43 protein-coding genes, 1 tRNA gene and 1 pseudogene (1 of these 45 running past the window's edge) are annotated in these 43,510 nt (G+C 65.3%); 24 read left to right on the top strand and 21 right to left on the bottom strand.

The features are described from left to right. The 4 genes and pseudogenes from EN786_RS18265 to EN786_RS18250 form a co-directional block, all read left to right on the top strand. A pseudogene (locus tag EN786_RS18265) lies at positions 1–102 on the top strand (IS110 family transposase); the annotation flags it as partial. Positions 103–327: 225 nt separating this feature from the next. Continuing rightward, positions 328–412 (top strand) — tRNA-Leu (locus EN786_RS18260). A gap of 198 nt (positions 413–610) precedes the next feature. Beyond that, positions 611–2,299 carry a cyclic nucleotide-binding domain-containing thioredoxin-disulfide reductase gene (locus EN786_RS18255; RefSeq protein WP_127309270.1) on the top strand — a complete coding sequence of 563 codons (1,689 nt, stop codon included), beginning with the start codon at positions 611–613 and terminating at the stop codon, positions 2,297–2,299. Next, positions 2,299–2,604 (top strand): UBP-type zinc finger domain-containing protein, encoded by a 306-nt coding sequence (locus tag EN786_RS18250; RefSeq protein WP_127284864.1) that lies wholly within the window; start codon positions 2,299–2,301, stop codon positions 2,602–2,604. Before EN786_RS18255 ends, EN786_RS18250 begins: the two co-directional genes overlap by 1 nt. 34 nt (positions 2,605–2,638) lie before the next feature. Here EN786_RS18250 and EN786_RS18245 read toward each other — a convergent pair whose 3' ends face one another. The 6 genes from EN786_RS18245 to EN786_RS18220 all read right to left on the bottom strand — a co-directional run bounded on the left by EN786_RS18245 (position 2,639) and on the right by EN786_RS18220 (position 8,084). Further along, positions 2,639–2,818, bottom strand: coding sequence for a hypothetical protein (locus EN786_RS18245; protein WP_127284865.1), 180 nt, complete (start codon positions 2,816–2,818; stop codon positions 2,639–2,641). A gap of 144 nt (positions 2,819–2,962) precedes the next feature. Then, entirely contained in the window at positions 2,963–3,769 is an 807-nt protein-coding gene (locus EN786_RS18240; RefSeq protein WP_127284866.1) for an aspartate/glutamate racemase family protein, read from the bottom strand. 39 nt (positions 3,770–3,808) lie between these two features. After that, on the bottom strand, positions 3,809–5,050 hold the full coding sequence (locus tag EN786_RS18235) for a D-amino acid dehydrogenase (RefSeq protein ID WP_127284867.1): 1,242 nt from the start codon (positions 5,048–5,050) through the stop codon (positions 3,809–3,811). Between the two features lie 98 nt (positions 5,051–5,148). Continuing rightward, complete coding sequence (locus EN786_RS18230) at positions 5,149–6,324, bottom strand: cystathionine gamma-synthase (RefSeq protein ID WP_127309271.1); 1,176 nt, start codon at positions 6,322–6,324, stop codon at positions 5,149–5,151. Continuing rightward, on the bottom strand, positions 6,321–7,742 hold the full coding sequence (locus EN786_RS18225) for a pyridoxal-phosphate dependent enzyme (RefSeq protein WP_127309272.1): 1,422 nt from the start codon (positions 7,740–7,742) through the stop codon (positions 6,321–6,323). The genes EN786_RS18230 and EN786_RS18225 overlap by 4 nt, the downstream gene beginning before the upstream one ends. Positions 7,743–7,898: 156 nt before the next feature. Then, the gene (locus tag EN786_RS18220; protein WP_127284870.1) at positions 7,899–8,084 is read right to left on the bottom strand and encodes a hypothetical protein; all 186 of its coding nucleotides are present in this window, start codon (positions 8,082–8,084) and stop codon (positions 7,899–7,901) included. 306 nt (positions 8,085–8,390) lie between these two features. Here EN786_RS18220 and EN786_RS18215 point away from each other — a divergent pair, with 306 nt between their 5' ends. The 4 genes from EN786_RS18215 to EN786_RS18195 all read left to right on the top strand — a co-directional run bounded on the left by EN786_RS18215 (position 8,391) and on the right by EN786_RS18195 (position 11,646). Continuing rightward, complete coding sequence (locus EN786_RS18215; RefSeq protein WP_127284871.1) at positions 8,391–8,750, top strand: septal ring lytic transglycosylase RlpA family protein; 360 nt, start codon at positions 8,391–8,393, stop codon at positions 8,748–8,750. A gap of 235 nt (positions 8,751–8,985) precedes the next feature. Next, positions 8,986–10,263: a polyhydroxyalkanoate depolymerase gene (locus tag EN786_RS18210; RefSeq protein ID WP_127309283.1), complete on the top strand. Its 1,278-nt coding sequence runs from the start codon at positions 8,986–8,988 to the stop codon at positions 10,261–10,263. Between the two features lie 182 nt (positions 10,264–10,445). Further along, positions 10,446–11,063, top strand: coding sequence for a transglutaminase-like cysteine peptidase (locus EN786_RS18205; protein WP_127284872.1), 618 nt, complete (start codon positions 10,446–10,448; stop codon positions 11,061–11,063). 358 nt (positions 11,064–11,421) lie between these two features. Next, a complete protein-coding gene (locus EN786_RS18195) occupies positions 11,422–11,646 on the top strand; it encodes a hypothetical protein (protein WP_127284873.1) in 225 nt (74 codons plus the stop codon). Positions 11,647–11,732: 86 nt separating this feature from the next. Here the strand turns inward: EN786_RS18195 and EN786_RS18190 are convergent, their stop codons facing one another. Genes EN786_RS18190 through EN786_RS18175 form a run of 4 tightly spaced genes read right to left on the bottom strand, consistent with a single transcriptional unit; the run spans position 11,733 to position 14,479 of the window. After that, positions 11,733–12,101: a helix-turn-helix transcriptional regulator gene (locus EN786_RS18190; RefSeq protein ID WP_126057313.1), complete on the bottom strand. Its 369-nt coding sequence runs from the start codon at positions 12,099–12,101 to the stop codon at positions 11,733–11,735. A gap of 24 nt (positions 12,102–12,125) precedes the next feature. Beyond that, positions 12,126–12,653 (bottom strand): Smr/MutS family protein, encoded by a 528-nt coding sequence (locus tag EN786_RS18185; RefSeq protein WP_127309273.1) that lies wholly within the window; start codon positions 12,651–12,653, stop codon positions 12,126–12,128. Next, positions 12,650–13,756 (bottom strand): murein transglycosylase A, encoded by a 1,107-nt coding sequence (locus EN786_RS18180; RefSeq protein ID WP_127309274.1) that lies wholly within the window; start codon positions 13,754–13,756, stop codon positions 12,650–12,652. The genes EN786_RS18185 and EN786_RS18180 overlap by 4 nt, the downstream gene beginning before the upstream one ends. 15 nt (positions 13,757–13,771) lie before the next feature. Beyond that, the gene (locus EN786_RS18175) at positions 13,772–14,479 is read right to left on the bottom strand and encodes a Tim44/TimA family putative adaptor protein (RefSeq protein ID WP_127309275.1); all 708 of its coding nucleotides are present in this window, start codon (positions 14,477–14,479) and stop codon (positions 13,772–13,774) included. A gap of 199 nt (positions 14,480–14,678) precedes the next feature. Here EN786_RS18175 and EN786_RS18170 point away from each other — a divergent pair, with 199 nt between their 5' ends. Next, positions 14,679–15,176, top strand: a complete 498-nt coding sequence (locus EN786_RS18170; RefSeq protein WP_127309284.1) for an FxsA family protein — start codon at positions 14,679–14,681, stop codon at positions 15,174–15,176. Between the two features lie 174 nt (positions 15,177–15,350). After that, entirely contained in the window at positions 15,351–15,848 is a 498-nt protein-coding gene (gene secB / locus EN786_RS18165) for a protein-export chaperone SecB (RefSeq protein WP_126057318.1), read from the top strand. A 73-nt stretch (positions 15,849–15,921) separates the two neighbouring features. Here secB and dnaQ read toward each other — a convergent pair whose 3' ends face one another. The 5 genes from dnaQ to EN786_RS18135 all read right to left on the bottom strand — a co-directional run bounded on the left by dnaQ (position 15,922) and on the right by EN786_RS18135 (position 19,872). Next, positions 15,922–16,644, bottom strand: coding sequence for a DNA polymerase III subunit epsilon (dnaQ, locus tag EN786_RS18160; protein WP_127287128.1), 723 nt, complete (start codon positions 16,642–16,644; stop codon positions 15,922–15,924). 74 nt (positions 16,645–16,718) lie between these two features. After that, a complete protein-coding gene (gene coaE / locus EN786_RS18155; protein WP_127309276.1) occupies positions 16,719–17,324 on the bottom strand; it encodes a dephospho-CoA kinase in 606 nt (201 codons plus the stop codon). Between the two features lie 13 nt (positions 17,325–17,337). Continuing rightward, positions 17,338–18,171 (bottom strand): shikimate dehydrogenase, encoded by an 834-nt coding sequence (locus tag EN786_RS18150; protein ID WP_127309277.1) that lies wholly within the window; start codon positions 18,169–18,171, stop codon positions 17,338–17,340. Then, complete coding sequence (locus tag EN786_RS18145) at positions 18,164–18,763, bottom strand: Maf-like protein (protein ID WP_127309278.1); 600 nt, start codon at positions 18,761–18,763, stop codon at positions 18,164–18,166. The genes EN786_RS18150 and EN786_RS18145 overlap by 8 nt, the downstream gene beginning before the upstream one ends. A gap of 287 nt (positions 18,764–19,050) precedes the next feature. Next, positions 19,051–19,872, bottom strand: coding sequence for a pyruvate, water dikinase regulatory protein (locus EN786_RS18135; RefSeq protein WP_127309279.1), 822 nt, complete (start codon positions 19,870–19,872; stop codon positions 19,051–19,053). A gap of 402 nt (positions 19,873–20,274) precedes the next feature. On the opposite strand from EN786_RS18135, the gene hemE reads away from it, so the two are divergent. From hemE to rho, 3 genes are all read left to right on the top strand, one after another. Then, a complete protein-coding gene (gene hemE / locus EN786_RS18130) occupies positions 20,275–21,306 on the top strand; it encodes a uroporphyrinogen decarboxylase (protein WP_127309280.1) in 1,032 nt (343 codons plus the stop codon). Then, positions 21,306–21,836, top strand: coding sequence for a protoporphyrinogen oxidase HemJ (hemJ, locus tag EN786_RS18125; RefSeq protein WP_127309281.1), 531 nt, complete (start codon positions 21,306–21,308; stop codon positions 21,834–21,836). Before hemE ends, hemJ begins: the two co-directional genes overlap by 1 nt. Positions 21,837–22,004: 168 nt before the next feature. Continuing rightward, positions 22,005–23,270, top strand: a complete 1,266-nt coding sequence (gene rho / locus EN786_RS18120) for a transcription termination factor Rho (protein WP_127284079.1) — start codon at positions 22,005–22,007, stop codon at positions 23,268–23,270. A 329-nt stretch (positions 23,271–23,599) separates the two neighbouring features. On the opposite strand, the gene EN786_RS18115 is transcribed toward rho, so the two are convergent. Beyond that, entirely contained in the window at positions 23,600–25,618 is a 2,019-nt protein-coding gene (locus EN786_RS18115) for a thioredoxin domain-containing protein (RefSeq protein ID WP_127309282.1), read from the bottom strand. Positions 25,619–25,679: 61 nt separating this feature from the next. Here EN786_RS18115 and mnmE point away from each other — a divergent pair, with 61 nt between their 5' ends. From mnmE to EN786_RS18090, 5 genes are all read left to right on the top strand, one after another. Further along, positions 25,680–27,011, top strand: coding sequence for a tRNA uridine-5-carboxymethylaminomethyl(34) synthesis GTPase MnmE (gene mnmE, locus EN786_RS18110; RefSeq protein ID WP_135908704.1), 1,332 nt, complete (start codon positions 25,680–25,682; stop codon positions 27,009–27,011). 171 nt (positions 27,012–27,182) lie between these two features. Further along, the gene (gene mnmG / locus EN786_RS18105; protein WP_127284082.1) at positions 27,183–29,057 is read left to right on the top strand and encodes a tRNA uridine-5-carboxymethylaminomethyl(34) synthesis enzyme MnmG; all 1,875 of its coding nucleotides are present in this window, start codon (positions 27,183–27,185) and stop codon (positions 29,055–29,057) included. After that, the gene (rsmG, locus tag EN786_RS18100) at positions 29,054–29,695 is read left to right on the top strand and encodes a 16S rRNA (guanine(527)-N(7))-methyltransferase RsmG (protein ID WP_127310311.1); all 642 of its coding nucleotides are present in this window, start codon (positions 29,054–29,056) and stop codon (positions 29,693–29,695) included. Before mnmG ends, rsmG begins: the two co-directional genes overlap by 4 nt. A 17-nt stretch (positions 29,696–29,712) precedes the next feature. Next, entirely contained in the window at positions 29,713–30,510 is a 798-nt protein-coding gene (locus EN786_RS18095) for a ParA family protein (protein WP_127284084.1), read from the top strand. A 45-nt stretch (positions 30,511–30,555) separates the two neighbouring features. Continuing rightward, on the top strand, positions 30,556–31,440 hold the full coding sequence (locus EN786_RS18090; RefSeq protein WP_127284085.1) for a ParB/RepB/Spo0J family partition protein: 885 nt from the start codon (positions 30,556–30,558) through the stop codon (positions 31,438–31,440). A gap of 428 nt (positions 31,441–31,868) precedes the next feature. On the opposite strand, the gene EN786_RS18085 is transcribed toward EN786_RS18090, so the two are convergent. Next, the gene (locus EN786_RS18085) at positions 31,869–32,078 is read right to left on the bottom strand and encodes a hypothetical protein (RefSeq protein ID WP_127284086.1); all 210 of its coding nucleotides are present in this window, start codon (positions 32,076–32,078) and stop codon (positions 31,869–31,871) included. A gap of 208 nt (positions 32,079–32,286) precedes the next feature. Next, positions 32,287–33,330 (bottom strand): DNA polymerase III subunit delta, encoded by a 1,044-nt coding sequence (holA, locus tag EN786_RS18080; RefSeq protein ID WP_127310312.1) that lies wholly within the window; start codon positions 33,328–33,330, stop codon positions 32,287–32,289. A gap of 552 nt (positions 33,331–33,882) precedes the next feature. Here holA and EN786_RS18070 point away from each other — a divergent pair. The 4 genes from EN786_RS18070 to lpdA all read left to right on the top strand — a co-directional run bounded on the left by EN786_RS18070 (position 33,883) and on the right by lpdA (position 39,099). After that, entirely contained in the window at positions 33,883–35,115 is a 1,233-nt protein-coding gene (locus EN786_RS18070) for a 3-methyl-2-oxobutanoate dehydrogenase (2-methylpropanoyl-transferring) subunit alpha (RefSeq protein ID WP_127284088.1), read from the top strand. 2 nt (positions 35,116–35,117) lie between these two features. Further along, positions 35,118–36,131 (top strand): alpha-ketoacid dehydrogenase subunit beta, encoded by a 1,014-nt coding sequence (locus EN786_RS18065; protein WP_127284089.1) that lies wholly within the window; start codon positions 35,118–35,120, stop codon positions 36,129–36,131. A 17-nt stretch (positions 36,132–36,148) separates the two neighbouring features. Continuing rightward, complete coding sequence (locus EN786_RS18060) at positions 36,149–37,465, top strand: dihydrolipoamide acetyltransferase family protein (protein WP_127310313.1); 1,317 nt, start codon at positions 36,149–36,151, stop codon at positions 37,463–37,465. A gap of 236 nt (positions 37,466–37,701) precedes the next feature. Then, positions 37,702–39,099, top strand: coding sequence for a dihydrolipoyl dehydrogenase (gene lpdA / locus EN786_RS18050; RefSeq protein ID WP_127310314.1), 1,398 nt, complete (start codon positions 37,702–37,704; stop codon positions 39,097–39,099). A 165-nt stretch (positions 39,100–39,264) separates the two neighbouring features. Here lpdA and EN786_RS18045 read toward each other — a convergent pair whose 3' ends face one another. Next, positions 39,265–40,371: a saccharopine dehydrogenase family protein gene (locus EN786_RS18045; protein WP_135908702.1), complete on the bottom strand. Its 1,107-nt coding sequence runs from the start codon at positions 40,369–40,371 to the stop codon at positions 39,265–39,267. On the opposite strand from EN786_RS18045, the gene EN786_RS39295 reads away from it, so the two are divergent. Then, complete coding sequence (locus EN786_RS39295; protein WP_281405015.1) at positions 40,370–40,504, top strand: hypothetical protein; 135 nt, start codon at positions 40,370–40,372, stop codon at positions 40,502–40,504. The two genes, EN786_RS18045 and EN786_RS39295, sit on opposite strands and share 2 nt — an antisense overlap. Further along, positions 40,494–40,922 (top strand): Lrp/AsnC family transcriptional regulator, encoded by a 429-nt coding sequence (locus EN786_RS18040; RefSeq protein ID WP_127311735.1) that lies wholly within the window; start codon positions 40,494–40,496, stop codon positions 40,920–40,922. The genes EN786_RS39295 and EN786_RS18040 overlap by 11 nt, the downstream gene beginning before the upstream one ends. Positions 40,923–41,145: 223 nt before the next feature. Here the strand turns inward: EN786_RS18040 and EN786_RS18035 are convergent, their stop codons facing one another. Further along, the gene (locus EN786_RS18035) at positions 41,146–43,179 is read right to left on the bottom strand and encodes an aldo/keto reductase (protein WP_127311734.1); all 2,034 of its coding nucleotides are present in this window, start codon (positions 43,177–43,179) and stop codon (positions 41,146–41,148) included. A 212-nt stretch (positions 43,180–43,391) separates the two neighbouring features. Next, positions 43,392–43,510, bottom strand: the 3' end of a protein-coding gene (gene ugpC / locus EN786_RS18030) for a sn-glycerol-3-phosphate ABC transporter ATP-binding protein UgpC (RefSeq protein ID WP_127311733.1). It continues 967 nt past the right edge of the window; 119 of the gene's 1,086 nt are visible here — the last part of the coding sequence; its start codon lies off the right edge, out of view — the gene reads right to left on this strand; its stop codon occupies positions 43,392–43,394.

The raw sequence follows: 43,510 nt of genomic DNA, 5'->3' as shown, positions 1-43,510 counted from the left end.
GTCGGCAAGCCGAAGATCGTCGCCGTCGTGGCCGTCATGCGAAAGCTGCTGACCATTCTCAACGCCATCATCCGCGACCAAAAACCATGGCAAACAGCTTGACAGCCAAGACAGTCGCTCTCCCCGTATAGTGACGGGGAGAGGGGCGCTGTCGTCGCCGATTTCGCCAATCACCAGGTTGCAAACAAGGCGCCGACGATGCGGCCGCCCCTTCTCCCCGTCACTATACGGGGAGAAGTGCCCGGCAGGGCGATGAGGGGCAGTGCCGACATCGGCAAAAAAGCGCGTTGACACACACCGCTTGCCCGCTTACATGAGCCCGCACCAGCCCAGATGGCGGAATTGGTAGACGCGCACGGTTCAGGTCCGTGTTCCGCAAGGAGTGGAGGTTCGAGTCCTCTTCTGGGCACCATCTATCCCGACTGCCAACGGGATTAGCGCCTTCCGCAGTGTTGTCGTTTTTCGCCGGCTTTCGCATCGGATGCCACTTGAGCGCGAATTGCGACGTTCGAGATTAGCCGCTGGCCTCTGACCTTCGTGACGAAGAGGCGAGGGCAGTGTCCCAACAAACCGCTTCAAACTCATCGGCCCCGGCGCTACGGTCCGCCCCATGGCCCCCTCCGTCAGCCCGACCATCGCCGCCCGCCGTGACCAGATGTTTCCTGTCCTGGCGGAAGTGGACATCGAACGCATGCGCCGCTTCGGTACGGCGAGCTCCTACGCAGCGGGCGAATCTATCGTTGTAGCCGGCGAGGTGTCGCCCGGCCTGATCCTCATCCTGTCCGGCAAGGTCGAGATCACGCAGGCCGGCGGGCTCGGGCCGCGCGAGGCGATCATCTCCTACGGCGCCGGCAACTTCATCGGCGAGCTGGCGCAGCTCTCGAGCCGGCCGTCGCTGATCAATGCCGAGGCGAGCGAACCGGTCGAGGCCATCGTCATCCCCTCGCAGCGGCTGCGCGATCTGATGGTGCAGGAGGCGAACCTCGGCGAGCGGATCATGCGGGCGCTGATCCTGCGCCGCGTCGGGCTGCTGGAGAGCGGCATCAGCGGGCCGATCATCATCGGCCCTCCCGGCAATGGCGACGTGCTGAGGCTGCAGGGCTTTCTCACCCGCAGCGGCCTGCCGCACCGCGCGCTCGATTCCGAGACCGACCCCTGCGCCAGGACGCTGACCGAGCGTTTCCATGTCGATCCGCATCACCTGCCGATCGTGCTGTGTCCGAACGGCAAGCTGCTGCACAATCCGGGCGATCACGAACTCGCGCGCTGCGTCGGCCTGCTGCGGCCCGTCGATGCCAGCAAGGTCTACGACGTGGCGGTCGTCGGCGCCGGGCCGGCGGGACTGGCAGCCGCTGTCTATGCGGCCTCCGAAGGGCTGTCGACGATCGTGCTCGACTGCCGCGCCTTTGGCGGGCAGGCGGGGGCGTCGGCGCGCATCGAGAACTATCTCGGCTTCCCGACCGGCATCACCGGCATGGCGCTGATGGCGCGCGCCTACAACCAGGCGCAGAAGTTCGGCGTCGAAATGGTGATCCCCGACGAGGCGAAGCTGCTCAGCGGCGACAGCAACCTGTCCGGCTACGCGCTCGATGTCGGCTATGGCGAGACGGTGCACACGCGCACGGTGGTGATTGCCAGCGGCGCGCGCTACCGCCGCCTCGATGTCGCCAATCTGGCGCAGTTCGAGGGCACGTCGGTGCACTATTGGGCGTCGCCGATCGAGGCGCGGCTTTGCCGGAATCAGGAGGTGGCGCTGGTCGGCGCCGGCAATTCGGCCGGCCAGGCGGCGGTCTTCCTGGCCAGCCAGGTGGGCAAGGTGACGCTGCTGGCGCGCCGCGGCAGCCTCAACGAGACCATGTCGCGCTATCTGGTCGAGCGCATCGAGGCGCAGCCGAACATCGAGGTGCTGGCCGAGACCGAGATCGTTGCGCTGGACGGCCGCGAGAGCAACCTCGAGCGGGTGCGCTGGCGTAACCGCGCGACTGGCACCGAGACGACGCAAACCATCCGCCATCTCTTCCTGTTCATCGGCGCCGACCCAAACACGGACTGGCTGGCGAAATGCAACGTGGCGCTCGACGCCAAGGGTTTTGTCCGCACCGGACCAGAGGTGGCGCAGGGACATGGCCTGATGGAGACGAGCCGCAGCGGCGTGTTTGCCATCGGCGACGTTCGCTGCGGCTCGATCAAGCGCGTCGCCGCCGCCGTCGGCGAAGGCGCCCAGGTGGTGGCGGCGCTGCATGCCTATCTTGCTCAGAACGGCGGCGGCGCTCAATCCGAACAGGCGAGGAGATCGTAATGGACGAATGCCGGCACACGGGCGACATCAGGCAAGTCACGCCGAGCGCGCTCGGCTGCGAGGAATGCCTGAAGAGCGGATCATGGTGGGTGCATCTCAGGCTCTGCCGCACCTGTGGCCATGTCGGCTGCTGCGACGACTCGCCCAACCGCCACGCCACCAAGCATTTTCACGCGACCAGCCATCCGGTCATCGAGGGCTACGACCCGCCGGAAGGCTGGGCATGGTGCTATGTCGACGAAGTGTTCATCGACCTCGGCGACCGCACGACGCCGCAGAACGGGCCGATCCCGAAGTTTGTTTGAGGCGGCGCGAGGCCACGCATCTAGGACGGCTGCGCTATTTCACCGAGCTCGTGACGGTCCGGTCAATGGCGTCGGGAACGGATTTGCGTTCGTTGCCGGCAAGGGCCGCGATGATCAGCAGGCTGGCGACGACCGGAACGAACAGCAAGGCGACGCGCGCCTGCACGTAGAAAATAGCGCGCCATTCGCTGCGCTTTTCGGGGCTGTCGTTCATCGCGCTCACTCTGTCCTGCCTCCCGAGGCGGGAGATAGTAGCGAAGCGTTAAACAACCCCTTCCGAATCCGTTAACTCGCGAATTTCGAACGGTCTGCCGTGGCGCGAAAGTTCGTGTCGACAAGACCGCTGCACGCAACCGGATCAACCGATCGGCAAGGCAAACAGCCGGCCGCCGGCCGGCACGATGTCATCGATGCCGGCGAGCCGCAGGCAGTGCCAGGCCATGGCGTGGTTGGAGGAGGTGACGGGGATGCCGATGCGCTGTTCCAGCGCCGCCACCGCCTCGGCGACGCGCAGGCTGGTGCAGGAGATGAAGATGGCGTCGACGCCGGGCACGGCGGCCATGCGCCCGGCCGCCGCCTCGATCGAGGCCAGCGAGATGCGGGCGGCCTCGCGGTCGTCGCGCCGGTCGAAGGTGGCGACGGCCGCGATGTCCAGGCCGCGCCCGCTGAAATAGGCGACGAGGCCGCGGTTGATCTCGGGCGCGTAAGGCGTCAGCAGGCCGATGCCCTTGGCGCCGAGCGCCTTGAAGGCGGCGAGCGCGCCGGTGACCGGCGTGGTGCAGGCGACCCCCGGCCGCGCCTTGCGGATCTCGGCGAACACGGCTTCCTCGCCCAGCGTCATCGTCGCCGAGGTGCAGCCGAAGCCGACGACGTCGAGCGGGATGCTGGGCAGGATCAGGTCGACGGTCGGCGCGATGCGCGGGCCGATGGCGCGCAGCGTGTCCGGCGTGATGTCGTTGTCGTTGAACAGGCGCGCCTCGTAGAAGGCGACACCGGGAATGCGCACCAGCGCGCGGAACTCATGCTCCAGCGTCTGGTCGGTGGCGAGGATCGCCAGCCCGATCGCCGCGCGCGAGGCGAGGCCGCCGTCGATCTCCGAGGGCAGGACGCCGAGATCGACAGGTCCCGAAGCGGCGAGGGGCGCGGCGGCTGGGTTGGCGGACATGGCGTTCCCTTTCTTGTCAGAGCGGGATCGATCCTGCTCTCAGTTCAAAAGTCCATCCATCGAAATCGCCGGCTTGCGGCCGGCGATCAGGTCGGCGGTGATGCGGGCCGAGCCGTGCGACATGGTCCAGCCGATATGGCCGTGGCCGGTGTTGAGGTAGAGGTTGCGCAGACGCCGCTGTCCGAACTGCGGCAGGTTGTTCGGCGTCATCGGCCGCAAGCCCGCCCACATCTCGGCGCGGTCGTAATCGGCGCCTTCCGGGTAGAGCTCCTCGGTCACGCCTTTCATGAAGGCGAAGTCGGCCGGTTTGTGGCTGGTGTCGTAGCCGGCGAACTCGGCGGTGGCGGTAACGCGCAGGCGGTCGCCGAAGCGGGAAATGGCGACCAGATTGTGCTCGTCGACGGACGCGACGGTCGGCGGCGCCGGGCGGTTGCCAATGGGGATGGTCAGCGAATAGCCCTTGATCGGATAGATCGGCAGGCTGATGCCGATGGTTTTGGCGATCAGCGGGCTGTAGGAGCCGAGCGCCAGCACATAGGCGTCGCCCTTGAAGGCGCCCCTGTCGGTCCGCACCTGCGTGATGCCGTCGCCCGAGGTCTCGATGCCGGTGATGGTGGTGCCGGTGCGGATTTCGCCGCCGCGCCCGGCGATCTTCGCCGCCAGCGCGCGGGTGAACTTCGCCGGGTCGCCGGTCTCATCGGTCGGGCAATAGATGCCGCCGGCGATCTTTTCCCGCGCCGAGGCCAGCGACGGATCGAGTGCCACGACGCCCTCGCGATCGAGCACCCTGATCTCCTGGCCGTCGGACTCCAGCAGCTTCATGTGCTCGACGCCCTTGTCGAGCGCCTGCTGGCTGCGATGGAAATACAGGATGCCGCGGTCGTTGCGGTCGTAGTCGATCGCCTCGTCGGCAATCACCTCGCGCAGCACGCTCTGCGAATAGGCGGCAAGGCGATGCTTGAGCAGCGTGTTGCGCCTGGCCTTTTCCGCCGTGCATTCCATCAGGAACAGCCACGACCAGCTGTAGAGCCGGGGATCGGCCGACATCCTGAAGCGCAGAGCCTGGTCCTTCAGCACCAGCGATTTCAAAAGGATCATCGGCGCTTTCGGCGAGGACCAGACGAAGGAATGGCCGGGCGCGATCATGCCGGCATTACCCCAGCTCGTCTCGGCGGCGACCTGAGGCTGGCGCTCGATGAGCACCACCTCGTGGCCGTCCTTCTGCAGCTGGTAGGCGGTGGTAACTCCAACCACGCCACCGCCCAGCACGATCACGCGCATGACGCCTCCGGAGATCGCAAAGCGGTGGCAGTTTAGAGCGTGGATTGCGCTCTGCAATGGCACACATACCGAGATGTCGGCGGGACAGCGATGACTATTCAGCCCCTCAACGCCTGCTCCAGATCCGCGATCAGATCATCCCCATCCTCGATGCCGGCCGAGAGCCTGACCAGCGAATCCGATATCCCGATCGCGCCGCGCTTCTCCGCCGGGATCGAGCCGTGCGTCATCAGCGCGGGATGCTCGATCAGGCTCTCGACGCCGCCGAGGCTTTCGGCCAGGGTGAACAGCTGCGTGCGTTCGAGGAAGCGCTTTGTCCCCGCCAGATCGCGGTCGAGCTCGACCGAGATCATGCCGCCGAAGGCGTGCATCTGGCGTTTGGCGATTTCGTGCTGCGGGTGGCTGGCGAGGCCGGGATAGATGACACGGCGCACGTCGTTGCGACTTTCCAGCCACTGCGCGATCTTCAGGCCGTTGGCGGAATGGCGCTCCATCCGAAGCGCCAGTGTCTTGATGCCGCGCAGCGCCAGAAAGGAGTCGAACGGGCCGGAGATGGCGCCGATGGCGTTCTGCAGGAATTTCAGCCGGTCGGCGAGATCCTTGTCGTCGCCGACGACCGCGACGCCGCCGACCATGTCGGAATGGCCGTTGAGGTACTTCGTCGTCGAGTGGACGACAATGTCGATGCCGAGCTCCAGCGGCCGCTGGATGTAGGGGCTGCAAAAAGTGTTGTCGGCGACGGTGAGCAGGCCCTTGCGCTTGGCCAACGCCGCCACCGCTTCGAGGTCGACGATGCGCAGCAGCGGATTGGTCGGCGTCTCGACCCAGAGCAGTTTTGTCTCGGGGCGGATGGCGGCCTCGACGGCGGCGAGGTCGGTGAAGTCGGCGAAGCTGACCTGCAGCCCGGCCGAGCGCTTGCGCACCCGTTCCAGCAAGCGAAACGTGCCGCCATAGATGTCGTCGGTGGCGACGATATGGGCGCCGGCATCGAGCAGCTCCAGCACGGTCGAGATCGAGGCGAGGCCGGAGGCGAAGGCGAAGGCTCTTGTGCCGCTTTCGAGATCGGCCACCGCGCGCTCGAAGGCGAAGCGGGTCGGGTTCTGGCTGCGGGCGTATTCGAAGCCCTTGTGCACGCCGGGCGACTGCTGGCCGTAGGTGGAGGTGGCGTAGATCGGCACCATCACCGCGCCGGTCGTCGGGTCGTGGCTCTGGCCGCCATGGATGGTGCGGGTCGAAAAGGCCAGGCGGTTCTTGCCCGTTGCATTGCTCGTCATCTTGCGCGACGCCTCAGATGGTTGATCAGGTCGATGCGGGTTATCAGGCCGATGAACTCCTCGCCATCGAAGACGATGGCGACCTCGTTGCGGTCGAAGACAGGCAGCAGCGCATCGAGCGTCTGGCTGGCCTGCAGCGTGTGCAGATTGGAGGTCATGGCGGTGCGCACCGGGCCGTTGAAGCGGTCCCAGCGGCCGTCATAGGGGCCGTCGACCTTGGCGAGGATGTCGCCCTCGTCGACGATGCCGACCAGCTTGCCGTCGTCGAGCACCGGCAGTTGCGAGACATCGGAGCGGCGCATGCGGCCATAGGCATTGAGCAGGCTTTCCTCCGGCCCGACCCAGACCGTGTCGCCGGTGCGGTGCGAGCGCATGACGAGGTCGCGCAAATCGCCATGCTGCTCCTGCTCGGCCAAGCCCTGCTCGGCCAGCCAGAAATCGTCGAAGACCTTCGACAGGTATTTGTTGCCGCTGTCGCAGACGAAGGTGACGACGCGCTTGGGCACCGTCTGTTCGCGGCAGTAGCGCAGCGCGGCCGACAACAGCGTGCCGGAAGAGGAGCCGGCCAAAATTCCTTCGCGGGAGAGCAGATCGCGCACCGCCAGCATGCTCTGCTTGTCGGGGATGGAGTAGGCCTTCCTGACCAGCGACAGGTCGGCATTGGGCGGCACGAAATCCTCGCCGATGCCTTCGACGGTCCAGCTGCCGGCCTCTTCCATCTTGCCGGTCTTGATCAGCGGCGCCAGCACCGAGCCGACCGGGTCGGCCAGCACCATCTCGGTCTTCGGCGAATGTTTCGCGAAATAGCGGCCGAGCCCGGTCAGCGTGCCGCCGGAGCCGACGCCGACCACCGCCGCGTCGACGTCGCCGTCGAGCTGGGCGAGGATTTCCGGGCCGGTCGTGGTTTCATGCGCCAGCGGGTTGGCGGGATTGGCGAACTGGTTGGCATAAAAGGCGCCGGGCGTTTCGGCGGCGATCTTCTCGGCCATGTCCTGATAATATTCGGGATGGCCCTTGCCGACGTCGGAGCGGGTCATGCGGACCTCGGCGCCGAGCGCGCGCAGATGCTGGATCTTTTCGCGCGACATCTTGTCGGGGACGACGAGGATGATGCGGTAGCCCTTGGGGATGCCGACCTGGGCAAGACCGAGGCCGGTATTGCCGGCGGTCGCCTCGACGATGGTGCCGCCGGGCCTGAGCTTGCCCTGCCGCTCGGCGGCGGCGATCATCGACAGCGCGATGCGGTCCTTGATCGAGCCGCCGGGATTCTGGCTTTCGAGCTTGATGAACAGCCGGCATCTGCCGGTGTCGAACTTGGTCAGCTCGACGATCGGCGTCTGGCCGATGAGGTCGAGCACGGACGCATAGGGCGGACGCAGGCGGGAAACGGCACTGTCGGCTTTTCCGTGCTCGCTCATGTCAGAGGCTCCATGGGGTCAAAACCTAGCGTCTTTTCCAGCCGATCGCTGCCGGAAAGAAGATAGATCGTGCCAATCGGAGGGCGAGTGGAGGAATGAAATTCCATGGTGCGGCCGCCGAACCGGGAGAGGGCAGAGGGGGTGCCGCCGGAAGCGTCAGATGCGCGAGCGGCTGGCCCAGCCGAGCCCGAGCAATCCCACCAGCATCGTCAGTATTCCGATATAGAGCCAATGCGTCTGGCCGGTCATGAAGCTGCCGCGGACAAGACCTAGGCCCTGAAGGGACCAGAGCAGGCCGATCGCGAGCACGATAAGCGCCAGCACAAACCGCATCAATCGCATCGGTGGGATTCCCTTCGCAAGTCGATCGTCGACTCAGTCACGGCGGCAATGAAAGAGCGGAAGGAAGCGATCCAATCGCGCCCGTCTGTACTTGCGTATTGATGCCCGATCCAGCCAGACACAACCAGAAGACCGGTGCGAATGATCATCGAGAATACGCGCAAGCCGGGAAGACTCATGACAAACTGTTTCCCGGCGACTCCAAACGTGTGCCGTTGCCATGGAACCGCCAGATGGCGGCCGCATTTCCTGCCTTAATTGCTTCCTAACGGCTGGGGTCTGTCCAAACGGAGCCATTCCCCAAAGATGATGAAGACAAAGCAAACCGCGCTTGTCGCGGTAACGGTAGCGGCTGGCCTGATGGTCGGCGCCTCCGCCTCCTCCGCCGCCGCGCAATGCGGTCGCGCCTCCTGGTACGCGCTGCACTCGCGCACCGCTTCCGGCGAACGCATGAACCCGTCGGCGCTGACCGCCGCGCACCGCACCTTGCCCTTCGGCACCAAGCTCAAGGTGACCAACAAGAACAACGGCCGCAGCGTCGTGGTGCGCATCAACGACCGCGGCCCGTTCATCAAGGGGCGCGTGCTCGATCTCTCGAAGGGCGCAGCCAGCCAGCTCGGCTTCATCGGTTCGGGCCACACCGCCGTGTGCATGGCGCGGGTGTGATATGTCTGACATGTCCGGCCAGAGGGCCGGACATATTTCCTGCACACTTCCGCAGCGCACAGTGAGCCGGCTGCCGCCCGCCAAGGCCGATTCTCAACGCTTTGGCCGAAAGAACCATTGATCACTCGACATGACGTATTGCATCGCAACAATATCTTGTTAACCTCGCCGCGAGACATTTGAGGCTCGGCGCTGCACGTCGTCCTTGGGTCGCAGCAGCAGCGGGGTCTTCTCGATGTACTACCAGCTCTACGAATTGAACCACGCCGCGCTGCAGCCAGCTCGCGTCTATGCCGACGCGGTGAAGATGTTCTACACCAACCCGCTCAATCCGATCGCGCACACGCCCTGGGGCCGCTCGGTGGCGGCAACCGCCGAACTGTTCGAGCGCACCACGCGCCGCTACGGCAAGCCGCAATTCGGCTTGAACAAGACCGTCGTCGACTGGAAGAGCGTCGACGTCAGCGAAAAGACCGTGTGGTCGAAGCCTTTCTGCAACCTGATCCGTTTCGAGCGGGCCGTCCCCGCCGGCCGCAAGCCCGATCCGAAGCTTTTGATCGTGGCGCCGATGTCGGGACACTATGCGACGCTGCTGCGCGGCACGGTTGAGGCGATGCTGCCCTATGCCGACGTGCACATCACCGACTGGGTCGATGCCCGCATGGTGCCGCTGGCCGACGGCCGCTTCGATCTCGACGACTATATCGACTACATCATCGAGATGTTCCATGCGCTCGGTCCCGACACCCATGTGATGGCGGTGTGCCAGCCCTCGGTGCCGGTGCTGGCGGCGGTGGCGCTGATGGAAAAGCGCGGCGACCCGTTCGTGCCCTCGACGATGACGCTGATGGGCGGGCCGATCGACACCCGCCGCAATCCGACGGCGGTCAATTTGCTCGCCGAGGAAAAGGGCAGCGGCTGGTTCCGCGACAACGTCATCATGCAGGCGCCGTGGCCGGTGCCCGGCTTCGGCCGCGAGGTCTATCCCGGCTTCCTGCAGCTGTCGGGCTTCATGAGCATGAACCTCGACCGCCACATCATCGCCCACAAGGACTTCTTCATGCACCTGGTGAAGCATGACGGCGACAATGCCGAGAAGCACCGCGACTTCTACGACGAATATCTGGCGGTGATGGACCTGACGGCGGAATTCTACCTGCAGACGGTCGACACCGTGTTCGTCCGCCACGCCCTGCCCAAGGGCGAGATGATGCATCGCGGCGAGGCCGTCGACACCTCGGCGATCCGCAACGTCGCGCTGTTCACCGTCGAGGGCGAGAACGACGACATTTCCGGCCTCGGCCAGACCCAGGCCGCGCACGATCTGTGCGTCAACATCCCGGCCGACCGGCAGGCCCACTACATGCAGCCGGCGGTCGGCCATTACGGCGTCTTCAACGGCTCGCGCTTCCGCTCCGAAATCGTGCCGCGCATCGTCGACTTCATCACCAGCTACGGCCGCCAGACCCGCGTCGCGGCAAAGCCCAAGCTGGTGCGCTCGGCCAAGGGCTGAGCAAGACCGCAAGGTCGGGCCGCCGCGACGGCGGCTTTCGGCATATCCGGATCCCGCTGTTGCACAAGTGCCGCTGTCAGGATCGCGGAAGTAACCATGCCGCCAATCAGGCCAGACTCGTAATTGACACGGACTGTAAATCGCCCTTAACGTTTCGTTAACAACAAGGGCGAACGGGGACTATGATTTCCTCACCGATGGCACGGACGCTGCGCTTGTGTGCGGTCGCAGGGCTGGCGATTTCGGGATTGTGGGCGGCGCCCGCATTCGCGGCGGGAGCGATGATGACCGGAGGGCTGACTTCGCAGCCGATCGGACATTACGATTTCTGCAAGGCCAATCCGGGCGAATGCTCGATCCGCCCGAGCAATCTGGCGCCGGCCAAGATGACCGATGCGTTCCTGCGCAAGCTCGTCAGCATCACCGCCAAGGTCAACGCCGCCGTCAAGCCGATGAGCGACTACGACATCTACGGCAAGGACGAGGTCTGGGCCTATCCCGACAAGGGCGTCGGCGACTGCGAGGACTATGTGCTCGAAAAGCGCCGCCAGCTCTACCGCATGGGCGTGTCGCTCGCCGACCTGCTGATCACCGTCGTGCGCAAGCCCGACGGCGAAGGCCATGCGGTGCTGACGGTGCGCACCGACGAGGGCGACTACGTGCTCGACAACCTGAACGACAAGGTCAAGGCCTGGGACGAGACCGGCTACCGCTTCCTAAAGCGGCAAGCGATCGACAACACCGGACGCTGGGTGTCGATCCGCGGCGGCCAGCAGGTGCTGGTCGGCGCGGTGCAGTAACCGACGATCGAGTCTGCATTCCAAGCGTTGAGGCGGGCTGGTACCGCCCTTGGCTGCTTTTACATCATAGGTTGGCGCCGCCCTCATTGCCCTGCCGGGCATTTCTCCCCGTATAGTGACGGGGACGCTGCGCGCACCGCATTGCAAAATTGCCCCAACGTAGCGGCCAGCTCCCTTCTCCCCGTCGCTATACGGGGAGAAGGTGCCGGCAGGCGGATGAGGGGCAGCGCCAACGTCAAATGAGACTTGCTGGCCGCGTCCCGCGCCGCCCTTCCAACTTTTTGCAGTCATCCGTGAACCAGACGGTCTCTGCCGGCGACACACAGCCGCGTACAGAAACCAACCCTGGAGACTTCAAATGACTGCTTTTCTGCGAAATGCCCTTCTCGCCGCTGTCGCGGTCTCGTCCATGGCCGGATCCGCGCTGGCGGACCAGACCGTCAGCTGTGCCGAGACCAAGACCAACGCCCTGTGGAGCGGCCGTTGTTGCGGCACCAGCGATTCGAGCTGCCTGGGCGGCGGACACGAGCATGGCGACCATGACAACCATGGCGGTCGCGGCGGCCAGACCGGCGCGAAGTGATCTCGCAACATGCCCGCTGGCTACCGGCCAGCGGGCATCGCCTCATGTGAAGCCGATGCCGGCGCCGGAGCAATTCGCGCCGCGCATCACGTCCGCCGGCCAAGGGCCGCGCGGACCGAAGCCGTGATCCGGCGAAGCTCCGCCTCGTCCAGCTTCTCGATGTTTTCAGCCAGGAGATTGGCGAGTTCGGTGGCGGCGGGCGTCAGGCCCGACGTGTCGATCCGCACCCGCGGATGCGAAGCCTCGGCGAGGCGGGCTAGTTCCTCGGCATCGTCCCAGATGACGTTGAAATAGCCGATGATCTTCTGGATCAGCGTCCAGGTCGGCGCGCCGCGGCGGCCATGTTCAAGCGCCGACAGGTAGGCGGCGCTGACGCCGATCGCCTCGGCCATCGCCTTCTGGCTGAGGCCGCGCTCGGCGCGCAGCGCCCGCAGCTTCTCGCCGAACGGGGTCATGCCAGCGCTCTCATGTGCGTGTCTTCATGTGCGGGTCCGGCGCAAGCGGACATAGAGCGCGCCGGAGCCGCCATGGTTGCGCGCGGCATGGTCGTGGCTGGAGACCAGCGGCCGGAAGGCGGGCGTCGACAGCCAGGCCGGAACCGAACGCCGCAGCACGCCGTCGCCGCCGGACGAGGAGCCCTTGCCGGTGATGACCAGCACATAGCGGATGCCGCCGGCATGGGCCCGGTGCAGGAATGAAAACAGCAGCGAATAGGCCTCGTCCTGGGTCATGCCGTGCAGGTCGACGCGGCCTTCGAGCGGCAAGCGGCCCTTCGACAGCTTGTTCAGGGTCTGGTCGTCCAGCGCATGCGAGACATGCTGGGTCCTGGGCTTTGCCGCGACGGATGGAGCGCCGTTGACGGGAGCAGGCGTCGGCGCCGGTTTCGGCTCGACCCTGAAATCGGCGACGTCGACGGCGGCCTTGCCCTTGAGCGGCTTGGCCGTGCGCGCCACCAGGTTCCACAGGACGCGGTCGTCTTCGCTCAGCCTGTCGATACGGCGGGTCATAACACCACCCCCGAAACGAGCTGGCGCGGGATCAGCGCATAAAAATCGGCGGCGTTGCGGACGACGCCGGCGATCTCGCCGGCGGCGTCGCCCGAGCCGGCGAAGAGGTCGCCGCGCGCCGGGCCGGTGATGGCCGAGCCGGTGTCCTGCGCGATCATGAGGCGCCGGAACGGCCCGTCGCCGAAAGCGGCGAGCGTCGGCGCGTCGATGTAGAAGGGCGTGCCGAATGTGTGCAGCAGCCGGTCGACGGCAACCGAACGGCCCGGCGTCAGCGGCACCTTGGCGGCGGCGATCGGACCGAGCGCCGCATCGTCGACTGCCGCCTCGCGGAAGAAGATATAGGAGCGGTTCTGCCAGAGGATCTCGTCGACGCGATCCGGGTGCGCCCTGAACCAGGCGCGGATCGACTGCATCGTCACCTTGGCCAGCGGGATTTCGCCGAGCTCGCTCAGGATCTTGCCGGGCCCGGTGAAACGCTGGCCGGACTTGGCGGCGTAGGTGAGGCGGCAGAGCCGGCCGTCGGTCATCTTCAGCCGCGCAGCGCCCTGCACATGGATGAAGAATGCGTCGACCTTGTCGGCGAGCCAGGCAATCTCCAGCCCCTTGCCGGCAAGCGCGCCGCGCTCGATGGCGCAGCGGTCGAAATATTCGGCCAGCCCATTTTCGGTCGTGCGGGCGAAGGCGAGATAGGGATCCATGCCATCCGGCCGGTTGGCGTCCTGGACGTCGATCAGATCGGCCGGGCGTGACAGCAGCGGCACCGTGAAACGGTCCGTCCGCACCGGCGAGGCCTCGACATCCGGCTCGTAGAAGCCGGTGACGAGGCCGGCGCCGCCGTGTTCGGCGGTGACATGGGCGGGAACGAAATGGCGTTCGAAGAAGGCCCGGGCTTCGGCTCGATTCGGCAGCGAAACAGCCCGCGCCTCCTGATAAGCCCCGGCAAAGGCCTCGAAGCCGACGCCCAGCGAGCCGCTGCGGTAGGGCTTGGTCAGGACATGGAAGGCCGAGCGGCGAAAGGCGGCAAAGGCGGCGCGGTGGTCGTCCTCACCCCAGCCGGGCAGTGCGCCAAAGGATTTTTCGCTGAAAAGGGAAGAGAGCGACACCGCCGCCGCCCGGGCTCAATCTTCTTCTTCGGTGGCGACGAGCTTCCAGTTCGGATCGCGCGAGCGCGTGTCGCGGGCGAAGGTCCAGACATCCTTGACCTCGGCGACGGTTTCGGGGTCACCGTCGATGACGGCGCCGGCCTTGTCGCGGGTCGCCGAAATCAGCTCGCTGACGATGCGCAGGGTGATGTGCGCCTCGCCGCCCTTCATCTCGGCGGCGACGATATCGGCCTTGTCGATGCCGACGAAGGAGGACTGGATCTTCTCCGCCTTCGCCTCGCGCTCGCCGATCGCGGCGACGAAGCCGTCAAAGACCTCGCGCGAGAGAAGGTTCTTGAGCGTCTTGCGGTCGCCATCGGCGTAGGCCATGACGATCATCTCGTAAGCCATCTTGGCGCCATCGACGAAGCCCTTGGGGTCGAAAGACGCATCGTTATCCTTGATCGTCCTCAGACCCTTGTTGAGATCGGTGTCGGGCTTGGCGAAGGCGTCGATCTCGGCGTAGGCGTCGACGGCCGGCTCCCCAGGCGCCCGCTTGCGCGGCAGCGAGACGACATTCTCGGCCTTCTGGCCGGCATCCTGCTCGCGGGTGCGGCTTGCCGAATAGGGGTCGAAGGGCGGGCGCTCGCTGCCCGTGCGACGGCCCAGCACGTTGCGCAGCTGGAAAAAGATCACAACCGCCGCAATCAGAAAGAAAATCGTGCCGAAGTCGAAGAATCCCATATCTTCCGCCAATTCGATCCCTGTCCTGGCCGGACCGCCGGCCAGCATCGGGCCGCGGTCGCATAGCGTTCAACACTCAAAGCATATAGAACGCTAGGCGCAATCATTCAAATCAAAGGCAGGCATACCTATCTAACGGGTCCGGTGCCAGCGGCGATTGCACGCTGGCCGGGAAAACATGGAAACGATCGGCCAGGAATTGCGTATTTCACTGCTCCCCTTGTTCGTCCTCGCGCTGCCGCTTCTGGAAATCGCCGGCTTCGTCGTCGTCGGCCGCCAGGTCGGCGCGCTGGCGACAGTCGGCCTGGTGCTGGCCTCCTCGATTGCCGGCAGCCTGTTGCTGCGACACCAGGGCTTCGGCGTGATGGCGCGGGTGCGGGCGGAAATGGATGCCGGGCGCGATCCGAGCAGCCAGCTCGCGCATGGCGCGATGATCGTGCTGGCGGCGATCCTCTTGATCATCCCCGGCTTCATCACCGACATCCTCGCCATCCTGCTGCTGTTGCCGCCGGTGCGGGACCTCGCCTGGCGGATGCTGAAAAGCCGCATCGTGCTGGCGACCAGCTTCAGCGCCGGCTTCCAGGCGCGGCCGCGCGGCAAGACGATCGATCTCGACGACAGCGACTATTCGCGCGGCGACGATTACACCCGCGGCCCCGACCACAATTCGCCCTGGCGCCGCCTCAAGGACGACTAGACAATTTCCGGTCAAGTGCGCCGAGGTTCCCCGACAGGAATCTGCGACGGAGATCGGTCGCAACTGTGATCCCGCGCCGAGGCGGCAAACCTTGTCTTGTCATGCCGACCATGGTAGCGAACCCCCGGTTTCAATCCGGTCAGCAAGGCTGCCCAGGCAAAAGGACAAAGGCTCATGGCCAGCAAAGACGACGCGCCGACCGGCGCCGCCAACGGCAACGGCAACGCGCAGCCGACACTCAACGTACTTGCCCAATATGTGAAGGACCTGTCCTTCGAGAGCCCCGGCGCGCCGAATTCGCTGCGCGGCCGCGACAAGGCTCCGGGCATCGCCATCAATGTCAACGTCAACGCCAATCCGCTCTCGGACAAGCAGTTCGACGTCAACCTGACGCTGAACGCCAAGGCCTCCTTCGACCAGGAAGTGCTGTTCAACGTCGAGCTGGTCTATGGCGGCGTCTTCGCCATCAGCGGCTTCCCGCAGGAACACATGCTGCCGATCCTGTTCATCGAATGCCCGCGGCTGCTGTTCCCGTTCGCCCGCCAGATCATCGCCGAAGCAACCCGCAATGGCGGCTTCCCGCCGCTGATGCTCGACCCGATCGACTTCGCGCAGATGTTCCAGCAGAAGCTGGCCGAGGACCAGGCGGCGGCCAAGGTTCAGGTGAGCTGATCCGCTCTTCATTAGGTATCGAAAAGCCCGGCCTCGCGCCGGGCTTTTTATATGAGACGCCGGCAGGACGGTGTTAGTTCTGTGCCGCCCCGGCTTCGGCTTCCACCTTCAGCCACAGCGCCTTTTCGCCGAGCGTGCGCACCAGGCCGGCATGCGCGGCGCGCTCGGCCTCGGTGAGACGCGGCGGCAAGGCGATCGGCCGCGCGCCGATGGAGATGTCGATGTCGGCCACCTCGCCGGCGCCGTTCATCTGCACCGCCACCGCATCGAGGATCAGCGCCGCCTGCTTGCCGCCGATGAGCTCGATATAGACCTCGGCCAGCAATTCGGAATCGAGCAGCGCGCCGTGCTTAGTGCGGTGACCATTGTCGATGCCGTAGCGGCGGCAGAGCGCGTCCAGCGAGTTCGGGCCCATCGGGTGCTTGCGGCGCGCCAGCGCCAGCGTGTCGACGACGCGGCCGACATCGATGGCGGGATGGCCGAGCCGGCCGAATTCGAGATTGAGGAAGCCGATGTCGAAATTGGCGTTGTGGGCGATCAGCTTGGCGCCGTCGGTGAAGGCCAGCCACTCCTCGGCGATTTCCGAAAAGATCGGCTTGCCGACCAGGTCGGCGGCGCTGATGCCATGCACGGCCTGCGCCTCGGCATGAACCGCCCGTCCCTGCGGGTTGATGAATCTGTGGAAGGTGCGGCCGGTCGGGAAGCGGTTGACCAGCTCGACGCCGCCGAGCTCGATGATGCGGTCTTCGCGCATGTCGAGGCCGGTGGTTTCGGTATCGAAAATGATCTCGCGCATCGAATCAGTCCACTCTGAACGAGCAGAATCATCCAACGGAACAAAATGGCAATGGGGACTGCTGACAGCAGGCGTCAGGAAGCGCCCTTGCCCGACTTATCCCCCGCCAATTCGGCGATGATGGCCGCGACGGCGGCGCGCGCGGCGTCAAAGCCCTGGCCGGTGTCGACGATGAAATCGGCCTGCCGCCGCTTGTCGGCGTCGGGCACCTGCTTGGCGAGGATCGCCGCCAGCTTTGCCTCGCTCATGCCGGGACGCGCCAGCACGCGCGCGCGCTGCACCTCGGCCGGGGCGGTGACGACCACGACCTTGTCGACGCGGTCGCGGCCGCCGGTCTCGAACAGCAAGGGAATGTCGAGCACGGCGAGCGGTGCGCCGGCGGCGCGGTGCCTGGCAAGGAAGGCGTCGGCATCGGCGCGGACCAGCGGATGGATGATCGCTTCCAGTCGCTTCAGCGCGACGGCGTCGCCGAGCACCCGCGCGCCGAGCCTGGCGCGGTCGACGACACCCGCATCGGTGGTGCCGGGAAAGGCGGCCTCGACCAGCGGGCCGGCCTGGCCGGCATAGAGGCGATGCACCGTCTCGTCGGAATCGTGCACCGGCACGCCGGCCTCGGCAAACATCTTCGCCGTCGTCGACTTGCCCATGCCGATCGATCCGGTGAGGCCGAGCACGATCATATCCGGCGCCTCATCAATGGGCTTCGATGTCGGCAATGATCATCCGCCTGAGCTCGGCGGTGACCTCGGGCCGCGTGCCGAACCAGCGTTCGAAACCGGGCACCGCCTGATGCAGCAGCATGCCGAGCCCATCGACCATCCACAGGCCGCGCCCACGAGCGGCGGCGAGCAGCGGCGTCTCCAGCGGCACATAGACGATGTCGGTGACGATGGCATGGTCCGGCAGGCCGGCCGGATCGGCGGACAGTCCTTCATTGCCATGCATGCCAAGTGCCGTGGTGTTGACGAGCAGGCCGGCATCGGCGAGCAGGTCGCCGACAGCGTCGGCGCGATGCGCGGAAACGCCGGCGCCGAAGCGATGGCTGAGCTCCTCGGCCCGCGCCAGCGTGCGGTTGACGATGCGAATGTCGCCGACGCCGCGCTCTTTCAGCGCATGGATGACGGCGCGCGACGCACCGCCGGCGCCAAGCACCACGGCCGGGCCATTCGCTGCCCAGCCCGGCGCGTAGTCGTCGAGATTGGCGGCGAAGCCGTGGGCGTCGGTGTTGCCGCCCCACAATTTCCCGTCCTCGAACCAAAGCGTGTTGACGGCGCCGATCGCTTCCGCCGCCTCGTCGCGGCGCTCGACCAGCGCGAAGGCCGCCTCCTTGTGCGGGATGGTGACATTGCCGCCCTGGAAACCGTTGTCCCGCAGCGCGTTCAGGAAGGCGGCGAAATCATCGGGGGCGACATCGATCGCCTGGTAGCTGCCGTCGATGCCGTATCTGGTCAGCCAGTGGCCATGGATTTTCGGCGAGCGCGAATGCGCGATCGGGTGGCCGGTGACGAAGGCCTTCTTCTCAGCCATCGATCGCCCCCAGCGCGCGCAATTCTTTCAGCACCGACAGCAGCGGCAGGCCGACGATGGTGAAATAATCGCCTTCGATTCTTTCGAAGAGCTGGATGCCTTCGCCCTCGATCTGGTAGGCGCCGACGCTCGACAATGCCCTGGCGCCGACGCGCGCCAGATGCCGGCCGATGAAAGCGGGGTCGAGTTTGCGCATGGTGAGGCTGGCGACGCCGACATGCCGCCACAGCACCTCGCCGTCGCGGGCAAGCACGGCGGCACTGTTGAGCTGATGGGTCTTGCCGGATAGCGCGAGCAGATGGCGGCGCGCGCCTTCCATGTCGGCCGGCTTGTGGAACACCTCGTCGCCGAGCGACAGCGTCTGGTCGCAGCCGAGCACCAGCGCGCCCGGCCGGCGTTCGCTGACCTCGGTGGCCTTGGCTTCGGCAAGCACCAGCGCGACGTCCTCCGGCGACACGCCGCTATCCTTGAGCGGCGCCTCAAGCGCGCGCTCGTCGACCTCGGCCGGCACCGCCTCGATCTCGACGCCGGCATTGACCAGCATCGCCTTGCGGAACGGACTGCCGGAGGCAAGGATGATTTTCTCGGTCATTTTGTACTCGGACGCGGACAGGGAACGGTTGGTGTATGCAAAGCCTTGCTCTTGTAGAGTTGGCGCCGCCCCTCATTGTCCTGCCGGACATTTCTCCCCGTATAGAGACGGGGAGAAAGGGCCAGCTTCAGCGCAGGCGCTCTTTCCAGCAGCGCTGGCGATTGGCGAAACCATAGACACCAGCGCCCCTCTCCCCGTCCCTATACGGGGAGAGGATGCCGGCAGGCAGGTGAGGGGCGGCGCCGACCTCCGCCAAGGTGACTCGCAAAACTAGTTTCTTTGCTCCTCTATCTCGACTTCCCCCGCAGAGCAACGATCGCCGCCGCCGTTTCCTCGATCGAACGGCGGGAGACATCGATCATCGGCCAGCCATGCCTTGTGCAGATCTGGCGGGCGTAGGCGAGCTCCTCGCTGATCGCGGCGCGGTCGACATAGTCGGACGGCACATAGGTGCTGGTGTTGCCGAGGATGCGGTTCTGGCGAACATGCGAGATGCGCTCGGCGGTGGCGACCAGGCCGACGATCAATGGCGTCCGGGCGTTGACTAGGCTTTCCGGCACCGGCACGCCGAGCACGATCGGAATGTTGGCGGTCTTGATGCCGCGGTTGGCGAGATAGATGCTCGTCGGCGTCTTGGAGGTGCGCGAGATGCCGATCAGCACGATGTCGGCATCGTCCATGTTGGCGGGCAGCTGTCCGTCATCATGCTCCATGGTGAAGTTCAGCGCATCGATGCGGCGGAAATATTCGGCGTCGAGCACGTGCTGGGCGCCGACACGGCGGCCGGCCGGGGTGCCGAGATAGGACTGGAAGACGGCAAGCACCGGCTCGAGCACCGAGACGCAAGGCAGGCCCATCGCCGCGCAACGCTCATCGATGCCGCGGGCGAGCTTCTGGTCGACGACGGTGTAGAGGATGATGCCGGGTTCTTCCTCGATATCCTCGAACACCTTGGCCACCTGCTTTTCGGTGCGGATCAGCGGGTAGATGTGCTCGATGGCGCGCGCGTCTTTGTATTGCGCGGAGGCAGCGCGGCCGGCCGCCAGCAGCGTCTCGCCGGTGGCGTCGGAAATCAGGTGCAGGTGAAAGAAGCTCTGGGGTTTGTTCACAGGCGCGGGTTCCAGGCTGTGGGCAGTTGTGGACAAGATCGGACAAAGACGCGAAGGCGGCGAGAGCGACTGTATCAGATGGTGGGTTGTCCACAATTCGCCCTGCTGTAGGCTTTGTCGGGGCGCTGGGGACAAAACTGGGGATCAACTTTTCTTGGCCGATATCATCCACAGGCCGAAGTTTGGAAGCGAAAGGTCAAGCTGTTGACTCGGAAGGGGAATTCCGGTTCTTCCCCAGAACCCTCCAAATTGCGATCGGGACCGCGCGACAATATGCTGACTGGCCTTTTCGGGCGGCAGGCTGGACAGGTCGCAACCACCACAACCAACAGACTCTTAGAATCAGAAGACTCTTTTAAAATAGATATTTGATTTAAGAGGACCCTCGAGAGGCGACGCTGAATGCCTGGAAAACGGATCATGCTGGACGTTTTGAGGGGCGAGCCTGTCTTTCCCCCGCCCATCTGGATGATGCGCCAGGCCGGCCGCTATCTGCCGGAGTATAGAGAGACCCGGAAGCGCGCCGGCTCCTTCCTCGATCTCTGCTACGATCCGGACCTTGCGGTGGAGGTGACGCTGCAGCCGATCGCACGCTTCGGCTTCGACGCCTCGATCCTGTTCTCAGATATCCTTGTGGTGCCCAACGCGCTCGGCCGAGACGTTCGCTTCGAGGAGGGTCGCGGGCCGATGCTGACGCCGATCTCGGCGGCGGAGATTGCGGGCCTCACCGGCGATATGTTTCACGTGAATCTCGAACCGGTCTACGAGACCGTTCGCCGGCTGCGTGCCAAATTGCCTGATGAAACGACGCTGATCGGCTTCTGCGGCGCGCCTTGGACGGTGGCGACATATATGATCGCAGGCCAAGGCACGCCGGACCAGGCGCCGGCGCGGCTTTTCGCCTATCGCGAGCCGGAGGCCTTCGCACGGCTGTTGAAAGTGCTGGCCGATCATTCGGCCGCTTATCTTATCCGCCAGATCGAAGCGGGTGCCGATGTGGTGCAGATCTTCGATTCCTGGTCCGGTGTTTTGGACGAGCCTTCCTTCCAGGCTTTCTGCGTCGAGCCAGTGGCCGAGATCGCGAGGCAAGTGAAGGCGGTCCACCCGAATGTGCCGATCATCGGTTTTCCGAAAGGCGCCGGCGAGCGCTATCGCGACTATCGCTCCAAGACCGGCATCACCGGGCTTGGCCTCGACTGGACGGTGCCGCTCTCGATGGCGAAGGAATTGCAGCTTGGCGGCGCCGTGCAGGGCAACCTCGATCCGCTCCGGCTGGTGGCCGGCGGCAAGGCGCTGGCCGACGGCGTGGACGCGATCCTGAGGACGCTGGGCGGCGGGCCGCTGATCTTCAACCTCGGACACGGCATCACGCCGGAGACGCCGATCGCGCATGTCGAGGCGATGGTGAAACAGGTGCGGAGCGCGACGCGCTGATGGCTGACAATACCAACAGCACCGGCCAGGCGATGAAGCGGATGGTGATTGGCATCGCCGCTCTGGTCGTCGCGACCGCGCTGCTTTACTTCGTGGCGTCCGACGGCTTCTACCTGTGGGCCAAGGCCATCCATGTTATCGCCGTCATCTCGTGGATGGCTGGCACGCTCTATCTGCCTCGGCTCTTCGTCTATCATGCCGATGCCGAGAAGGGATCGGCGCAGTCGGAAACCTTCAAGGTGATGGAGCGCCGGCTGCTCAGAGCCATCATCAATCCGGCGATGATCGCGACCTGGGTCTTCGGGCTCTGGCTGGCATGGAAGGGCTTTGCTTTCCATGGCGGCTGGCTGCACGCCAAGATAGCGTTGGTCCTTGTATTGTCGGGGCTGCATGGCTATCTCGCCGGGGCGGTGCGGAAATTCGCCGAGGACAAGAATGAAAAGCCCGCGCGCCACTGGCGGATCGTCAATGAGATCCCCACATTGCTGCTGATCGTCATCGTCATCCTGGTCGTCGTGAAGCCGTTCTGAGGCTTCCCGCGACGGCGCAAAAGGCGGCTTGCTCTTTCAGACGAGCGACGATAAAAGACGGGTCTTCCTTCCCGTCATGCGCCGCCCCATTTTTTCGCTTTCGGCCGCGCCCGGCATTTGTCGCATCCAGCCGATTTTTCTCCCCAAAGCCTACCCAGAGTCCATCTAATGCAAGAAATGAAACTCACCGAGTTCAAGAACAAGAAGCCGCCAGAGCTGATCGCTTATGCCGAATCGCTCGAGGTGGAGAACGCCAGCGTCATGCGCAAGCAGGAGCTGATGTTCGCGATCCTGAAGAAACTCGCCGCCCAGGATATCGAGATCATCGGCGACGGCGTCGTAGAAGTGCTGCAGGACGGCTTCGGCTTCCTGCGCTCGGCCAATGCCAACTACCTGCCGGGTCCCGACGATATCTACATCTCACCCTCGCAGATCCGCCGCTTTTCGCTGAAGACCGGCGACACCGTCGAAGGACCGATCCGCAGCCCCAAAGAGGGCGAGCGCTATTTCGCGCTGCTAAAGGTCAACACCATCAATTTCGACGATCCCGAAAAGATCCGGCACAAGATCCACTTCGACAATCTGACGCCGCTCTATCCAACCAAGCGGCTGAAGATGGAGGTCGACAATTCGACCTCGAAGGACATCTCGCCGCGCGTCATCGACCTGGTGGCGCCGATCGGCAAGGGCCAGCGCGCACTGATCAACGCGCAGCCGCGCACCGGTAAGACGGTGCTGATGCAGAACATCGCCCATTCGATCACCGCCAACCATCCGGAATGCTATCTGATCGTGCTTCTGATCGACGAGCGGCCGGAAGAAGTGACCGACATGCAGCGCTCGGTGAAGGGCGAAGTGATCTCCTCGACCTTCGACGAGCCGGCCGCCCGCCACGTCCAGGTCGCCGAAATGGTGATTGAGAAGGCGAAGCGTTTGGTCGAGCATGGCCGCGACGTCGTCATCCTGCTCGATTCGATCACCCGCCTCGGCCGCGCCTACAACACCGTGGTGCCATCCTCCGGCAAGGTGCTGACCGGCGGTGTCGACGCCAACGCGCTGCAGCGCCCGAAGCGCTTCTTCGGCGCCGCCCGCAACATCGAGGAAGGCGGCTCGCTGACCATCATCGCCACCGCGCTGATCGATACCGGCAGCCGCATGGACGAAGTCATCTTCGAAGAGTTCAAAGGCACCGGCAACTGCGAAATCCAGCTCGACCGCAAGGTGGCCGACAAGCGCATCTACCCGGCCATGGACATCCTCAAGTCCGGCACCCGCAAGGAAGACCTGCTGGTGCCGCGCGCGGACCTGCAGAAGATCTTCGTGCTGCGCCGCATCCTGGCGCCGATGGGAACGACCGACGCGATCGAGTTCCTCATCGACAAGCTGAAGCAGACCAAGACCAACGCCGACTTCTTCGATTCGATGAATACGTGATTGGGCTATCCTCCCCCTTGTGGGGAGGGTCGGTCATAGCGGGGAACTCCCCTCGCCTTCGTCAGGAAATCTGTCTCGGTCGCTGGCAGCCAATCGCAGAGGTCAGCACCGCCTCTCATTGCCCTGCCGGGCATTTCTCCCCGTGAACGGGGAGAAAGAGGCTGGCCGCGATGCCGGCGCTTCTCTTGCAAGGTCGGTGGTTAGCGAAGCCGGTGTCGACAGCCCCTTCTCCCCGTTCGCGGGGAGAAGATGGCGGCAGCCAGATGAGGGGCAGCGCCAGCGCTTGAAACTGCGAGCCAGCTGAGAAACGCTTCGTAGGCCGCTTCCGACTACCCTCGCCGTAGCAACTTCTCCAACTCCTCCGGATCGGTAACCACCGGCAGGCAAACCTGCCCGGTGCACAGCCAGGCGCCCGGCTTTTCGGTGGGTGGCACCACCCCACCCGGCAAGGCCGGTCGATTCGCTTCCGTACCGACCGGCACGACAATATCCACCCGGCGCGGGTCGGGATTCCGATTCGCAACCGGAACGAGGCTTGACCTCTCTAGATTGTCGATCAGCACCAGCTTCAGGGGCTCGAGTGCCAGCGCGCAGGCATTGACGATGCCGGCCTGGCCATAGGCCTGCTGGGCGGCCCGGCCCATGGCGTGCTCGGCGGTCGTCCAGGCTTTTTCCTGAAGATCGAGATCGCCGGTGACCGACGCCAGCCGCACCAGCGCCTCGATGATCTGGGCGGTGGCGGACGGGATCGCTTCGTCGACGTCGCCGCGGATGCGGATCGGGACATCGGCGCTGTCGGACGCCGTCAGATAGTAGCCGGTCTTGTCGGCATCCTGGTGCCAATGGTCGAGCAGCGCGATGAAATGCCTGGCGCGATCGACATAGGTCGTCTCGCCGGTGGCCTCGAACAGTGAGATGGCGGCATTTGTCATGGCGGCATAGTCGCTCGACAGCGCCGGGAACAGTTTCCTGGCGCCGAGCATGGAATGCGGCAGGCGGCCGTCATGGCTCGCTTCGACGATGTGGGCGAAGGCCCGCGCCGCGGCCCCGATCCAGTCGGGCCGCTGCAGGGCACGGCCGGCTTCGGCAAGCGCGGTGATCATCAGGGCGTTCCAGTCGGTCAGCGCCTTGCCGTCGCGGCCGGGCCTGACGCGCCGTTCCCTGGCGGCCAGGAGCTTCTGCTTCAACGGCACCAGCAAGGCATGGTCGACGATGCTTTGCTTTTGCTGGTCGGCGGTTTGGCGGGTGATCGGCTTGCCTTCCCAGCCATGTGGGCTAGCGAGGTCGAAGTATTTGAAAAACATGGCGGTATCGTCGCCAAGCACGGCTTCGACCTCGTCGCGGTTCCAGGTGTAGAACAGCCCCTCCTCGCCGTCGCTGTCGGCATCGAGGCTGGCGGCGAAGCCGCCGCCGTCGACCAGCATCTCGCGTAGCAGCCAGGCGACCGTGTCTTCGATTCGTATCCGGAACAAATCATTGCCGGTGGCGGCAAAGGCCCAATTGCACATGCGCAGGAGCTGGGCGTTGTCGTAGAGCATCTTCTCGAAATGCGGCACCAGCCATTCGGCGTCGGTGGAATAGCGGCTCAATCCCCCGCCGACATGATCATAAATGCCGCCGGCCAGCATCTTCTCGAGGCTGAGCAGCACGGCATCGCGGTGCGAAGCGGCGCCGTCGCGCAGCCAGGACAGCCAGAGCGACTGCATGAACGGCGCGTTGGGGAATTTCGGCGCGCCGCGCAGGCCGCCGAGATCGCGGTCGATCATGCCGTCGATACGGCCGGCCAGATCGCCGAGCGTGTCGCGGTCGAGCACGGCCTTGCCATGGCTTCCCGCCAACCGCGCCTCGACATGGCTGGTCAGGCCGTCGGCGCTCTGGCCGAGGCTTTCCTGCTTCTCCCGCCATGCCTTGTCGACCGCCTCCATCACCTGGATGAAGCCTGGCCGGCCGTAGCGGGCCTCACGCGGAAAATAGGTGCCGCCCCAGAATGGCTTGCCGTCTGGCGTCAGGAACATGGTCAGCGGCCAGCCGCCCTGCTCGCCCATCGCATGCAGCGCCGCCATATAGATCTGGTCGATGTCGGGCCGCTCCTCGCGATCGACCTTGATATTGACGAACAGCCGGTTCATGACGGCGGCCACGGCGTCGTTCTCGAAGCTTTCATGCGCCATGACATGGCACCAGTGGCAAGCGGCGTAGCCGATCGAGAGCAGGATCGGGCGTCCGCGCTCCCTGGCTTCGGCGAGCGCAGCCGGCGACCAGCCGCGCCAATGCACCGGATTGTCGCTGTGCTGCTGGAGATAGGGGCTGGCTTCTTCGGCCAGCAGGTTTTGCGCGGGCAAGGTCACGACGGCATGCTCGGTTAACAGAGTTGCGCGGGAAGCTAGGGCGGTTCGGTAGAGCGGGCAAATGATTTTGAGCGATTCGATTGTTGCCTTGTCCAGCGGCCGCTTGCCGGCCGGCATCGCGGTCATCCGCATCTCCGGCCCCAGGACTCGATTCGTGGTCGAAACGATCGCCGGCGGCATGGTCAAGGAGCGCGCCGCCGCCTATCGCAAGCTCATCGCGACGGACGGATCGGTGATTGACCACGGCGTCGTTCTCTTCTTCCCCGGACCGGGCAGCTTCACCGGAGAGGACGTCGCCGAGTTCCAGGTGCATGGCGGCCGCGCCGTGGCGGCGAAGATGCTGGAGACCATCGCCGGCTTTGACGGTGTCAGGCATGCGGAGCCCGGCGAATTCACGCGCCGCGCCTTTCTCAACGGCAGGCTCGATCTGGTCGAGACCGAAGCGCTGGCCGATCTCGTCAATGCCGAGACCGAGGCGCAGCGGCGCTTTGCGGTGCGCAATGCCGAGGGGGCGCAGAGCGAGCTATACGCCGAATGGCGGCGGCGGCTGATCCATGCGCGGGCGATGATCGAGGCGGAGATCGACTTTGCCGACGAGGATGACGTGCCGGGATCCGTTTCGGACGCGGTCTGGTCGGATGTGCGGGCAATGATCGGCGAGATCGATCGCCACATCGACGGGTTCCGGGCCGCCGAGATCATCCGCGACGGGTTCGAGGTTGTCATCCTTGGCGCGCCGAATGCGGGCAAGTCCAGCCTTTTCAATGCGTTGGCCAAGCGGGAGGCAGCGATCGTGACCGACGAGCCGGGCACGACGCGCGATCTGCTCGAAGTGGTGCTGGACCTCGAAGGGATGCGAGTCCGCGTCACCGATACGGCCGGCCTGCGCGCGGCGCCCGGCAAGGTGGAGGCGATCGGCATCGAGAAGGCGCGCGCCAAGGCGGGCGGCGCGGACCTTCTGCTGCTGCTGGAGGATATGGCGTCGCCCGTCGATCCTGGCGCGGTGCCGTCCGATGCGCCGCTGCTGAGGATCGGGACAAAGGCGGACCTGGCTGTGGGTGAACTGCTTGTTGATCGCGCGAAACTCTATGACGCGGTGATCTCGATCAGGACTGGCACCGGGCTGTCCGATCTGCTGGCGGAGGTCGGCCGTCGCGCCGCAGCTTCTGTTGGCGATATCGGCGACGTGCTGCCGTCGCGCTTGCGCCATGTCGAATTGCTCAAAGATGCAAATGATCACCTGCGAACGGCGCTGGCCGGGCACGAGCGAAGCCAGGAGTTGCGCGCCGAAGAGCTACGCCTGGCCTCGGACAGGCTCGGACGAATCACCGGCGCGGTCGATGTGGAAGACATGCTCGACGTCATCTTTTCGCAGTTCTGCATCGGTAAATGACTCACGTGAAACATTGTCGGGCTGGCTTTGGCGCAGATGATTCACGTGAAACACAAGGTCTAGCGGAGCAGTCGCATTGTTTCACGTGAAACGAGTCGGTGTTGCATCCTTGACAGCGAAGCCTCGCGGGAACATCTCTCCGGGCAGCTTCAGACTTTGGACTCGAAAAAGATGAACGATCGCTATGATGTGGTTGTGGTGGGCGGCGGCCATGCCGGATGCGAGGCGGCCAGCGCCGCCGCACGCGCAGGCGCGAAGACGGCGCTGGTGACGCTGCGTTTCGACACAATCGGCGTCATGTCCTGCAATCCGGCGATCGGCGGCCTTGGCAAGGGCCACCTGGTGCGCGAGATCGACGCCATGGACGGGCTGATGGGCCGCATCGCCGATGCGGCAGGCATCCAGTTCCGCTTGCTCAACCGCCGCAAGGGTCCGGCCGTGCGCGGCCCGCGCACGCAGGCCGATCGCAAGCTCTATCGGTTGGCCATGCAGGAAGCGATTCGGCAGCAGAACAATCTCGAGGTGATCGAGGGCGAAGTTCTCGACTTTGAGATCGCGGAAGGACGGATCGCGGCCGTTCAGATCTCGGGCGATCGTCTCCTGGCTTGCGGCGCGGTGGTGCTGACCACCGGCACCTTCCTGCGCGGATTGATCCATATCGGCGAGAAGAAGATCGTCGCCGGTCGCATGAACGAGCAGGCGAGCCTTGGCCTGTCGGCAACGATGAGCCGCGCGGGATTTACGCTTGGGCGCCTCAAGACCGGGACGCCCCCTCGCCTTGATGGCCGCACCATCGACTGGGCGTCGCTGGAAAGCCAGGTGGCGGACGAGGAACCGGTGCCGTTCTCGCTGCTGACCGACGCGATCCAGAACCCGCAGATCCATTGCGGCATCACCCGCACGACGCCGGCCACGCATGAGCTGATCCGCGCCAATCTCGGCCGCTCGGCGATGTATTCCGGCTCGATCGAAGGCGTCGGGCCGCGCTACTGCCCGTCGATCGAGGACAAGATCGTCAAGTTCGGCGACCGTGAAGGCCACCAGATCTTCCTGGAGCCCGAAGGTCTCGATGACGACACCGTCTACCCGAACGGCATCTCGACCTCGCTGCCGGAGGATGTGCAGCTCGACATATTGAAGTCGATCCCGGGGCTGGCGCGGGCAACCATGCTGCAGCCCGGCTATGCCATCGAATACGACCATGTCGATCCGCGCGAGTTGTTGCCGACGCTGGAGACGAAGCGGATCGGCGGCCTGTTCCTCGCCGGACAGATCAACGGCACGACCGGCTATGAGGAGGCCGGCGCGCAAGGTCTGCTCGCCGGCCTGAACGCCGCGCGCAAAGCATCCGGCAACGAGCAGATCGTGCTCAGCCGCACCGAAGCCTATATCGGCGTGATGGTCGACGACCTCACCAGTCGCGGCATTGCCGAGCCCTATCGCATGTTCACCTCGCGCGCCGAGTTCCGCCTGTCGCTGAGAGCCGACAATGCCGATGAGCGGCTGACCCCGATGGCGGACCGACTGGGGATCGCGTCAATGGAACGGATGCGGCGCTTCAACGGGATGAACGAGGATCTTGCCAAGGCGCGGGAACTGGCATCGAGCGTGCTGTTCACGCCCAACGAGGCGGCGCGGCATGGGCTGGAGATCAACAGGGATGGCGTGCGCCGTTCCGCCTATGAGCTGCTCGCCTACCCCGGTGTCGATGTTGCCTGGCTGGCGCGCATCGAGCCGCGCTTCGGCTCAATCGATGCGAAGACGGCCGAGCGACTCGAAACGGAAGCGAAATATTCGGTCTATCTGGACCGCCAGCAGGCTGATGTCGCGCAGATCAGGCATGAGGAAAGCCGATTGATCCCCGCATCGCTCGATTTCGCCGACGTCCCCGGCCTGTCCAATGAGCTGAAGCAGAAGATGAAGACGCGGCAGCCGCGCTCCATCGCCGATGCACAGCGCATGGAGGGCATGACGCCGGCGGCGCTGGCGATCATCGTCGCCCATGTCCGCAACGCCGAAGCCGCCGCGCAGAGGCATGTCGCGTGAGTGCTGCGTCATGGGAGAGCCTGCAGGAAGCGGCGGGCCCGGTTTCACGTGAAACATTCGAGCGTCTGGTTGCCTTCGAACAGCTGTTCCTGAAATGGAACCGCAGCATCAACCTCGCCGCGCCGTCGACCTTGGACGATGTCTGGCGCAGGCACATACTGGATAGCGCGCAGCTCGCCCGAATCGAACCCGAGGCCAGACGCTGGGTCGACCTCGGTTCGGGCGGCGGCTTTCCCGGACTGGTGCTGGGCTTCCTGATAGCCGAGCGCGACGGCGCGTCGATCGACCTGGTCGAAAGCAACCGCAAGAAGGCGTCGTTCCTGCAGGCGGTCGTCGGCCAGTTCGGGCTGCCGGCGCGAGTCGTCGCACGGCGCATCGACGACAGCTATCCGCTTGTTGCGGCACCGGAAATCGTCACGGCGCGAGCGCTTGCGGCTTTGCCGGCGCTGCTCGACCTGGCGGCGCCGTGGCTGACCAAAGGGGCGCGCGCGCTTTTCCACAAAGGCCGGGATTACCGGGCCGAGGTGGAAGAAAGCACTCACCGCTGGGCATTCGATCTGGTAGAACATCCAAGCATGACCGACCCTCATGGCGTCATCCTCGAAGTCACCCATCTGCGCCCGGCGACCCCGCAATGAATCACTGGCATAGACCCATGAAAACTGGACCTCGAATCATCACCGTAGCTAACCAGAAGGGCGGCGTCGGCAAGACGACGACCGCCATCAATCTGGCGACGGCGCTGGCGGCGATCGGCGAACAGGTGCTGATCGTCGACCTCGATCCGCAAGGCAATGCCAGCACCGGGCTCGGCATCGACCGCAAGGACCGCACCGTCTCCTCCTACGACGTGCTGATCGGCGAGCTCGAACTCGAAGCGGCGGCGGTGCCGACGGCGGTGCCGGGCCTCTCGATCGTGCCATCGACGCTCGATTTGCTCGGCATCGAGATGGAGATCGCCTCGGCGCCGGACCGGGTGCTGCGGCTGCGCAACGCGTTGCGCGCGGCGGCCGAGCGTTCGGCGCCTTTCGGCTATGTGCTGATCGACTGCCCGCCGTCGCTCAACCTTTTGACCTTGAATTCAATGGCGGCAGCCGATTCCGTTCTGGTGCCGCTGCAGTGCGAGTTCTTCGCGCTCGAAGGTCTCAGCCAGCTGCTCGAGACGGTCGAGCAGGTGCGCCGCACGATCAACCCGGATCTCACCATCCAGGGTATCGTGCTTACCATGTACGACGGCCGCAACAACCTGGCCAACCAGGTGGTGCAGGACGTGCGCACGCATATGGGCGACAAAGTCTACGAGACGATCATCCCGCGCAATGTCCGCGTTTCCGAAGCGCCCTCCTACGGCAAGCCGGCGATCCTCTACGACCTCAAATGCTCGGGCAGCCAGGCCTATCTGCAGCTCGCTTCCGAAGTGATCCGCCGCGAGCGCAAATTGCGCGCCGCCTGATGCCGGCCAAACGCCGATTCGATACCGAAACGATCTGGACAGATTATGAGTGAAGACCTTTCGAGAAAAAGACTTGGCCGCGGCCTGGCGGCGCTGATCGGCGAGATCGACCGCCCGGCGATCCCGGAAAAGCAGAGCCCGGCGGCCGACGGCAAGGTGCCGATCGAATTCGTGAGCCCCAATCCGAAGAACCCGCGCCGGCATTTCGGCGATGCCGAGCTGACCGATCTGGCACAGTCGATCCGCGAGCACGGCGTCGTGCAGCCGGTGGTGGCGCGGCCGTCGCCGACGCAGCCCGGCCGTTACGAGATCATCGCCGGCGAGCGGCGCTGGCGGGCGGCGCAGCGCGCCGGCCTGACCGAGCTGCCGATCATCCTGCGCGAGGTCAACGACCGCACGGCGCTGGAGCTGGCGATCATCGAGAACGTGCAGCGCGCCGACCTCAACCCGGTCGAGGAGGCGCAAGGCTATCAGCAATTGATCGACGAGCACGGCTACACCCAGGCCGACCTCGGCCAGGTGATCGGCAAGAGCCGAAGCCATGTCGCCAACACACTGCGGCTCCTGAAGCTGCCCAATGTCATCCACGACATGCTGGTCGACGGCGCGCTGTCGGCGGGGCACGCCCGCACGCTGGTGACGGCCGAGGACCCGGCGGGCCTCGCCAAGCGCATCGTCGAGGAGGGACTTTCGGTGCGCCAGGCCGAAGCACTGGCGCAGATGCCGGCCGGCCCGACGCCGGCCAAGGCGAAAAAAGCCGAGCCGGTGGAAAAGGACCCCGACACGCTGGCGCTGGAAAAGCTGCTCACCGACACGATCGGCATGATCGTCTCGATCGAGCACAAGGATCGCGGCGGCACAATTCGCGTCAACTACCGGACGCTGGACCAGCTCGACGAGCTCTGCCGGCGGCTGAAGGACGAACGGTAAGGTGTCGAGATTTCAGGACATTTAGCCGGCTAATAAAGTTTCGGCTTAAGATGAAAAGCGAGGAAGGGCTGGCATCCGCCGGCCCTTCGTTTTGTGACCCATCCGCCCTCCGCCGGCTCTTTCCTCTCCCTCCGGAGGGGAGAGGTGGCATTGCGAAGCGGCGACGGAGTGGGGGAAGGCGGTTCTTAAATACGTCGCCGCCGACAATTCACCAATCAGGGCCAGGCATCACCCCGCCAGACAACGACGCCGGCGCTGGTCGACCCCCACTCCGTCGAGCTTCGCTCGACACCTCTCCCCCGATCGACGGGGGAGAGGAAAGGCGCCCTTCATTTCGCCCGCCCGGCTTTCCGTCCGGAATTGCTCCAAAACAATGAGATAGGGCGGTTCAGCGTTGCTGAAACGATGGAACGCGCCAGTCCCGGTCGCTAGGCCTCGTCCGCATCTTCGTTTGTCCGGTTGCTGTGCATCAGCTTCGACCGGACAAGCAGTACGGAAATGACGATCGCCACGATTGGACTTGCCATGAACGCGATGTCGTCCAACGCGCGGCCGAAGGACAGGCGAGCGGTGACCTGCCAGAGGACAACCGTCAAGAACACGCTGAAAAAGAACCCGATAACAACTTTCTTGGTCATTTCACCCCCCCGAATCGCCCCTGAAACAACTGGCGCCAGCCAACCAATCACAATTTGAGGTTGAAGTCTGTAGTGCGGTTCAGCGCTTCATGGAATCCGGGTCTGCCCGAAGTGTTTGTTATTGCGCAATTCCGTACGGAAAACCGCCCGCCACTTTTCCTGGAATTGCTCTCATAGGCGACCGGGACTGCATTCAGGCGAAGACAACTCAGCCCCTCTGCGCCAACCGCGCGCTTTCGACCGCAATGCCGAGCAGCGCCTGGCGCGCCAGGGCTTCCGACAGGTCCGGCCGCTTGCGGGTCTGCAGCACCGCTGTCTGCAGCCGGTTGAGCGCCCGGCCGAGCGCCTCGACGTTCCAGCGCTCCAGCGTCTTTTCCACCAGCTTGCGCCGCGAGAAGAAGACCGGCGGGCGCGCGGCCGCGACGACGGAGGCGGCGTTGCGGCCGCCCTCCATCTGGCCGCGCATCGCCTGGATCGCCTGCAATTGGCGCATCGCCGCCGACAGCACCAGGAATGGGTGGCCGCCGCCCTGGCAGTGGCGGGTGAAAGCGGTGTCGAAATCGGCGATCTTGCCGTCCAGCAGCGCGTCGACGGCATCGTCGAAGGACGCGCCCGACACGTCGCCGGAGGTCGCCCGGACATCGTCCAGGCCGATCTCCTTCTGGCCGTGGGCGTAGAGCACCAGCTTCTCGATCTCGCCGCGCGACGCCAGCCGGTCGCCGCCGAGATTGCGGCGCAGCGCCTGGCGCGCCTCCAGCGTCATCGACATGCCGGCCTTGCGCAGTTCGTCGTCGATGACGGTGTCGATGTCCCTCGCCTCGTCGGCATAGCAGGGCAGGGCGATGGCGTTGCCGGCGGCCTCGACGATGGCGCGCAGGCCGGTGCCCTTCTTCAGGTCGCCGGCCTCGATGAGGATGATGGCGTCCCGCACCGGCTCCGATGTCAGCGCCTTGACGTCGTCGGCCAGCGCTTTCTGGCCGCTGGCGTTGCGAACCCACAAGAGCCGCCGGTCGGAGAACATCGGCACGGTGCGCGCCTCGTCGAGCAGGCGGCCCTGGTCGCGGTCGACTTCCGCGCCGTCCAGCCTGACGACCGAGAACGGATCGTCGAGCGGCAGGCCGGTCTTGCCGGCAAAAGCCTTGGCGCGCTCGGCGACGAGCCCGCGGTCCGGGCCGTAAAGCAGGACGATGGACATGGCCGCGTCAGGCCGCGCCAGCCACGAATCGACCTCGTATCCCTTCTTCTGTGCCATGCGGGGTGAGTTAGCATGAGGCGGGGCGGGTGAACCAGAGTTTCGGCAACTTGCAGAGGCCTATCTGGCTCGCGCGGCGATTGTTTCGATGTCGGATGATTCATAGCTGACCGCCGGCGCCGCCCCTCATCCGCCTGCCGGCACCTTCTCCCCGTATAGTGACGGGAGAAGGTGGCTGGCCGCGACGTTGGCGCCCTTCTTGCGACGTTGATGATTGGCGAAACGGGGACACAGCGCCCCTCTCCCCGTCACTATACGGGGAGAATGCCGGCAGGCAGGGTGAGGGGCAGCACTGGCCTCGACAGTTACCCGAACGCCTACGTTGTCCGGGCATTTCAGGCTCTTGCGCCAGACCGGTCACAGCCATTCGCCAAATTGCGCGGCGGGCGAAAACATCGACAAGAAATTTCGCCGTCATATCTGCATCTTGTCGCCAGCGCGCCGTATCGGCCTTGATCAGCCGAGAAGCCGAGGGACGGCCCGTCATCTGGCCGATGAATTAGTGGCGCGGATGTGCAACTATCGCACCGGCAACATTGGAGGACGTAGGTTATGGCCGATGCTGGAATGTTGCGGTTCCATGTTCCCGAGCCCGAGGTGCGGCCGGGTGGCACGCCTGATTTCTCCAATGTGACCATTCCCAAGGCCGGATCGGCGCCGCGCCCCGAGATCGATGTCGATCCGCGCACCATCCGCGACATGGCGTTCTCGATCATCCGCGTGCTCAACCGCGATGGTGAAGCGGTCGGGCCGTGGGCCGGGCTGCTTTCCGACCAGGAATTGCTCGAAGGCCTGCGCCACATGATGACGCTGCGCAGCTTCGACCAGCGCATGCAGATGGCGCAGCGCCAGGGCAAGACCTCCTTCTACATGCAGCATCTCGGCGAGGAAGCAGTGAGCTGCGCCTTCCGCAAGGCGCTGGCCAAGGGCGACATGAACTTCCCGACCTATCGGCAGGCCGGCCTGCTCATCGCCGACGGCTATCCGATGGTCACGATGATGAACCAGATCTATTCCAACGAGGCCGATCCGCTGAAGGGCCGGCAGCTGCCGATCATGTATTCGTCGAAGGAGCACGGCTTCTTCTCGATCTCCGGCAATCTGGCCACGCAGTACATCCAGGCGGTGGGCTGGGCGATGGCTTCGGCGATCTCCAACGATTCGCGCATCGCCGCCGCCTGGATCGGCGACGGCTCGACGGCGGAGTCCGATTTTCATGCAGCACTCGTGTTCGCCTCGACCTACAAGGCGCCGGTGGTGCTCAATGTCGTCAACAATCAGTGGGCAATCTCGACCTTCCAGGGCATTGCGCGTGGTGGCTCCGGCACTTTCGCGGCACGCGGCCTCGGTTTCGGCATCCCTTCGCTGCGCGTCGACGGCAACGACTATCTCGCCGTCCATGCGGTGGCGAAATGGGCGATCGAGCGGGCGCGCCGTAATCTCGGGCCGACGCTGGTCGAATATGTCACCTACCGCGTCGGCGCGCATTCGAGCTCGGACGACCCGTCCGCCTACCGGCCGAAGGCGGAGTCCGATGCCTGGCCGCTCGGCGACCCGATCGTGCGGCTGAAGAACCATCTCATCCTGCGCGGCGTCTGGTCGGACGAGCGCCATGCCCAGGCGGAAGCCGAAATCCTCGAGACGGTGATCGCGGCGCAGAAGGAGGCCGAGAGCCACGGCACGCTGCATGCCGGTGGCAAGCCGTCGACGCGCGACATGTTCGAGGGCGTCTATGCCGAGATGCCGCCGCATCTCAGGCGACAGCGCCAGCAGGCGGGGGTCTGACCATGCCGAGACGGACCATGATCGAGGCCATCCGCGACGCCATGGACGTGTCGATGGGGCGCGACGAGCGCGTCGTCGTGTTCGGCGAGGATGTCGGCTTCTTCGGCGGCGTCTTCCGCTGCACGCAAGGCCTGCAGGCCAAATACGGCAAGAGCCGTTGCTTCGATGCGCCGATCAGCGAAGCCGGCATCGTCGGCGCCGCCATCGGCATGGCCGCCTATGGGCTGAAGCCCTGCGTCGAGGTGCAGTTTGCCGACTATGTCTATCCGGCCTACGACCAGATCGTCTCGGAGGCGGCGCGGCTGCGCTATCGCTCCAACGGCGATTTCACCTGCCCGATCGTGGTCCGCATGCCAACCGGCGGCGGCATCTTCGGCGGCCAGACGCACAGCCAGAGCCCGGAGGCGCTGTTCACCCACGTCTCCGGCCTGAAGGTGATCGTGCCGTCCAACCCTGCCGACGCCAAGGGGCTGCTGATCGCGGCGATCGAGGATCCCGATCCGGTGATCTTCCTCGAGCCGAAGCGGCTCTACAACGGTCCGTTCGACGGCCATCACGACCGCCCGGTGACGCCGTGGTCGAAACATGATCTTGGCGAGGTCGCCGACGGCCACTACACCGTCCCGCTCGGCAAGGCGGCGATCCGCAGGCAGGGCGCCGCGGTCACGGTGCTCGCCTATGGCACGATGGTCTATGTCGCCGAGGCGGCGGCCGCGGAGACCGGCATAGACGCCGAGATCATCGATCTGAGGACCTTGCTGCCGCTCGATCTCGAGACGATCGTCACCTCGGTGACGAAGACCGGACGCTGCGTGGTGGTGCACGAGGCGACGCTGACCTCCGGTTTCGGCGCCGAGCTCTCGGCGCTGGTGCAGGAACACTGCTTCTACCATCTGGAAGCACCGGTCGTGCGCGTCGCCGGCTGGGACACGCCCTATCCGCACGCGCAGGAGTGGGACTACTTTCCCGGCCCGGCCCGGGTCGGCCGCGCGCTCGTCGAAACGCTGGAAGCTTGAAGAGGGGAGGCCTGACCATGGGCGAGCACGTCATCAAGCTGCCGGATGTCGGTGAAGGCGTCGCCGAGGCCGAGCTGGTCGAATGGCATGTGAAGGTCGGCGACCTCGTGCGCGAGGACATGGTGCTGGCCGCCGTCATGACCGACAAGGCAACCGTCGAAATTCCCTCGCCGGTCGATGGCGAGATCCTGTGGCTGGGCGCCGAGATCGGCGACACGGTGGCGATCGGCTCGCCGATCGTGCGGCTGAAGGTTGCCGGCGAGGGCAATGTGAAGCCGCAGAGCGATGCGGCGGAAGAGGCCATCAAGGCCGAACCGCCAGCCAAGCTCCCAACCCCGAAACCCGAGGCCGCTCCGGCGAGCCCGAAGGCGCAGTCAAAGGCCGCCGAGCCGAAAGCCAAGCCGGCGCCAGCGTCGGCGAATGGGGCGGCACGGGGTTTGGTTTCCGGCGCGCCGCGTCCGGAAGGCGAGAAGCCTTTGGCCTCGCCAGCCGTCCGGCTGCGCGCCAGGGAAGCCGGCATCGATCTCCGGCAGGTCGCCGGTTCCGGCCCGGCCGGCCGCATCGGCCATGAGGATATCGAGGCGTTCCTGGCGCGCGGGCCGCAGGTCGCGAAAACCTCCGGGCTTGCCCGCAAGGACAATGTAGAGGACATCAAGGTCATCGGGCTGCGGCGCAAGATCGCCGAGAAGATGGCGCTCGCCAAATCGCGCATCCCGCACATCACCTATGTCGAGGAGATCGACGTCACCGCGCTGGAGGAGCTGCGGGCGACGCTGAACAAGGAGAAGCGGCCAGACCGGCCGAAGCTGACGCTGCTGCCGTTCCTGATGCGGGCGATGGTCAAGGCGATCGCCGACCAGCCGAGCATCAACGCGATCTTCGACGACGAGGCCGGCATCATCCACCAGCATGGCGGCGTCCATATCGGCATCGCCGCGCAGACGCCGTCCGGGCTGGTGGTGCCGGTGGTCAAGCATGCCGAGGCGCGCGACCTGTGGGAGTGCGGCGCCGAGGTCAACCGGCTGGCCGAGGCGGCGAAGTCGGGCACGGCGAGCCGCGACGAGCTGTCAGGCTCGACCATCACCATCACCTCGCTCGGCGCCATGGGCGGCGTGGCGACGACGCCGGTCATCAACTATCCGGAGGTGGCGATCGTCGGCGTCAACAAAATGATGGTGCGGCCGGTGTGGGACGGCACCCAGTTCATCCCGCGCAAGATGATGAACCTGTCGTCCAGCTTCGACCATCGCGTCATCGACGGCTGGGATGCCGCCGTGTTCGTCCAGCGCATCAAGGCGCTGCTGGAAACGCCGGCGCTGATTTTCGTGGATTAGTGGGGCGGGACGATTGAGATGATGGCGGGACAGCGCCCCCCTCTGCCTTGCCAGGCATCTCCCCCACAAGGGGGGAGATTGGACGTCATGCCGGGCTTCGCCAATCTCCGCCGTTGCAGCAATGAACGAAACGACGAAGCTGCTGATCTCCCCCCTCGTGGGGGAGATGTCCGGCAGGACAGAGGGGGGCGCGAAGGATCGCGACGGAACGTTCCCTCGGATCGAAGGACCACATCATGAAAGAAATATCCTGCAAGCTGCTCGTCATCGGCGCCGGGCCCGGCGGCTATGTGTGCGCGATCCGCGCCGGCCAGCTCGGCGTCGACACGGTGATCGTCGAGGCGGGCAAGCCGGGCGGCACCTGCCTCAATGTCGGCTGCATACCGTCCAAGGCGCTGATCCACGCCGCGGAGGAGTTCGAGAAGGTGGCGCATATGGCCGGCGGCAAGAGCCCGCTCGGCATTTCGGTCGCCGCGCCGACGCTCGATCTGGCCAGGGCAATCGCCTGGAAGGACGGCATCGTTAGCCGGCTGAACAGCGGCGTCGCCGGGCTGCTGAAGAAGGCCAGGGTGAAGACCGTGCAGGGCTGGGCGACGTTCCGCGACGGCAAGACCGTCGAGGTCGAGACCGAGACCGGCACCCAGGTGATCCGCGCCGAGACGGTGGTGATCGCGACCGGGTCGGCGCCGGTCGAACTGCCGTTCCTGCCATTCGGCGGCCCGGTGATCTCGTCGACGGACGCGCTGGCGTTGAGCGAGGTGCCGAAGAAGCTCGCCGTGGTCGGCGGCGGCTATATCGGGCTGGAGCTTGGCATGGCCTTCGCAAAAATGGGCGCCAAGGTCACCGTGGTCGAGGCGCTGCCGCGCGTGCTGGCGCAATATGACGCCGAACTGACCCGACCGGTGGTGAAGCGGCTCGGCGAGCTCGGCATCGAGGTGATGACAGGCGCCAAGGCCAAGGGGGTGTCGACCAAAGACGATGCGCTGCTGGTCGAGACGGCAGACGGCAAGAACGCCAAGGTCGCCGCCGACAAGATCCTCGTCACGGTCGGGCGCAAGCCGCTCACCGAAGGCTGGGGGCTGGACCAAATCGACCTCGACATGGCCGGCAAATTCATCCGCATCGACGAGCAGTGCCGCACCTCGATGCGCGGCATCTTCGCCATCGGCGACGTCACCGGCGAGCCGATGCTGGCACACCGGGCGATGGCGCAGGGCGAGATGGTGGCCGAGATCGTCGCCGGCCACAAAAGAAGCTGGGACAAGCGCTCGATCCCGGCGATCTGTTTCACCGATCCGGAGCTGGTCACCGCCGGTCTGTCGCCGGACGAGGCGAAGGCGCTGGCCGGCGAGATCAAGATCGGCCAGTTCCCGTTCGCCGCCAACGGCCGCGCCATGACCAGGCTCGGCGAGGATGGCTTCGTGCGCGTCGTCGCCCGCGCCGACAACCACCTGGTGCTGGGCATCCAGGCGGTCGGGCAAGGGGTGTCGGAGTTGTCGGCCGCGTTCGGCCTGGCGCTGGAAATGGGGGCGCGGCTGGAGGACATCGCGGGAACGATCCACGCCCATCCGACGCAGGGCGAAGGTTTCCAGGAAGCGGCGCTCAAGGCGCTGGGTCAGGCGCTGCATATTTGAAAAGGTTTCTCCCCCCTTGAGGGGGAGATGACCGGCAGGCCAGAGGGGGCCGGTGCGACCGGACGCGACCTCCCTTGCGACAGATGGAGGTTAGCGCTCCACGCGAAGCGACCCCCTCTGTAGCCTTCGGCGACATCTCCCCCTCAACGGGGAAGATTGCACAGCTCACCCCGCGAGCCGGCTTTCCATCTCGTGCTGAGCGTAGGCGCGGCCGAAGCGGTTGGCGAGGAAGGCGTCGAGCGCGATGTCTTCCTGGCGCACGAAGCCCCTGGCCGGCAGCGAGCCGTCGGCCAGCATGTCGAGCACGGCGCAGATGCCGGAGGCGGTGGTGATCTGGATGGCGCTGCGCACAAGGGTGCCGACGCGCTTCGAGTAGATCTTGTTGGCGTAGGTCTCCTGCAGCAGGCGGCCGTTCTTGCGGCCCGAGACGGTGACGAAGACGATGACGACGTCCTGCAGCGTCGACGGCAGCGCGCTCTCGAAAATGTCCTTCAGCACGTCGCGGCGATGGCGAAGCCCGAGATCATTGAGCAGCGCCTTCATGATCGCGGCGTGGCCCGGATAGCGGATGGTGCGGTAGTTCAGCGTGCGCACCTTGCCCTTCAGCGTCTCGGCCAGCGTGCCCAGCCCGCCCGAGGTGTTGAAGGCCTCGTAGGTGACGCCGTCGAGCGAGAACTCCTCGCGCTCTTCCAGTGGCGGCACCTCGATCAGCTCGCCCTCGACGATCGCCTCGCAGGGCTCGCAGTATTCGTTGATGACGCCGTCGGTACTCCAGGTCAGATTGTAGTTCAGCGCGTTGGACGGATATTGCGGCAGCGCGCCGACGCGCATGCGCACGCTCTCGAGCGTGTCGAAGCGGCTGGCGAGATCGTTGGCGACGATGGAGATGAAGCCCGGCGCCAGCCCGCATTGCGGAATGAAGGCGCTCCCGGCGTCGCGCGCCAGCTCCTTAACCCGGCGGGTCGAGACGACATCCTCGGTGAGGTCGAGATAGTGCACGCCGGTAGCGGCGGCTGCCTCGGCGATGCGCGTGGTGAGATGGAAGGGCGCGGCGCTCAGCACCGCGAACTTGCCGGCAAGCGCCGCCTCGAGCACGCCCGGCGCGGCGATGTCGATCTCAAGCGTCTCGACACCGGCGGGCAAATCGGCCGCGGCAAGCTGCGCCGCCGAGCGGTCGACGAGCGTCACGCCATAGTCGCCGGTGGAGGCGAGCATTTCGGCGATGGTCGAGCCGATCTTGCCGGCGCCGACGACAACGATGTTCTTTTTCATGATCTATACCCCTGCCATTTCGAAACTGGCGGGAATCATCGCAGCTTGCCTGTCGAAAGGAAGCGTGGAATTGTACGAAGCGAAATGCCATTTTGAACAATATGCCGACAAGGATCGTCGAAATGATCAGTGATGCCGAACAGGCCCTGCTTTCGCTGCTGCGCGCCAACGCGCGCGCCTCGACCGCCGAGCTCGCCCGCCAGCTCGGCGTGTCGCGCACCACGGTGCAGAGCCGGATCGAGCGGCTGGAGCAGCGCGGCATCATTGCGGGCTACGGCGTGCGGTTGTCGCCCGACTATGAGCAAGGGCTGGTCCGGGCGCATGTGCTGCTCACCGTCACGCCCAAGCTCGCCGACAAGGTGGTGCGCGCCTTGGAGGCGCTGCCGCCGGTCAGGACGCTGCATTCGGTCAGCGGCAATTTCGACATGATCGTCATCGTCGACGCGCCGTCGATCCGCGATCTCGACGCGCTGCTCGACCAGATCGGCGCTATGGACGGGGTCGAGCGGACGTCGTCGTCGATTATTTTGTCGACGCGGATCGATCGGTGAGGGTGGGCAAGGCCATTTGGAAATGCTGGCGGGACAGCGCCCCCCTCTGTCCTACCTGACATCTCCCCCACGAGGGGGGAGATTGGCAGTTCCACCGGCACCGCCTTTTCTGCAACGCTGGCGATTGGCGAAAGCCAGGGTGACATCTGATCTCCCTCCCTGTGGGGGAGATGCCCGGTAGGGCAGAGGGGGGCGCGAAGGAACGAGGCGTTCGTAACTCGCTCTACGCCCTGCGCCGCTCAGGTCCGTTGTCCAGCCAGGCGACATCTTCCGCCGACAGCTTGATATCCAGCGCCCTGAGACTGTCCTCCAGCTCGTCAAGCGTGCGCGGGCCGATCAGCGGCACCGACGGGAAGGGCTGCGCCAGCACATAGGCGAGCGCGACATGGATCGGGCTCTTGCCGAGGCGGTTGGCGAGCTCGATGGCGCGGTCGCGGCGGCCGAAATTCTTTTCGGAGTACCAGACCCTGACCAGCTCCTCGCTGTCATGCTTGTCGCGGCCAGCGCGGTCGGTGAAGAAGCCGCGGCCCTGGCTCGACCAGGCGAAGTTCGGCATCTGCCTTGTCGTCAGCCAGGCCTTCCAGTCGTCGGTGGACGAGGTGATGCAGCCGGCCCAGATCGGTTCCAGCATTTCGGCCAGCGAAAAGTTGTTGGAAAGCGCGCCGGGCCTCTGCTTGCCGTTCTTCTCGGCATAGGCAATCGCCTCGTCCATCCGCGCCATCGTCCAGTTCGAGCCGCCGAACGGACCGCGGATGCGGCCGGCCTTGACCTCCTGGTCCATGGCGTCGACGAACTCGCCGACCGGCACGTCCGGATTGTCGCGGTGCATGAAATAGATATCGACATGGTCGGTCTGCAGCCGGTCGAGCGACTGGGCGAGCTGCTTGCCGATCACGTCGGGGTAGCAGAGCGGCGAATGCGCGCCCTTGCCGATGACGACCGACTGTTCGCGCACGCCGCGGCTCCGCAGCCATTGCCCGAGCAGCGTCTCGGTGTAGCCGGCGCCATAGACGTAGCCGGTGTCGAACAGATTGCCGCCGGCCTCGAAGAAGGCGTCGAGCAGGATCGAGCCCGAGGAGAACGTCCGGAAGTCCTCGAAGCCGAGCGCCACCACGGACGCCGGCTTCGGCAGGCCGGGAATGGCGCGCTTGGCTATCGCCTTGCCATCCGTGCGCAGCGGCCGGCCGGAGAGGGTGTTGACGCGCTTAGCCGGCTTTTCGATCTCGTACTCCAGCCCGACCGCGGCGCGCCATTTGTCGAGCGCGCGCAGCGTGCCGAGGCTGTCGGCCCAGGACATGCCCGGCCAGGCGAATTCCTGCCGACCGGCCAGGATCGCCTCGCCGGCGCCGTCGACCTCGAAGGAATAGACATGGCGGGTCTCGTTCACGCTGATGGTCTCGCGGCTCCCCTCGGGCCGGATCAGGTCGATCCTGCCCGGCCCGACGTCGCGGTTGCCACCGGCGAACCAGAAGTCAGGCACCTCGATCTGGCCCTTGGTGCCAAGGATGCGCAGCACATTGTCCTGGTTGAGCGAGATGCTGCAGGAAACCTCTGCGACGATGCCGTCGGCAAACTGCAGCAGCGCCGAGGCCCATTCGTCGACGCCGGACTGGCCGAGATGGGCAGCGCCCACAACCTTGCCGGGCTCAGCGAAGGGTTGCCCGACCGCAGCGCCTGCAAGCAGCCGCGCCATCGATACAGGATAGCCGCCGACATCGAGGATGCCGCCGCCGGCGAGGTCGTTAGCATAGAGCCGGTGCTCCGGCATGAAGCCCGGCATGGCGAAGCCGAAGCTCGATTTGATCATGCGGACTTCGCCGATGACGCCCGACTTGATCAATTCGACCAGCTTCAACGTCTGCGGGTGCAGCCGGTACATGAAGGCTTCGCCGAGGAAAGTGCCGGCCTTGCGCGCGGCATGGATCATGGCGTCGGCCTCGAAAGCGGTGAGCGCCAGCGGCTTTTCGCACAGCACGTGCTTGCCGGCTTCAGCGGCCTTGATCGCCCATTCGGCATGGCCGGGATGCGGGATCGAGACATAGACGGCGTCGACGCCATCGTCGGCGAGCAGCGCCTCATAGCCGTCGAGGATGCGCGCGCCGGGGAAGGTCTCGGCAAGCCCCGCCTTGCCGGGGTTGCGGGCGCCGAGCGCTACCAGTTCGCCGGTGCGCGACTGCGCCACGCCGCCGGCAAAGGATTTGGCGATGCTGCCGGGCCCGAGAATGCCCCAACGAATCTTTTGCGGTCTGGATGTCATGTCAAATCTCCTGGGGTCGCCGCCACGCATCCGCGAGCGGGCAAGAATGGACCATTTTGTTCGAGCATGATCTTTTCCGAAAACCGGTTCCCGCTTTTCGGGATCATGCTCTAGAGCGGTTCAACGTTTCTTGGAATCGTCGAACCGCTCTAAGTATTTGTTTTTACGCAATTCCGGACGGAAAACCGTTACACACTTTTCCTGGAATTGCTCTAGCGTATCCGCGCGCCCTTGGTGTCGAAGAGCAGCGCCTTGTCGGCCTTGATCGCCACCGTCAGATGGTCGCCGCTCGCCCGCTGCCTGGATGCCTCGCGCTCGATAATCAGTTCGT

Source organism: Mesorhizobium sp. M4B.F.Ca.ET.143.01.1.1 (assembly GCF_004792275.1).
GTDB classification, from domain to species: Bacteria; Pseudomonadota; Alphaproteobacteria; order Rhizobiales; family Rhizobiaceae; genus Mesorhizobium; species Mesorhizobium abyssinicae.
The sequence above is the reverse complement of the archived record's forward strand: the minus strand, read 5'-3'. Positions and strand labels throughout refer to the sequence as shown.

Bases quoted from the DNA above. Each gene is read 5' to 3' on its own strand.
- rho (WP_127284079.1), top strand. From the start codon at position 22,005: ATGCAAGAAATGAAACTCACCGAGTTCAAGAACAAGAAGCCGCCAGAG.
- hemE (WP_127309280.1), top strand. From the start codon at position 20,275: ATGCCTGGAAAACGGATCATGCTGGACGTTTTGAGGGGCGAGCCTGTC.
- holA (WP_127310312.1), bottom strand. From the start codon at position 33,330: ATGGCACAGAAGAAGGGATACGAGGTCGATTCGTGGCTGGCGCGGCCT.
- EN786_RS18060 (WP_127310313.1), top strand. From the start codon at position 36,149: ATGGGCGAGCACGTCATCAAGCTGCCGGATGTCGGTGAAGGCGTCGCC.
- EN786_RS18095 (WP_127284084.1), top strand. From the start codon at position 29,713: ATGAAAACTGGACCTCGAATCATCACCGTAGCTAACCAGAAGGGCGGC.
- EN786_RS18035 (WP_127311734.1), bottom strand. From the start codon at position 43,179: ATGACATCCAGACCGCAAAAGATTCGTTGGGGCATTCTCGGGCCCGGC.
- EN786_RS18220 (WP_127284870.1), bottom strand. From the start codon at position 8,084: ATGCGATTGATGCGGTTTGTGCTGGCGCTTATCGTGCTCGCGATCGGC.
- EN786_RS18250 (WP_127284864.1), top strand. From the start codon at position 2,299: ATGGACGAATGCCGGCACACGGGCGACATCAGGCAAGTCACGCCGAGC.
- EN786_RS18040 (WP_127311735.1), top strand. From the start codon at position 40,494: ATGATCAGTGATGCCGAACAGGCCCTGCTTTCGCTGCTGCGCGCCAAC.
- dnaQ (WP_127287128.1), bottom strand. From the start codon at position 16,644: ATGCGCGAGATCATTTTCGATACCGAAACCACCGGCCTCGACATGCGC.
- EN786_RS18225 (WP_127309272.1), bottom strand. From the start codon at position 7,742: ATGAGCGAGCACGGAAAAGCCGACAGTGCCGTTTCCCGCCTGCGTCCG.
- EN786_RS18240 (WP_127284866.1), bottom strand. From the start codon at position 3,769: ATGTCCGCCAACCCAGCCGCCGCGCCCCTCGCCGCTTCGGGACCTGTC.
- EN786_RS18150 (WP_127309277.1), bottom strand. From the start codon at position 18,171: ATGGCTGAGAAGAAGGCCTTCGTCACCGGCCACCCGATCGCGCATTCG.
- lpdA (WP_127310314.1), top strand. From the start codon at position 37,702: ATGAAAGAAATATCCTGCAAGCTGCTCGTCATCGGCGCCGGGCCCGGC.
- EN786_RS18195 (WP_127284873.1), top strand. From the start codon at position 11,422: ATGACTGCTTTTCTGCGAAATGCCCTTCTCGCCGCTGTCGCGGTCTCG.
- hemJ (WP_127309281.1), top strand. From the start codon at position 21,306: ATGGCTGACAATACCAACAGCACCGGCCAGGCGATGAAGCGGATGGTG.
- mnmG (WP_127284082.1), top strand. From the start codon at position 27,183: ATGAACGATCGCTATGATGTGGTTGTGGTGGGCGGCGGCCATGCCGGA.
- EN786_RS18215 (WP_127284871.1), top strand. From the start codon at position 8,391: ATGATGAAGACAAAGCAAACCGCGCTTGTCGCGGTAACGGTAGCGGCT.
- EN786_RS18085 (WP_127284086.1), bottom strand. From the start codon at position 32,078: ATGACCAAGAAAGTTGTTATCGGGTTCTTTTTCAGCGTGTTCTTGACG.
- EN786_RS18070 (WP_127284088.1), top strand. From the start codon at position 33,883: ATGGCCGATGCTGGAATGTTGCGGTTCCATGTTCCCGAGCCCGAGGTG.
- EN786_RS18205 (WP_127284872.1), top strand. From the start codon at position 10,446: ATGATTTCCTCACCGATGGCACGGACGCTGCGCTTGTGTGCGGTCGCA.
- EN786_RS18210 (WP_127309283.1), top strand. From the start codon at position 8,986: ATGTACTACCAGCTCTACGAATTGAACCACGCCGCGCTGCAGCCAGCT.
- EN786_RS18045 (WP_135908702.1), bottom strand. From the start codon at position 40,371: ATGAAAAAGAACATCGTTGTCGTCGGCGCCGGCAAGATCGGCTCGACC.
- EN786_RS39295 (WP_281405015.1), top strand. From the start codon at position 40,370: ATGATCTATACCCCTGCCATTTCGAAACTGGCGGGAATCATCGCAGCT.
- secB (WP_126057318.1), top strand. From the start codon at position 15,351: ATGGCCAGCAAAGACGACGCGCCGACCGGCGCCGCCAACGGCAACGGC.
- EN786_RS18185 (WP_127309273.1), bottom strand. From the start codon at position 12,653: ATGACCCGCCGTATCGACAGGCTGAGCGAAGACGACCGCGTCCTGTGG.
- EN786_RS18230 (WP_127309271.1), bottom strand. From the start codon at position 6,324: ATGACGAGCAATGCAACGGGCAAGAACCGCCTGGCCTTTTCGACCCGC.
- EN786_RS18255 (WP_127309270.1), top strand. From the start codon at position 611: ATGGCCCCCTCCGTCAGCCCGACCATCGCCGCCCGCCGTGACCAGATG.
- EN786_RS18065 (WP_127284089.1), top strand. From the start codon at position 35,118: ATGCCGAGACGGACCATGATCGAGGCCATCCGCGACGCCATGGACGTG.
- EN786_RS18245 (WP_127284865.1), bottom strand. From the start codon at position 2,818: ATGAACGACAGCCCCGAAAAGCGCAGCGAATGGCGCGCTATTTTCTAC.
- EN786_RS18190 (WP_126057313.1), bottom strand. From the start codon at position 12,101: ATGACCCCGTTCGGCGAGAAGCTGCGGGCGCTGCGCGCCGAGCGCGGC.
- EN786_RS18235 (WP_127284867.1), bottom strand. From the start codon at position 5,050: ATGCGCGTGATCGTGCTGGGCGGTGGCGTGGTTGGAGTTACCACCGCC.
- EN786_RS18145 (WP_127309278.1), bottom strand. From the start codon at position 18,763: ATGACCGAGAAAATCATCCTTGCCTCCGGCAGTCCGTTCCGCAAGGCG.
- EN786_RS18090 (WP_127284085.1), top strand. From the start codon at position 30,556: ATGAGTGAAGACCTTTCGAGAAAAAGACTTGGCCGCGGCCTGGCGGCG.
- coaE (WP_127309276.1), bottom strand. From the start codon at position 17,324: ATGATCGTGCTCGGCCTCACCGGATCGATCGGCATGGGCAAGTCGACG.
- mnmE (WP_135908704.1), top strand. From the start codon at position 25,680: ATGATTTTGAGCGATTCGATTGTTGCCTTGTCCAGCGGCCGCTTGCCG.
- EN786_RS18175 (WP_127309275.1), bottom strand. From the start codon at position 14,479: ATGGGATTCTTCGACTTCGGCACGATTTTCTTTCTGATTGCGGCGGTT.